Source organism: Candidatus Skiveiella danica (genome assembly GCF_022705245.1).
Lineage (GTDB): Bacteria > Pseudomonadota > Gammaproteobacteria > Burkholderiales > Burkholderiaceae_C > Skiveiella > Skiveiella danica.
On sequence record NZ_JAKJEW010000008.1, the window covers coordinates 56,272 to 110,149 of the forward strand.

The following is a 53,878-nucleotide window of genomic DNA, read 5'->3' on the forward strand; positions in this document are numbered from 1 at the left end:
GCGGGCGGCGCGGCTACCTGGTCGGCATCGACCCGCAGGTCTGCGTCCAGGTGCTGGGCGCGCGGCCCGTGCAGTGTGCGCTCGTAGAGTGATCACCCCCTTGCGACGCTGGCAAAATGGCGCGCTTGCCTAGGAGCACCCTTTGGAAACCCTGTATCCCCTGCTCGCGGCCGTGGCCGCCTACCTGGTCGGTTCGCTGAGTTTTGCCGTCATCGTGAGCCGCGCCATGGGCCTCAACGACCCGCGCACCTTCGGCAGCAAGAACCCCGGCGCCACCAACGTGCTGCGCTCGGGCAGCAAGCCGGCGGCGGTGATCACGCTGCTGCTCGATGCGGCCAAGGGCTGGCTGCCGGTGATGCTGGTGCGCTGGTTTGGCCCGTCCGTCGGTCTGGGCGATGGCACGGTGGCGCTGGTCGGGCTGGCGGCTTTCCTGGGACACCTGTACCCGGTGTTTTTCAAGTTCGAAGGCGGCAAGGGCGTGGCCACGGCGCTGGGCGTGCTGTTCGGCATCAGCGGCTGGCTCGGCCTGGCCACCGCGCTGACCTGGCTGATCATTGCGTACTTTTTCCGCTACTCCTCGCTGGCCTCGCTGGTGGCCGCGGCCTTTGCGCCGGTCTATTACCTCTTCGGCGACCGGGTGGCCTGGTATGCGGACAAGTCGATCACGCTGGCCCTCTTCGTGATGGCCATGTTCCTGGCCTGGCGCCACCGCGAGAACATCAACCGCCTGCTGGCGGGCAAGGAATCGAAGCTGGGGTCCAAGAAGTGAGCGAGCTGCGCCGCCTGCATGTCGCGGCCCGCTACAGCGAGGCCGCCGTCTTCAACGGGGTGGTGTACCTGGCCGGCATGGTGCCCGAGTGCGACGCCACCGACATTGCTGCGCAGACGGCCGATGTGCTGGCCCAGGTGGACCGTCGCCTGGCCGAGTGCGGCAGCGACCGCACGCGCATCCTGCGCACGCAGATTTTCCTGGCAGACATTGCCGACATCGGCGCGATGAACGCCGTCTGGGACGCCTGGGTGCTGCCCGGTTCGGCGCCGCCGCGGGCCACGGTGCAGGCCGCGCTGGCCGACCCAGGCTGGCGCATCGAGGTCGTGGTCACCGCGGCGGTGGCGCCAGATCAGTCCTGATTTGATAGCTGAATGTGACCATCCGACGCTGGGAAGTGGCCAAAAAGACTCGAAATTAGCTTAATAGCGCCGCTCCAGCACCATCTGGTCGTTGTCGCGGCGCATCTGGAAGCGGTTCAGGTAGCTGTTGCCCAGCAGCACGAAGGGCATGCCCTGGGGCGTGACGACCGCGTCCACGTCGTACACCTCCACGTCGCCGATCCGCACCGACGCCAGTTTCACGCGCCAGCCCTGGGCCAGGCCGTTCGCGGTGCCAACCCGCACGGGCTGGCCGTCGCGGTAGGCGAGTCCGATGCGCTCGGCGTCGCTCACGCCCATCGCCACCGTTGAGGCCCCGGTGTCCACCATGAACTGCACCGGCCGCCCGTTGATGCTGCCGGAACCCATGAAATGGCCGCCCCCATCAGCCGGCAGCGAGATCCGCCCGCTGCTGGCCTGGCCGCGCTCACCCAGGCTGGCCGGGGATTCCCCGAGGCGCAGCGTAAGGCGCTTGCCGCCCACCTCCACGACGGCCGCGTCGCTGCTGGTGGACACGACCCTGACGCCTTGCACCGTTTCGCCGACCGCCACGCTGCGCGGCGCGCCGCCATCGATCATCAGCAGGGCCCGCGAGCCCAGCATGCCTTGCAGCGCGACAGATTGGGCCCATGCGCCGCTGGCGAGGGCGGTGACCAGCCCAACAGCCCACACGCACCGGGCGGCAAGGGGGAGGATGGCGCGAGCCCGACCCGAAAGGGGCGCCTGCCTTGCAGGGCCGGCGCTGCACGCCGGGTGGCAGGCGTGGGGCATGCCGCTTCAGTCCCGGAAATTGTCGAAACTCAGCGGAATGTCGGTCATGTCCTTGCGCAGCAAGGCCATGGCAGCCTGCAGGTCGTCGCGCTTGGCGCCGGTGATGCGCACCGATTCGCCCTGGATCGAGGCCTGCACCTTCATCTTGCTGTCCTTGATCAGGCGGGTGATCTTCTTGGCGTCGTCGGAGGCGATGCCGTTCTTGACCTTGATGACCTGCTTGACCTTGTCGCCGCCGATTTTCTGCACGTCGCCCATGTCGAGGAAGCGCACGTCCACGTTGCGCTTGGTGAGCTTGTTGCGCAGGATGTCCTCGATCTGGGTCAGCTGGAAATCAGCGTTGCCGATCAGGGTGATCTCCTTGTCCTTGAGCTCGATGGCGGCCGGAGTGCCCTTGAAGTCGAAGCGGGTGGCGATCTCCTTGGCCGTGTTGTCGACCGCGTTTTTCACTTCGGGCAGGTTGGGTTCGCAGACAGCGTCAAAAGAAGGCATGGGGGACTCGTTACGGAAAGTGGGCAGTGCGACAATTCTCCCATGATCGCCGAGCGAAATGTACCCCTGCAGTCCTGCAACAGCTTCGGCATCGTTGCGCGGGCCCAGACCCTGGTTCGGGTGCGTCAGCCGGCCGACGTGCAGGCCGTGCTGGACGACCCGGAACTGGGCCCTGCGCCCAAGTTTGTGCTGGGCGGCGGCAGTAACATCGTGCTGACCGGCGATGTGCGGCCGGTGGTGCTCAAGGTCGAATTGACCGGCCGCCGGCTGGTGGCCGACACGCCGAAGGCCTGGATCGTGGAGGCCGGCGCTGGGGAGAACTGGCACGACTTCGTGGCCTGGACGCTGGAGCAGGGCTGGCCTGGGCTGGAGAACCTGGCGATGATCCCCGGCATGGTCGGGGCCTCGCCGGTGCAGAACATTGGCGCCTACGGCGTGGAGGTGCAGGACCGCTTCGAGTCGCTCGATGCGGTGGACCTGACGACCGGCCAAGCTTTCACCCTGGATGCGGCGCAGTGCGCCTTTGGGTACCGCGATTCGATCTTCAAGCACGCCAGCAGCGGCCCCAACGGCCTGGGGCTGGCGGGCAAGGCGCTGATCCTGCGGGTGCGTTTCGCTTTGCCCAAACCCTGGAAGGCGGTGCTGGGCTATCTGGACCTGGAGCGCAAGCGCACAGAGACCGGCATCGAGGCGCCGTCGGCCCGGCAGATCTTTGACTGGGTCTGCGCGATCCGGCGCGCCAAGCTACCCGACCCGGCGGTCATCGGCAACGCCGGCAGCTTCTTCAAGAACCCGACCGTCACGCCCGAACAGTGCGCCGACATCATCGCCCGCGACCCCAAGGTGGTGCACTACCCGATGCCCGACGGCAGCATCAAGCTCGCCGCGGGCTGGCTGATCGATGCCTGCGGCTGGAAGGGCAAGAGCGTCGGCCAAGCGGGGGTTTATGAAAAGCAGGCTCTGGTGCTGGTGAATCGCGGTGGGGCCACGGGCGGGCAGGTGATGACCCTGGCCCGGGCGATCCAGACCAGCGTGTACGAGCGTTTCGGCATCCGGCTGGAGCCGGAGCCGGTGGTGGTGTAGCGTGCCCGGGTATCGGGCCGCATGGACTTCTTTTGTTCAACGTCTTTCAGGAAGAAACATGAGCATTCGACTGAGTTCATGGTTGCGTGGCGCAACGCTGGCGGGCGCGTTGCTGGCCGCCGGCTGCGCGGGTTTCAACGCGAGCACACTGCAACCCGGTGTGTCGACCTTGCCGCAGATCGAGGCGGCGTTGGGCAAACCGGCGATGGTCTGGAAGAACCCGGACGGCACTTCTCAGCTGGCCTATCCGTTCGGCCCTTCCGGCACCCAGACCTTCATGGTGTTCGTGGGTGCCGACGGCAAGCTCCAGCGCATCACCGGGGTGCTGAATGAAGCGCAGTTCGGACTGGTGCAGGCGGGCATGACGAAGGAGCAGGTGTTGCGCATCCTCGGGCCCTCCGGCGCGTTGTGGACGCAGACCTTTCCCCGGACGAACACCTTGGCCTGGACCTGGCTGTACTGCGCGCCGGGCAACTTCCAGAACTACTTCAACGTCATGTTCGATGTGGGCAGCGGCCTGGTGCGTTCGACCGGACAAAGCCCGGTCATGCTGGGACGCGAAGGCCTGACCCCTTCCTGCACCCAGACCGTCCTCGGCGCTTGAGGTTCGGGTTCACGGCGCGGAAGGCTCGCGCGAAAGCGCCTTTGACTTGCCATGAAAAAAGCCGCCTGACCGGCGGCTCCTGGCGGGCACGAAGATGAATCAGCCGCCTTTGCCGTCCTTGCGGCCGCCGTCCAGGCGAAGCATGTCGGCGCCGGAGCCCAGCGACAGCAGGCCCGTCTTGGCGTAGATACCCAGCTTCTGGCGCGTGTCCACGATGTCGAGGTTGCGCATGGTGAGCTGGCCGATGCGGTCCAGCGGCGTGAACGGCGCGTCTTCGACCTTTTCCATGCTCAAGCGCTCGGGCTGGTAGGTCAGGTTGGGCGACTCGGTGTTCAGGATCGAGTAGTCGTTGCCGCGGCGCAGCTCAAAGGTCACTTCGCCGGTGATCGCGCGCGCCACCCAGCGCTGGGCGGTCTCGCGGAGCATGATGGCCTGCGAGTCGAACCAGCGGCCCTGGTAGAGCAGACGGCCGAGCTTGCGGCCGTTGTCGCGGTATTGCTCGATGGTGTCTTCGTTGTGGATGCCGGTGACCAGACGCTCGTAGGCGGCGAACAGCAAGGCGAGGCCGGGGGCTTCGTAGATGCCGCGGCTCTTGGCCTCAATGATGCGGTTCTCGATCTGGTCGCTCATGCCCAGACCGTGGCGCCCGCCGATGCGGTTGGCCTCCAGGATCAGGTCGGCGGCACTGTCGAAGGTCTTGCCGTTCAGCGCCACCGGCTGGCCTTCTTCGAAGCGCACCGAGACTTCCTCGGCCTTGACCACGCAGTCCTCGCGCCAGAAGGGCACGCCCATGATGGGGTTGACGATGCGGATGCCGCTGTTCAGGTGCTCCAGGTCCTTGGCCTCGTGCGTGGCGCCCAGCATGTTGGAGTCGGTGGAGTAGGCTTTCTCGGCCGACATCTTGTAGCCGAAGCCGTTGGCCGTCATGAAGGCGGACATTTCGGCGCGCCCGCCCAGCTCATCGATGAACGCCTGGTCCAGCCAGGGCTTGTAGATCTTGAGCGACGGGTTTGCGAGCAGGCCGTAGCGGTAGAAGCGCTCGATGTCGTTGCCTTTAAAGGTGCTGCCATCGCCCCAGATGTTGACGTCGTCTTCCTTCATCGCGGCCACCAGCATGGTGCCGGTGACGGCGCGGCCGATCGGGGTGGTGTTGAAGTAGGTGACGCCCGCGGTCGAGATGTGGAAGGCGCCGCACTGCAGCGCGGCAATGCCTTCGGCCGCCAACTGGCTGCGGCAGTCGATCAGGCGCGCCTTCTCGGCGCCGTATTCCATCGCCTTGCGCGGGATTTCGTCGTAATCGGCCTCGTCGGGCTGGCCCAGGTTCGCCGTGTAGGCGTAAGGGATGGCGCCTTTCTGGCGCATCCACAGCAGCGCGGCGCTGGTGTCCAGGCCGCCGGAGAACGCGATGCCGACCTTTTGCTGGGCGGGAAGGTTTTGGAGAATCGTGGCCATGGTCGGGTCTCGGAAAGTAGGGCTCAGCCGAAGTGGCAGATGTAGTGGTAGGCGTCGTCCACGCGGATCTCAAAGCTGGAGTTGCCCGGTACGCTGAAGGACTCGCCGGCGCCGGATTTCACCCATGTGTCGCTCCCGGCCAACTTGTATTCGCACGAACCGGCCACGCCCTCCATGATCTCAGGCGCGCCGGTGTTGAAAGTCAAGGTGGCGGGCAGGATCACGCCCACGGATTTTTTCGTGCCGTCGGCAAAGGTGATGCCGTGGCTGACGCATTTGCCATCGAAATAGACATTGGCTTTCGTGGTGACGGACACGCCGTCGATGTGGGTGGTGGTCATGAAGTGCGAAAGAAGGATAAGGAATCGGCGAAACCCATGATTTTAGGTCCGCTGGCAGGTGTCAGCGCCGTTTCAGCCAGGCGTCGGCGTCAAAGCCGACCGTCACACCGTCGGGCCAGGCGACCACCGGGCGTTTGATCACGCTCGGGTGCGCCAGCATCAGGGCGCGGGCGCTGGCGGCATCGGACACCGCGTCACGGGTGGCCCCGTCGAGCTGGCGCCAGGTCGTGCCTTTTCGGTTCACCAGCCGTTCCCAGCCCACGTGCGCCAGCCACTGGTCCAGTTCAGGTTCTGGCACGCCTTGCTTCCTGAAGTCGTGAAAGACGTAGTCGATGCCGTACTGGCTCAGCCAGGCGCGGGCCTTCTTGACGGTGTCGCAGTTGGGGATGCCATAGAGGGTGGTCATCCGCCCATTCTGGCACGGTGCGGTCCGCGAATACCGTGCGGGCGCCGCGGGCCTTGGTGGGGGTGCGCGACAATCCGGGGTCCATGAAAACCTTATCCGACTGGCTCGTCCATTGCGAGCGCCTGCATCCCGTGACCATCGACATGGGGCTGGAACGCGTCAAAGCGGTGGCGGCACGCATGAACTTCGGCTTTGCATGTCCTGTCATCACCGTGGCCGGAACCAATGGCAAGGGTTCGACCTGTGCCATGCTGGAGGCGATCCTGTTGCAGGCGGGCTACCGCACGGGGGTGTACACCTCGCCCCATCTGGTGCACTTCGAGGAGCGCTGCCGCATCCATGGCGAGATCGCGCGGGCGCCCGACCTGATCCCGCACTTCGAGCGGGTGGAACAGGCCCGGGGCGACACGTCCCTGACCTATTTCGAATTCACCACGCTGGCCATCCTGAGCCTCATGGCGGCGTCCGGTCTGGATGTGGCCGTTCTGGAGGTGGGACTGGGCGGGCGGCTGGACGCGGTCAACGTCATCGACACCGACTGCGCGATCATCACCAGCATCGACATCGACCATACCGAACTGCTGGGCGACAACCGCGAAAGCATCGGCTATGAGAAGGCGGGCATCCTGCGCACCGGCAAGCCGGCCATCGTCAGCGACCCGATGCCGCCGCAAAGCGTGATCGACCGTGCCACCGAGATCGACGCGCCCCTGTGGCGCTTCGGGCACGATTTCAACTTTTCCGGCGACCGGCAGCAGTGGGCCTGGGCCGGGCGGGGCCGCCGGTTTGCCGGACTGGCCTATCCGGCCCTTCGCGGCGCCAATCAGTTGGTGAACGCCTCGGGTGTGCTCGCGGCGCTGGAGGCCCTTCGCGAAAAGTTGCCTGTGGCGGCGCAGGCCGTTCGCAATGGACTGGCGATGGTGGAGCTGCCGGGGCGCTTCCAGATCGTGCCCGGCCAGCCGACCCTGGTGCTGGACGTTTCGCACAACCCGCATTCGGTCGCGGCCTTGACCGCCAACCTGGATGCGATGGGCTATTACCCGACGACCCATGCCGTATTCGGTGCGATGGCCGACAAAGACCTGGCGCCCATGCTGGCGCGCGTCGGCCCGCTGGTGGATCGCTGGTATTTCACCGATCTGCCCACGCCGCGCGCGGCGCCGGCCCAGGCTTTGCTGGCCGGCTGGCAGGCGCTGCCGGGGCGCCGCGAGGCGCTGGCCAGTGTGCATGCGTCGCCAGTAGAAGCCCTGCGCGCCGCCATCGCCGCGGCAGACCCCGCTGATAGAATCGTCGTCTTTGGATCCTTCTATACCGTGGGCGGCGTTTTGCAGGACGGCATCCCGCGTCTCGATGCCAAACACCTGAACGCCTGAGTCCTTGCTTCATGGCATTTTTCAAGTTCCGATTCCCTGGCTCCCGATCCGACGCCGAAGCGGGGCATGTAGCGCCCGCGGAGAGCATCGAGGGCCTGCGCCGTCGTGCGCGCCACCGTCTGATCGGTGCGGCCGTGCTGGTGCTGGTGGCGGTGATCGGTTTTCCGTTGGTGTTCGACACCCAGCCCCGCCCGGTGGCCGTGGATGTGGCAATCCAGATTCCCGACCGCAACAAGGTCAAACCTCTGGCCGTGCCGTCCGCGGCAACGGATGCGGCGCCGAGTGTGGCGGGCCCGGTTGTCGCGGCTTCCGCGCCGGCGCGCGCAGCGTCGAGCCCTGCGGTGGCCGCTTCGGTGCCTTCGACGCAGGTGTCGGCGCGTGCCAGCCTGGATGCCCGGGAAGAGATCGTGGCGCCGGGTTCCGAGAAAAAGGCGGAGAAACCCAGCGTCAAATCGCCTGAGTCTGCTATTCATTCAGAAGCAAAAACCAGCCCTGCGGCGGCGCCGAAGCCCGAACCCAAGCCGGAGCCAAAAGCCGAAACCAAACCGCCCGCCGCCCATCCTGCCGATGACGGCCGCCGGGCGCAGGCCCTGCTGGAGGGCAAGGAGACCGCACCCGCACCGAAAGCCGCGGCGTCAGACACCGGTCGTTTCATTGTGCAAGTCGGCGCGTTCGCCGATGCCACCAAGGCGCGTGAGACGCGCCTGAAGGTGGAGAAGGCGGGTCTGACCACGTACACCCATATAGCGGAGACGGCCGAAGGCAAGCGAATCCGTGTCCGGGTTGGGCCGTTCACGAACCGGGCCGAGGCGGAAAAGGCAGCGGCGCGGATCCGTGGGCTGGATCTGCCCGCGGCCATTCTGACCCTTTGATCCGGCCGGATGCGTGACAGCCACGGATTGGTTCTTGCTGGCGGTGCTGGGGGCGTCGTTGCTTTTGGGCGCATGGCGCGGACTGGTCTACGAACTGATGTCGATGCTGGGTTGGATCGCCGCCTTCGTGTTGGCGCAATGGTGGGCGCCCGAAGTGGCACTGCGCCTGCCCATGAGCGGGGCCACCGAGCCGGTGCGATATGCAGCGGCGTTCGTGCTGGTCTTTGTGGCCGGCGCCTTTGCCGGCGGGTTGCTGGCCTGGATCACGCGCAAGCTGATCGAGGCCATCGGTCTGCGCCCGGTGGACCGTACGCTGGGCGCGGCGTTCGGGCTGGTGCGCGGCCTGGTCCTGTTGCTGGCGCTGGCTGTGGTGATGGACATGACGCCGATGAAGTCAAGTCCGTGGTGGCAGACTTCGACGGGCGCGGGGCTGCTGAGCACCGCGTTGAAAGGACTGCGGCCGGTGCTGCCTGAAGCCTTCGGGAAGTATCTGCCGGCCTGATTTTTTATGCGGCGCAGGCCCTTGCACCGCCGGTGCGAGTTCTGCGGCGAACGGGATGGAACTATGTGTGGAATCGTCGGCGTTGTCAGCAACGCGCCTGTCAATCAGCTGATCTACGACGCCCTGCTGCTGCTGCAGCACCGGGGCCAGGACGCTGCGGGCATCGTCACGCAGCTGGATCGCAAGTTCTTCATGCACAAGGCCAAGGGCATGGTGCGCGACGTCTTCCGCACGCGCAACATGCGCTCGCTGCCCGGGAGTTGCGGCCTGGGGCAGGTGCGCTACCCGACGGCCGGCAATGCCTACAGCGAGGAAGAAGCCCAGCCCTTCTACGTCAATGCCCCCTTCGGCATCGTGTTGGTGCACAACGGCAACCTGACCAACGCGCACGCCCTCAAGTCCGAGCTGTTCACCACCGACCACCGGCACATCAACACCGAGAGCGATTCCGAGGTGCTCCTCAACGTGCTGGCGCACGAGCTGGAGCGCTCGACCAAGGGCCTGCCGCTGACGCCGGCCGACGTGTTTGGCGCGGTCAGTGCGGTGCACCGGCGGGTGCGTGGCTCGTATGCCGTGATCGTGCTGATTGCCGGCCACGGCCTGCTGGCCTTCCGTGATCCCTATGGCATCCGGCCCCTGTGCATGGGCCATGGCGCCGATGGCACCACGATGTTCGCGAGCGAATCGGTGGCCCTGGAAGGGACGGGGCACCGGTTCGAGCGCGACCTGGCGCCGGGCGAAGCGGTGTTCGTGGAACTTTCCGGCGCCATCCATGCACGGCAATGTGCTGCCGCGCCGCTGTTGTCGCCGTGCATCTTCGAATTTGTCTACCTCGCGCGTCCGGATTCGGTGCTGGACGGCATCTCGGTCTACCAGGCGCGCCTGAATCTCGGCGAGACCCTGGCCAAGCGCGTGATCTCCACCGTGCCGCCGAACGAGATCGACGTGGTGATCCCCATCCCCGAATCCAGTCGCCCCAGTGCCACGCAGCTGGCGCACCTGCTCGGCATTCCGTACCGCGAAGGCTTCGTCAAAAACCGTTACGTCGGGCGCACCTTCATCATGCCCGGGCAGGAAGTGCGCAAGAAATCCGTGCGCCAGAAGCTCAACGTCATCGCCAGCGAGTTCAAGGGGCGTAACGTGCTGCTGGTCGATGATTCGATCGTGAGGGGCACCACGTCCAAGGAAATCGTCCAGATGGCGCGAGACGCCGGCGCCCGCAAGGTGTACCTTGCCAGCGCCGCGCCGCCGGTTCGCTTCCCCAACGTCTACGGCATCGACATGCCGACTTCCGATGAACTCGTGGCGCATGGCCGCAGCATCGAGGAGATCCGGCAGATCATCGGTTGCGATGCCCTGATCTACCAGGAGGTGGACGGCATGAAGAAGGCCATCGGCACGCTGAACCCGAAGCTGGCCAGCTTCGACGCGTCCTGCTTTGACGGCATCTACGTGACCGGCGACATCACAGCCGACGACATCGCGCGTCTCAACTCCGGCCGCCCTGGTGCTGAAGCGAGCGAGGAAGACAGCTCGCGCCTGGCGCTGCCCAACCCCAACAACGACGTATGAGCCAAGTTCCCCTGCCTCCCAACCTGCACATCAACACCCTGGCGGTGCATGCCGCCGTCGAGCGCAGCGCCTTCGGCGAAAACTCCGAAGCGCTGTACCTTACCAGCGGCTATGTTCAGCCCGATGCCGCCAGCGCGGCCGCGCGCTTCGGGGGTGAGGAGGAGGGCTACACCTACACCCGTTCCGGAAATCCCACCGTCACCAGCCTGGAACTGCGCCTGGCGGCGATGGAGGGCAGTGAGGCCGCCATGGCCACGGCATCGGGCATGGCGGCGATCATGCTCATGCTTTTCAGCCTGCTCAAGTCAGGCGACCACGTGGTGTTCTCGCAGTCGATGTTCGGGTCGACCATCAAGCTCATCGGCTCGGAATTCGCTCGCTTTGGGGTGGAATCGACCGTCGTGCCGCAGACAGACCTGGATGCGTGGCGCCAGGCGATCCGGCCGAACACCCGGCTGCTGTTTGCCGAAACGCCGACCAATCCGCTGACCGATGTGTGCGACATTGCTGCGCTGGCCACCATGGCGCGTGACCAAGGCGCCTGGCTGGCCGTGGACAACTGCTTTGCCACTCCTGTGCTGCAACGTCCCCTTGCGATGGGTGCCGACATCGTGATGCATTCGGGCACCAAGTACCTGGACGGGCAAGGCCGGGTGATGGCGGGCGCCCTCTGCGCCACCGAAGTGATGGTGCGCGAACGCTTCCTGCCGGTCATCAAGAACGCCGGCATGGTGCTCTCGCCCTTCAATGCCTGGGTCGTGCTCAAGGGCCTGGAGACCCTGGATATCCGCATGCGCGCCCAGTCAGCGCAGGCGCTGGAACTGGCGCAGTGGCTGGAACAGCACCCCGCGGTGCAGCGGGTGTACTACCCTGGGCTGCAAAGCCACCCGCAGCACGACCTGGCCATGCGCCAGATGAGCGGCCTGGGTGGCGCCGTGCTGTCCTTCGCTGTCCGTACGCCGGCGGCCGATGAGGCGCGCGAACGCGCGTTCCACGTGCTCGACAGCCTGCAGGTGCTTTCGCTGGCCACCAACCTGGGCGACACCAAGACCTTGGCCTGCCACCCGGCCAGCACCTCGCACGGCAAACTGACCGAAGCACAGCGCCAGGCGGCGGGCATCGGTCAGGGCCTGATTCGTGTGGCGGTCGGGCTCGAGCACCTCGACGACATCAAGGCCGATCTGCTGCGCGGCCTGGACACCCTGTAGACCCATCATGACCCAAGCCCGCATCCGTACGCGTTTTGCCCCGTCGCCGACAGGCTTCATCCATCTGGGAAACATCCGCTCGGCGCTGTACCCCTGGGCTTTCGCCCGGGCCAACGGCGGCGACTTCATCCTGCGTATCGAAGACACCGATCTGGAGCGGTCCAGCCAAGCCGCGGTGGACGTCATTCTTGAGGGCATGGCCTGGCTGGGCCTGGACCCCGACGAAGGCCCCTTCTACCAGATGCAACGCATGGACCGCTACAAGGCGGTGCTGGCCGAAATGGTCGCCGCAGGGCAGGTCTATCCCTGCTACATGGGCATGGCGGAGCTCGACGCGTTGCGCGAACGCCAGATGGCTTCGAAAGAAAAACCTCGGTATGACGGCACCTGGCGCCCCGAACCGGGCAAGGTGCTACCGCCCGTGCCCGAAGGGGTCAAGCCCGTGCTGCGATTCCGCAATCCACAGGGTGGCGTGGTGGCCTGGGACGACAAGGTCAAGGGCCGCATCGAGATCAGCAACGACGAACTCGACGACCTGGTGATCGCCCGTCCGGACGGCACGCCCACCTACAACTTCTGTGTGGTGGTGGACGACATCGACATGGCGATCACGCATGTGATCCGCGGCGATGACCACGTCAACAACACGCCGCGCCAGATCAACATCTTCCGCGCGCTGGGAAAGGAACCGCCCGTCTATGCCCACCTGCCGACGGTGCTGAACGAGCAGGGCGAAAAGATGAGCAAGCGCAATGGCGCCAAGCCCGTGACCCAGTACCGTGACGAGGGCTATCTGCCCGACGCGATGGTGAACTACCTGGCGCGGCTGGGCTGGAGCCACGGCGATGACGAGATCTTCAGCCGGGCCCAGTTCCTGCAATGGTTCAGTCTGGATCACCTGGGCCGCAGCGCGGCGCAGTTCGATGAGGCCAAGCTGCGCTGGGTCAATGCCCAGCACCTGAAGGCCACAGATGACGATACGCTGGCCGCGCTGGTCGCGGTGCAGCTGCGCGGGCGCGGCATCGAGGCTGACGAGCGCCTGCCGCGCATCTGTGCGCTGTTCAAGGACCGTTGTGACACCACCGTCGTGCTGGCCCACTGGGCTGCGGCGTTCTATGTGGACGTCACGCCCCATGCGGACGAGATGGCTCAGCACGTGACAGACGCAATCAAGCCTTCGCTGGCTTTGCTAGCGCAGAAGCTGGCGTCCTGCGCCTGGGAGAAGGCGGCGATTTCGGGTGCGATCAAAGAGGTTCTCGCGGCCGGGGGCCTCAAGATGCCGCAACTGGCGATGCCGGTACGTGTGCTGGTCATGGGGACTGCCCAGACGCCTTCGCTCGATGCGGTGCTGGAACTTGCCAGTCGCGAAAAAGTTGTGGCCTGTTTGCAGAAAGCGTGAAAAGCAGTCTATAATTCAAGGCTTCGATACAAGCGAAGTTGCTGATTTGATTGCAGGTCGGCAGTGACGCAAGTGCGGGGGTATAGCTCAGCTGGGAGAGCGCTTGCATGGCATGCAAGAGGTCAGCGGTTCGATCCCGCTTACCTCCACCACCACGTATCGACGGACAGATCCAAGGTTTTGACCCTATCGTCTAGAGGCCTAGGACATCACCCTTTCACGGTGAGTACCGGGGTTCGAATCCCCGTAGGGTCGCCAAGTTTGTAGCACTTGGCCATCGAAAGATGGCGAAGCTATCTACCAGGAGTGGTAGTTCAGTTGGTTAGAATACCGGCCTGTCACGCCGGGGGTCGCGGGTTCGAGTCCCGTCCACTCCGCCAAATCAAAACCCTAAGTAGTTGATCTACTTAGGGTTTTTTCATTGTCCGGCCGGGGAAAATTCTCCATCCCAACATCCCGCCCTACATCTCGGAAACGCTTGGGCGTGTCGCGGAAATGTGACGGCGCGTGACAGGCCGTGACGTCGTCGGCTCAGAACAGGCTCGTCGCTGCTCGGCGTAAACCGCTGTGCCACGTCCAAATTAGGCGTTGAGCACGACGGTAGGCGTAGGTTTCCAAAGTGTTGCGCCCCTGTTGGCCGTGCTTCGCGTTGCGCCAGTCTGACTCGTGGGCAACGATGGACGTGAGCGCCGCTTCCTTGAAGGTAATCGCTCTTGCCTGCGCAAGGCCTTCTTCAGTGCGCTTTCCCTTTCGCGGCGCTCCTGTACTGGGTCACAAGAAGCCCCAAACAGTTGATCTGTTTGGGGCTTTTTCATTTTCAGGACCGTCCTGACTCAGCCTCCAGAACCAATTTGTCCTTGCGCACCGGCAGGCTTGGGCGTGCTTCCCGGTGCCGCGACCGACCAGCTTCGCTTGCCAGCCGGGAAGGGCCTTCACGGCACCAGCACAGCCGCGCCATCGATGGCGCCGGTGCGCAGGGCCGCCATGGCGTCATTGGCGCGGTCCAGGGCGAACGGCGCCACATGGGTCGTGACCGGGTGTTGTGCGATCAGTGAGAAGAAGAGTTCGCCGTCTTCGCGGGTCAGGTTGGCCACCGAGCGGATGCTGCGCTCGCCCCAGAGCAGGCCGTAAGGGAATGAAGGGATGTCGCTCATGTGGATGCCAGCGCAGACGACGACACCGCCCTTGCGGGTGGTGCGCAGTGCGGCCGGCACCAGCGAGCCAACGGGCGCGAAGATCAGCGCGGCATCGAGTTCGGCCGGCGCGGGCGCATCGGACGGCCCGGCCCAGCAGGCGCCCAGCTTCCTTGCGAACTCGGCGCTTTGGCGATCGCCGCGGCGCACGAACGCGTACACCTGCTGCCCTTGCGACACCGCGACCTGGCAGATGATGTGCGCGGCCGCGCCAAAGCCATAAAGGCCCAGTTTCATCTGTCCCAAGACGCCGGACAAACGGTAGGCCCGGTATCCGATCAGTCCCGCGCAGAGCAGCGGCGCCGCATGAACGTCATCGTAGGCATCCGGCAGCGCGAAGCAAAAGCGTGCATCGGCCAGCGCGTACTCGGCGAAACCCCCGTTGCGGTCGTAGCCGGTGAACACCGGGGTGTCGCAAAGGTTTTCATGCTGAGCGGCGCAATAGGCGCAATGCCCGCAGGTGCCGCCCAGCCAGGGGATGCCGACACGGTCGCCGACGCGGAACCGGGTCACGGCCGACCCGAGCGCCACCACGCGGCCCACAACTTCGTGTCCGGGAACCATGCCGGGCTTGTGAGCGGGCAACTCACCGTCCAGGATGTGCAGGTCGGTGCGGCAGACGCCGCAGGCCAGCACTTTCAACAGCACATCGTGGGCGGCCGGCTCTGGCACAGCCAGATGGCCCAGTTTCAGGGGCTGCCCCGGCGCGTCCAGCATCATGGCTCGCATGCGGCGGTCCTTTCTTCATGTCGGCGCAGAGTGCCTGCCGAGCCTGCGCTCGTTCGATGTACGACGCTGACGAATGTGCCTGAATCCGGGCGGGCCGACTTTGCGCGTCCGCAAGGCTTCGCGATTCTGGCGCGCGGACCTTGGGTGGCAGCAGAACCCGCAGCCATCCGTGTTTGGGACCGGACCTTAGCGCCACAGGCGCAGAAGCCCGGTGGACAAGGAGGTGCCCAGCAGGATGATGACGCCGCAGCCGATCATCCAGGGCGTGATGGCCTCACTGAGGAAGACGCTGCCGTAGAAAAGGGCGAACACCGGCACGACGAAGGTCACGGTGAGCGAGCGAGCCGGACCGGCGGCTTCGATCAGGCGGAAATACAGAACGTAGGCCACGCCCGTGCAGAGCACGCCGACCACGAGCAGGGCCAGCCAGGCGGTCAGACTTGGCGTACGAGCGGGCCAAAAGAAAAGAGTCGGCAGCGCCAGACCCAGCGTGGCACCGATCTGGCTGCCTGTGGCGGTGACCAGAGATGGCAGCCCACCGAGGTAGCGCTTGGTGTAGCTGGCCGAGATGCCGTAGCACAGCGTGGCCAGCAGGCAGGCCGCGATGCCCAGGGCGGGCCCCCAGGTGTCCAGCAGGCCGGCTGCGGCTCCGGCCGGGCCGGCTTTGACACCGGCCTTGTCGGAGGCCAGCAGAGCGACGCCGGCGAAGCCGATGACCAGACCCAGGATCCGGGAGGCATCCGGTCGATCCTTGAGCCAGGCCCAGGCCACCAGGGCCCCGAACAAGGGCACGGTGGCGTTGAGGATGGCCGACAGTCCGGTGGTCAGATACAGCAGGGCAAAGGCAAAGCAGGCAAAAGGAAGGCCCGAGTTCAGCAACCCGACCAGAAATACCGCCTTCCAATGCTGGCGCAACTCGCGGCCGTGGCCCCGCATCAGCAACAGCGGCAGCAGGAACAGCGAGGCGATGGCGACGCGCACGCCCGCGGTCGGCAGCGCACCAAATTCCACCACAGCCAGCCGGGTGAACAGGAAGGATGAGCCCCAGATGGCCGCCAGCAGCACGAATTCGGCGAACCACGGGCGGGTGGCAGGGGGCGACCCGCTCACAGGACGCCTTCGATGCGCAGCAGCGCGGTCTTGCGATCGAGCCCGGCCGCATAGCCGGTCAGCGAGCCGTCGGCCCCGATCACCCGGTGGCACGGAACGATGATGCCGATCGGGTTGCGCCCGACAGCGGCGCCCAAGGCCCGCACGGCCTTCGGTCGGCCGATGCGCGTGGCGAGGGTGCCATAGCTGGTGGTCTGGCCGAAGGGGATGGCGAGCAGCGCCTGCCATACGGCCTGCTGGAACGCCGTTCCGTGGCTCAGGTCCAGCGCAAGCCCGAAGGCATTGCGCCGCCCGGAAAAATAGTCGGCGAGCTGTGCGGCGGCCTGCCGCAACACGGGATGGTCGGGTGCCAGCGCCCAGGCGGCGGTGTCGGGCGTGTCGCGTTGCCCCCTCACGAACCAGGCGCCGGCCAGGCCGACGGCCGAGGTGGCCAGCAGCATCGGCCCCAGGGGGCTGTCGATACGGCTGCAAACGAGTGAATCAGGGTGTTTCATCATCAAAATGCCTTCATCCCAGCGTCGGCTGGTCATAGTTTGCTATGGAAATAGTATTTTCATTGGCATCGGGTGTGGGCCCCCGGTGCCAGGCGCGCACCACGGCATAGCTGCGCCAGGGCCGCCAGGCCTGCGACGCCTGCTCCGCTTCGCGCGCCGAATCGACACCGAGCGCCTTTTGCAGGGCGATGTCGCCCGCAGGGAAGGCGTCCGGCCAGCGAAGCGCGCGCATGGCCATGTATTGCGCGGTCCAGTCGCCAATCCCGGGCAGGGCCTTCAATGCGGCCAGGGTTGCGGGCACGTCGGCGTTGGCGTCCAGGGTCAGCCCTTGTTCGGCCACCGCCTTGGCCAGCGCCACGATGGCCCCCTGGCGCTGGCGCACGATGCCGAGCTGCCCCAGCGCGTCGCCACTGGCTTGGGCCAGCACCTCGGCTGAAGGAAACAGGCGGCTGAGTGCTGGCCATGGCGTCGGCAACGGTTCGCCGAAGCGCTCCACCAGACGTTGGCACAAGGTGCGCGCCGCGGCCACGGTGACCTGTTGACCCAGGATGGCCCGAACGCCCAGCTCGAACCCGTCCAGGCAGCCGGGCACCCGCAGGCCGGCCAGATCGCCGCCGGGCGCACCCGCTGCGTTCCGTGTCTCGGGCGACAGGCAAGCGTCGATCACGGCGGGGTCGGCGTCCAGGTCCAGCCAGGCCCGCACCCTCGCGATCACGGCGGGCAGCGCGTCCCCCAGCGAGTCGCTGACCTGCAGGCAGACGGTCGGGCGCGCCGGGTCGAAGCGCACGGTCAGCCAGCCAGTGTGGATGCGTGGGCCCGCCTGCAGCCGCAGCGTGTGGCCCACCAGGACGTTCGGGGCTGTGCCGCTGACGAATGCCTGGCCGTCGAGGCAGCGCTGCGCCAGAAAGCCCAGCAGGGCGGGCACGTCATAGGGCGGTCGGTAGCCCAGCCGGACCGCCACGCCTTGGCCCTCGCGCGGCTGTCCGGCGTGGCGCAGGCGGGTCGGGTTCAGCCCGTAATGGGCGGCAAAGGCGGCGTTGAAGCGGCGCAGCGAGGCAAAGCCGCTGGCCAGCGCCACCCGGGTGACGGGCAGGTCGGTGTCGGTCAGCAATTGCTTGGCGGTCAGCAGCCGGCGCGTCTGCAGGTATTGCAGCGGCGAGACGCCCAGCTGCGCTTCGAAGATGCGCCGCAGATGACGGTCGCTCACGCCCAGGCGCGCGGCCAGCGCGGTCATGGCCGGCGCGCCACCGGACCAGGCGGTGGGGTCGTCCAGTAGCCGGGCGGCCTGCCGCGTCAGCATGCCGCTGGCGTCCTGGATGGACCAGGTGGCGGGACCGGGCGCCAGTTCGGGCCGGCAGCGCAGGCAGGGCCGGAAGCCCGCCTGTTCGGCCTGTGCGGCCAGGGTGAAGAACCGGCAGTTCTCGCGGCGCGGCACGCGCACCCGGCAGACCGGCCGGCAGTAGATGCCGGTGGAGGTCACACCGGTGAAAAAGCTGCCGTCGAAGCGCGCGTCGTGCGCCTTCAGCACCAGGTAGCGGGCGTCATCGGCGGGGTCGGCGGCGGGGCGGTTCATGCGGGGGATGGTACACGCGCGGCTGTCGGATACTGGCCGTTTCCGGACATCTGGCACCGGGGCGGGCGGCCTACAATGCAACGAGACCATCCACCGCATTTCAGGGAACCGCACCATGCAGCTGGCAGCTTCCATTTTCAAGGCCTACGACATCCGCGGCATCGTGCCGTCCACCGTGGACGAGGCCGTGGCCGAGGCGCTCGGCCGTGCCTTTGGCACCGTCGCCCTGCGTGAGGGCGAGACCACCGTGGCCGTCGGCCGTGACGGGCGCCTCAGCGGCCCTGGCCTGTGCGGGGCGCTGGCGCGCGGCCTCGTGGCGGTGGGCATCCAGGTCATCGATGTGGGCAGGGTGACCACGCCGATGCTGTATTTCGCCGCCAGCACGCTGTGCACCAGCGGCATCCAGGTCACGGGCAGCCACAACCCGAAGGACTACAACGGCTTCAAGATGGTGATGCGCGGACGCGCCATCTATGGCGACGAAATCCAGGCGCTGCGCACCCTGATGACGGACGAGACCTGGGTGCTGCGTGAGGGCGGCTCGGTGCGGTCCGTGGACGTGTTTGCCGCGTACCGCGACCGAATCGTGAGCGATATCAAGCTCGCGCGACCCATGAAGATCGTGGTCGATTCGGGCAATGGCATCGCCGGTGCGTCGGCCCCTTCCATCCTGCGTGCGATCGGCTGTGAGGTGATCGAGCTCTTCAGCGAGGTGGACGGCAACTTTCCCAACCACCACCCCGATCCGAGCAAGCCCGAGAACCTGCGTGACCTGATCCAGGCGCTGCAGGACACCGGGGCCGAACTGGGCCTGGCCTTCGATGGCGACGGCGACCGCCTGGGCATCGTCACCCGCGAGGGCAACAACATCTACCCGGACCGCCAGATGATGCTGTTCGCCCGCGACGTGCTCACCCGCGTGCCGGGCGGCACCATCCTGTTCGACGTGAAGTGCTCGCAGCGTCTGGCGCCGGCCATCGAGGCTGCGGGCGGCGTGGCGCTGATGTACAAGACCGGCCATTCGCTCATCAAGGCGAAGATGAAGGCCATCGAGGCCGAAGGCAAGGCCGCGCCGCTGGGTGGCGAGATGAGCGGGCACATCTTCTTCAAGGAGCGCTGGTACGGCTTCGACGACGGCACCTACGCCGGCTGCCGCCTTCTGGAGATTGTCAGCCGCAGCCCGGATGCCAATGCAGTGCTCAACAGCCTGCCGACGAGCTTTTCCACGCCGGAACTCAACGTGAAATGCGCCGAGGGCGAGCCGCACCGGGTCACCGACGCCCTGCAGAAAGTCGCCGGCCAGGCGTTGGCGGCTGCCGCCACCGCGCAAGGGCGCGACCCGGCACTGGCGCACATCAACACCATCGACGGCCTGCGGGTGGACTGGCCCGACGGCTTTGGCCTGGTGCGCGGCTCCAACACCACGCCGGTGCTGGTGCTGCGCTTTGAAGGCCACACGCCCGAGGCGATGCACCGCATCGAGGCCGACATGCTGGCCCTGCTGCGCAGCGTCAAGCCCGACGCCACCATCGAAGCGGCTGCCCATTGAGGCGCCGGGTGGGCGGGACGGGTCCTTGGCCGGGTCACGGCCCTTTCACGCCCACCGAATGATCCGCGCCCTGTACTCCCTGCTGACCTGGCTGGCGCAGCCGCTCCTGCGGCGCAAGCTGGCACGCCGGGCCCGCGCTGAGCCCAGCTACGCGGTGGCGGTGGAGGAGCGCTTTGGCCACTACAGCATGCCGCCGGACGCAGGCCGGCTGTGGATCCATGCGGTGTCGCTGGGCGAGGCGCGCGCCGCCGGCATTTTGCTGGAGCACCTGCGCACCGCGTGGCCGGGCCTTCGGCTGCTGCTGACCCATGGCACCGCCACCGGGCGGGCGGAAGGCGCACGGCTGCTGCAGCCCGGCGACCTGCAGGTCTGGCAGCCCTGGGACACGCCCCAGGCGGTGCATCGTTTTCTGGACCACTTCAAGCCGTCCCTGGGCATCCTGATGGAAACCGAGATGTGGCCCAACCTCATTGCGGGCTGCGCCGACCGCGGGGTCCCGGTGGCGCTGGCCAATGCGCGGCTCAACGAGCGCTCATTCCGCCAGGCCCAGCGCCTGGGCTGGCTGTCGCGCCCGGCCTACTCGGCGCTGGCCGCGGTGTGGGCGCAGACCCCGTCCGATGCCGGGCGCTTGCAGGCATTGGGGGCGCCCGTGGACGGCGTGTTCGGCAACCTGAAGTTCGACGCCACCCCGGACCCGTCGCAGCTTGAAACCGGCCGGCGCTGGCGCCAGGCCGCCGGAAAGCCTGTGATCCTGCTGGCGAGCAGCCGCGAAGGCGAAGAAGAGGCCTTTTTGGAACAAATACTGTCCATTCCCATCGTCAATGGGTCATCAGACGCTATAAAAAACGGAGTGATTGCCGCTCCGGAAGCCGAGGGATTGGCCGTCCAGTGGCTCATCGTCCCGCGCCATCCCCAGCGCTTCGACGAGGTGGCGCGGTGCATCGAAGCCCGTGGACTGACGGTGTCGCGCCGCAGCACCTGGGGCGACAAGCCGCCGCCTGCGCCGGACTCGGGCGCCGTCCAGATCTGGCTCGGCGATTCGCTCGGCGAGATGGCGGTCTACTACGCGCTGGCCGATGTGGCGCTGCTCGGCGGCAGCTTCGAGCCCTTGGGCGGCCAGAACCTGATCGAGGCCGCCGCCTGCGGTTGCCCGGTCGTGATGGGGCCGCACACCTTCAACTTCGCGCAGGCGGCGGAACTGGCACAGGCCGGTGGCGCGGCCGTGGCGGTCAGCGACATGGCCGAGGCGGTGCGGCGGGCGCGGCAATGGGTGAACGACCCGGCGCAGCAGACGCAGCGGGCGGCGGCCGCGGTGGCCTTTGCCGCGGCGCACCGGGGAGCGGCCAATCGCACGGCCCAGGCGGTCATCGCCCTGAGGAATTCCAAAGACTAGGACCGCACGGCGTCCGGGCACTGCGGGCAAGAAAAAGCCGGGCTGGGCCCGGCGGGTATTGCACGGGCGCGCAAGCGTGGCCGCCTATTTGGCCAGCAGGGTGTTGACCGCGTTGAGGTCTTCCAGCTTCAGCGTTCCGGCGGCCTGGCGCAGGCGCAGGCCACCCACCAGCACGTTGTAACGGGTCTGGTCCAGGTCGCGCTTGGTCGCGAACACCTTGGTCTGGGAATTGAGCACGTCCAGGTTGATCCGCACACCGACCTGGTAGCCCAGAACGTTGGCGTCCAGCGCACTTTGGGTCGAGGCCTCAGCCGTTTCCAGCGCCTTGACCCGGCCCAGGCCGGACTTCAGGCTGTACACCGCGGCCCGCGTGAACTGCGCCACGCTGCGTTCAGCCGCATCCACGTCGGACTTGGCCTTTTCTTCCAGGGAGAGCGCCTCCTTGACCTGGTTTTGCACCAGGAAGCCCGAGAACACGGGCAGGTTGAAGGAAAGCCCGACGGTGCCGGCGGTGGTCCGGGTGTAGAACCCGGTCGAGGAGTTGCCGCCCGGATAGCGGGTGTTGCCATAGCTGGCCGTCAAGTCCAGGGTGGGCTTGTGGCCGGCGTAGGCCTTGGCGACCCCGAGCTTGGCGATGTCCAGCGCCAGGCGGCTCTGCTGGACGGTGGGGTTGTTCTCGTAGGCGATCTGCACCCAGGGCTCGGGCTCGCTGGGCGTGACGGGCGGCAGCACCACCGGGCGCGCCAGCGGCTTGAGCTCGTTGGCCGGTCGGCCCACGATCAGCTCCAGCGCCAGGCGCTTCACGCGCACGTCGTTCTCGACATTGATCTCCTCGGCCAGGATCAGGTCGTACTGGGCCTCGGCTTCGCGGCTGTCGGTGATGGTGGCGGTGCCGACCTCAAAATTGCGCTTGGCCGATGCGAACTGCTCGGCCACCGCCTTCTTCTGCTCCCGCACCAGCACGAGGTTGTCCTGCGCGGCCAGCACGTCGAAATACGCCTGCGAGACCCGCAGGATGAGGTCCTGCTCGACACTGGCCAACTGGGCCTTGGCCACCTCGACCTGCTTGCGGCCTTGCTCATAGGTCGCCAGGTTGGCTGGCCGGTACAGGGGCTGCGAGGCGGAAATGTTGGCGTTTTCGGTGCGGAAACTGTTGTCGAAGGTCGCGTTGCCGGTCTTGTTTTCAAACTGGGTGCCGGAATAACCCGCTCCGATGCCCACGCTGGGCAGGATGCCGGAGGTGGCCTGGTCTGCCTTGGCCACACTGGCGGTGTACTGCGCCAGGGCGGACTGGTAGCTGGCGTCGTAGCCGCGCGCCGCCTCATACATCTGCACCAGGTTCTGGGCCTGCGCCGATCCGCCGAACAGGGTTGCCAGGGCAAAGGCAAGGGGCAGGGGGCGTGGCAGCTTCATGGGGGGTTCTCCGGATAGTCGTCAGGCAGGATAGAGGCTCAGTAGCGCGGCACGCTGGGGTCCACCTCGCGCGACCAGGCATCGATGCCGCCCGCGATGTTGGCCACATGGGAAAAGCCGTGGTGCTTGAGGAAGGATGCGACCTGCATGCTGCGCCCACCGTGGTGGCAGAGGCAGGCGACGGGGCGCTCCGGGTCAAGCTCGCGCAGGCGAACCGGCACGGCACCCATCGGGATCAATTGCAGCTCGAAACCGTCGGCCTGGATGCTGGCAACTTGCCACTCCTGCGGTTCGCGCACGTCCAGCACCAGCGGGCGCCCGTGGGTTTCGGCCGCCTTCAGCCAGCGGGCCAGATCATGCGGGGGGACCTGTTCGATCATAGGGTTCTGTCTCCGGTCTCGTCAGAACCGGAAGCGCGAGGGCGCGACAAAGTTCAGCAGGCGCGGCGTGACGGTTTCCCAGAGCGTGGTGGTGGTCCAGGTGGATTCGCCGGTGCGGGTCATGACCGTGGCCGACATGGCCGGATCCTCGCCCACAATGCCGACCAGGCGGCCGCCGACTTTGACTTGATCCAGCAACACCTGGGGCACCTCGGCCACCGACCCGCTGAGCACGACCACGTCAAAGGGCCCGTCATTCTTCACGCCTTTGGCGGCATCGAGTTCCAGCACCTCGGCGTTGTGGATGCCGGCCTTCTGCAGGTTGGCGCGCGCCAGGCGGGCCAGTTCAGGTTCGATTTCGACCGTGACCACACGCTGGGCACGATGCGCCAGCAGGGCCGCCATGAAGCCGGAGCCGGCACCGATTTCCAGCACCTTTTCATGTTTCTGCACGTTCGCGTCCTGCAGCAGGCGGGCTTCGACGCGGGGTGCCAGCATGGTCTGGCCGCGGGCGCCGCCTTCGCGCAGGGGGATCTCCATGTCCATGAACGCCAGCGCCTTGTGCGCCAGCGGCACGAAATCTTCGCGCCGGACGACCTCCAGCAGCTGCAGCACGTGGGCGTCCAGCACGTTCCACGGCCGGATCTGCTGTTCGATCATGTTGAAGCGGGCCTGTTCCATGTCCATTTGGTACTCCTAGGGGTATATTAACCGATTACCACCAATTTTACCGGCCCAGGCTTTCAGCCGCCTGATCAGCCTTGGCGCCGCGACGCCGGCGCATCCATTGGGCCAGGTCATCCATGTAGCAGTACACCACGGGCACCACCACCAGCGTCAGCAGCGACGAGGTGATGACCCCGCCGATCACCGCCTGCCCCATGGGTGCGCGCTGTTCCGACCCCTCGGTCAGGGCAAAGGCCAGGGGCACCATGCCAAAGACCATGGCCAGCGTCGTCATCAGGATCGGGCGCAGCCGCACGCGCGCGGCCATGAGCAGGGCGGCGGAGCGTTCCATGCCGTCCTCGCGGGCGCGGTTGGCGAAGTCCACCAGCAGGATGGCATTCTTCGTGACCAGGCCCATGAGCATCACGATGCCGATGATCGAGAACATCGAGAGCGCGGAGCCGAACATCATGAGCGCCAGCACCACCCCGATCAGCGTCAGCGGCAACGAGGTCATCAGGGCCAGCGGCTGCAGGAAGCTCTTGAACTGGCTGGCGAGGATCATGTAGATGAACACGATCGCCATGACCAGCGCGGAGACGGCGTAGGCAAAGGACTCGGTCATGTTCTTGGTCGATCCGCCGAACTGGTAGCGGTAGCCGGGCGGGAAGGCGATGGACTCCAGCGCGGCCTTGATGTCGGCGGAGACCTCCCCGGTCGAGCGGTTGAAGACGTTGCTGTTGATGGCCACTTCGCGGGTCAGGTCGCGGCGGTTGATCTGGTTCGGCCCGGTGCCCTCGCGCACGGTGGCGAGCTGGTTGAGGCGCACGATGCGCGGACTGCCGTCCGCGTTGACGCCCGTGGTGAACGGCAGGCGCTCCAGATCGCTCAGGGCATCACGGGATTCGGGCGACAGGCGCACGTTGACGTCGTAGGTCTGGTCGTCGCTGGCGCGCCAGTTTCCCACCGTCTGCCCGGCCACCAGCGTGCGCAGGGGGCCCGCGATCTGCGCCATGCCCAGGCCGAGTTCGGAGGCGGCCTCGCGGCGGACGTCAACTTCGATGGTGGGCTTGTCCGCCCGGTTGCTGGAGTCCAGGTCCACCAGCCCGGGCGTGGCGCGGATCTTGTCCATCACCAGCCGGGTCAGGCGATCGAGTTCCTTCAGGTCCGGACCCTGCAGCGAGAACTCGATCTGCTTCTGCCCACCCACCGGATCGAGCAAGCCCACGTGTGTGACCGTCACGCCCGGCACCTGCGCCAGTCGCGCGCGCAGAACGGCGGACATCTCGTCCACGCTGCGCTTGCGCAGCTTGCGGTCGAACAGGCGCACATAGATGCTGGCGGAGTTCTTGCCCTGGGCATTGGCCGTGTTCAGCGTGGCCAGCGTGTAGTTCACCTCGGGGAATTCGCGGAGGATGGTCTCGACCTGGCGCGCCTTGGCCTCCGTCACTTCGAGCGAAGAGCCCACCGGGGTGTAGAAATTCACCGTGGTTTCCGAAAAGTCGGACTTGGGCACGAATTCGGTGCCCAGCAGCGGCACCAGGGCCACGCTGACGATGAACACCACGACGGCCATCGCCACGGTGGCCAGACGGTGGCGCAAGGACCAGTCCAGGATGTCGTGGTACAGGTCGGCCAGCCGGTCGGTCGAGTGGTCGAAGAAGCCGGTGACACGGCCGATGGTCTTGTCGTAGAACGTCACCGGGGCATGGCGCTTGCCGTGTGCCTCGATGCTGGGGTCGTGCCAGATGCTGGAGAGCATCGGGTCCAGCGTGAAGCTCACGAACATCGAGATCAGCACCGCGGCGACGATGGTGATGCCGAACTCGTGAAAGAACTTGCCGATGATGCCGCCCATGAAGCCGATCGGCATGAACACGGCCACGATGGAGAAGGTCGTGGCCAGCACCGCCAGCCCGATCTCCTGGGTGCCATCCATCGCCGCGTCAAACGGCCCTTTGCCCATCTGGACGTGGCGCACGATGTTTTCGCGCACCACGATGGCATCGTCGATCAGCAGGCCGACGCACAGCGAGAGCGCCATCAGCGTGATCATGTTGATGGTGAAGCCGAAGATGTACATGAACAGGAAGGTGCCGATGATCGAGATCGGCAGCGTCAGCCCTGTGATGACGGTGGATCGCCAGGAGTTCAGGAACAGGAACACGATCAGCACAGTCAGCAACGCGCCTTCGATCAGCGTGCGCCGCACGTTGTCCACCGCGACACGGATTGCACGCGAGCCGTCGAAGATCGGCACCAGGCGCACCCCGGCCGGCAGCTGGGGCTGCAGCTCGGCCATGGCCTTCACCAGCCCGTCCACCACCGCGATCGTGTTCTCGTCCTGGGCCTTTTGCACCGACAGCAGCAGGGTGCGCTGGCCGTTGTAAAGGGCCAGGGTGTCGATCTCCTGGGCACCGTCCGACACCGTGGCCACCTGGTCCAGCCGGATTGGCGCGCCATTCTTGCGCCCGACGATGATGGCGCCGAAGTCCTCCGGCCGCTGCATGCGCGCATCGATCTTCACCACGCGCTCTTGCGCGAGCGAGCGCACGGCGCCCATCGGCAGGTCCTGGTTTTCGTTGCGCACGGCATTGGCCACCTGGTCGGGCGTGATGCCCTGCGCTTCCAGGGCCAGGGGCTTGAGGTACAGGTTGATCTCGCGCTTGGTGCCGCCCACCAGTGTCACCGCACCCACGCCACGCACGTTTTCCAGGCGCTTGCGCAGGGTCTGGTCGGCCCAGTTGGTCAGCTCGACCGCCGACAGCGCGCGGCCCTTGGTGCTGTCCGGCAGCACCGCCAGTGACCAGATGGCGCGGCTGGCCGGGTCGAAACGCAGCACCCGCGGTTCCTTGACCTCGGTGCGCAGATTGGGCCGCACGGTGGCCACTTTCTCGCGCACGTCCTCGGCAGCCTTGCGCCCATCGATGTGCAGCTGGAATTCGATGATGACCACCGACTGTCCCTCATAGCTGCGGGAGGTCAGCGCGTTGATGCCGGCGATGGAGTTGACCGCTTCCTCGATCTTCTTGGTCACCTCGCTCTCGACGATCTCCGGCGAGGCGCCCGGGTATTCGGCCGTGACCACGACCACCGGGAAGTCGATGTTGGGGAACTGGTCCACCTGCAGGCGCTGCAGCGAAAACAGGCCCAGCACCACGATCGCCAGCATCACCATGGTGGCGAACACCGGGTTCTTCAGGCTGACGCGGGTGAACCACATGGGGTCAGCGGGCCGTGGAGGAAGCGGACGCGGATGCGGCGACGGACGGTGCCGATGCCGGGCCGGCGGCAGGCCTGGGCGCGGTGAAGCGCACAGCGGTGCCTTCGACGAGGGCGCCGACCGCGCCGGTCACGACCTGGGCGTTGTCAGCCAGCCCGCTCACCGCGACCACGGCTTGACCGTCGGCATTGCCCCGCGCGCCGGGCACCACGGTGCGGTGCACGATCTTGCCGTTGTCGATGACCTGGACATAGGGCTGGGGTTTGTCGGTGCGCAGGGCGCTGACCGGAATCGCCAGCGTGTTCAGCCGCCCGGTGCCCAGCGTGCCCTCGGCAAACAAGCCCTGGCGCAGCACACTGGACGGCTCCACGGCCAGATACACCAGGATGCTGCGGCTGCCGGCCTGGGTGCTCGGGTTGATGCGCACCACGCGGGCCTTCACGGGCTCGGGGCTGCCCTCGATCTTCAGCACGGCCTGCTGGCCGATCCGCACGCCCGGGGCGTCACCGGCACTGATGGCGGCTTCCAGCTCCAGGCGGCTCAGGTCCACGATCTCGACGATGCGGGCATCCACCTGCACGCGCTCGCCGGACTGCGCCAGGCGCTGTGAGATCAGGCCCGAGATCGGCGCCGTCAGCACCGTGTCGGCCAGGGTCTTGCGCGCCACATCCGCTGCCGCCATCGCCGCCTGGTAGCTGGCCTTGGCACCACTCAGGGTGGAGTCAGAGGTGTCCAGCGCCGTCTTGGAGATGAAGCCCTTTTCCATCAGCGCCTTGTTGTTGTCGAACTGGCGCTGCGCAATGTCGATCTGGACCTTGGCGGCATTGGCCTGGTCCTGTGCCTGGCGCAGCCTCGCCTGGTACTCGGTGGCTTCGATGCGCGCAAGCACCTGTCCGGCCTTGACGGCGTCGCCCTCGCGCACCGTCAGCCCCTGCAGTTCGCCGGCCACGCGCGCCTTGACGACGGCCGATGTCACCGCCTTGAGGGCGCCCGTGACCGGCAGGCCCTGTTCGAGCTCGCGGACCTGGGCCCGGGTGACGTCGGTGGTCGCCAGCTCGATGACCGCCGCGGTCTTGGCCGACGCCTGCGCCAGCGCCTGCTGCTGCGCCTTGCGCACCGACAGGGCGCGCCCGGCCAGCACGGCCACGAGCAGCAGCACCACGGCCACCGCGATCCATTTCCACCAGCGCTTCATGCGGTTGGCTCCTTGAGCAGCCCGCGCACCATGAGATCGGCGTGCTGGGCGATGAATTGTTCGGGGTCGATGGCACCGCCCACGCCGCAGCAGGGCGCCAGGGAGTGCTTCCACATGACCAGAAAGATCAGCGGCGCCATGATGGCGTGCACAGTCAGGTGCAGGTTCACGGCGCGGAACTCGCCGCGGTCGATGCCGCGTTGCAGCACGCGGCTCACCAGCAGGGTACCGGGCGTGACCACTTCATCCTGGTAGAAGCGCGCCAGCTCCGGGAAATTGCTGGCTTCGCTCATGATCAGCTTGGAAATGCCCGAGGCCTTGGTGGCACCATAGCGGGCCCACCATTGCTGCATCAGGTGCGCCAGCAGCTCGCCCGTGGAGCCGGCGAAGCCCTCGATCTCGGAAGCGCCCTCGGTGACGGTGCGGGCCAGGTTCTCACGCACGACGGCCTTGAACAGCTCTTCCTTGCTGGGGAAATACAGGAACAGCGTGCCTTTGGACACGCCAGCGCGCACGGCCACCTCTTCGGCGCGGGTGGCCGCATAGCCCTTTTCCACGAACAGGTCGAGCGCCGCCTCCAGCAGTTCGCCCGGGCGGGCCTCCTTGCGGCGTTCGCGTTTGTGCGCGTCCAGGGCGGGCGCTGCGGAAATGGGTTTGCTCACCGGGGTGTTATTAATGACTGACTGGTTAGTAATGTAGCCACTCCGGGCGCAGGCGTCAAGCCGCGAGGGTCCGCTGCAAGCCCTGCCCGGCGATGGCGGGCGGGCAAATTTTTGTAAAGCTGCCCGGCGCAGAAAAACCAACAGGACCTGAATCGGTCCTGTTTTTGTAGCTGTCAGTGACCCATCGGCGCCGGGATCGGGCCGAAAAGATCAGAAAAACTCAGTTGAACGCCGCAATCCCGGTGATCGCCCGTCCCAGGATCAGTGCGTGCACGTCGTGGGTGCCTTCATAGGTGTTGACCACCTCCAGGTTCACCAGGTGGCGGGCCACGCCGAATTCGTCGCTGATGCCATTGCCGCCCATCATGTCGCGGGCCAGGCGGGCGATGTCCAGCGCCTTGCCGCAGCTGTTGCGCTTGAGGATGGAGGTGATCTCGACGGCGGCCGTGCCTTCGTCCTTCATGCGCCCCAGGCGCAGGCAGCCCTGCAGGCCCAGCGTGATCTCGGTCAGCATGTCGGCCAGTTTTTTCTGGATTAGCTGGTTGGCGGCCAGCGGGCGGCCGAACTGCTGGCGGTCCAGCACGTACTGGCGGGCGCGGAAGTAGCAATCCTCCGCCGCGCCCAGGGCGCCCCAGGCGATGCCGTAGCGCGCGCTGTTCAGGCAGGTGAACGGGCCCTTCAGGCCACGCACCTCGGGGAAGGCGTTTTCTTCGGGCACGAACACCTCGTCCATCACGATCTCGCCGGTGATGCTGGCCCGCAGGCCCACCTTGCCGTGCACGGCGGGGGCCGACAGACCCTTCCAGCCTTTTTCGAGCACAAAGCCACGGATCTGGCCACCGTCATCCTTGGCCCAGACGACAAACACGTCGGCAATCGGCGAGTTGGTGATCCACATCTTGGCACCCGAGAGGCTGTAGCCGCCGTCCACCTTGCGGGCGCGGGTGATCATGCTGCCGGGGTCGGAACCGTGGTTGGGCTCGGTCAGGCCGAAGCAGCCGATCCACTCGCCGGTGGCCAGTTTGGGCAGGTATTTCTGTCTGGTGGCTTCGTTGCCGAATTCATGGATCGGCACCATCACCAGCGAGCTTTGCACGCTCATCATGCTGCGGTAGCCGGAGTCCACGCGCTCCACCTCGCGTGCCACGAGGCCGTAGCACACGTAGTTCAGGCCGGCGCCGCCGTACTGCTCGGGGATGGTGGGGCCCAGCAGGCCCAGCTCGCCCATCTCGCGGAAGATGGAGGCGTCGTTGGTTTCGTTGCGAAAGGCCATCTGCACGCGCGGCAGCAGTTTTTCCTGGCAGTAGGCGCGGGCCGCCTCCTGCACCTGGCGCTCGTCGTCGGTGAGCTGGGCGCTGAGGTGGAAGGGGTCTTCCCAGCTGAACGTGTTCTTGGCAGTGGCCATGGCGTGTCTCCTCGATGCGACGGGGTGGGTTTGGAAAAAGGGGGGGCCGTCGATCCGGCAATTGTCGCGGCACCATGAATACCTGTCTAATATCAATTAGGTATTCATCAATACAAAATTCATATTTATGGAATTTCGCCACCTGCGCTATTTCCTGGTGCTGGCCGAAGAGCTGCACTTTGGCCGCGCGGCGCAGCGGCTGGCCATCTCCCAGCCGCCCTTGTCGCTGAACATCCAGCAGCTGGAGGCGTCGGTCGGTGCCCGGCTGTTCACGCGCAACAGCCGCGGCGTGCAGCTCACCGAGGCCGGACTGGCCTTCGTGCCGGCCGCGCGCGGGCTGCTGGAGCACGCACAGGCCGCGGCCCGGCAGGCACGCGATGTGGACCAGGGCCTGGCCGGCACCCTGCGCATCGGCTTTGCGGGCACCATGCTGTACCGGGGCCTGCCGCAGATCCTGGCGGCGTTTCACGCGGACGAGCGCCGCCTGCGGGTGGTGCTGCGTGAGCTGAGCTCGCGCGAGCAACTGGTCGAGCTTTCCCAGGGCCGCCTCGACCTGGCCTTTGTTCACACCACGCAAGTGCCGCCCGAGGTGTCGCAGATCCGGGTTTCGCGACAACCGTTCGTGGCCTGCCTGAGCGCCACGCACCCCCTGGCGTCGCGCAGCCGGCTGGGTCTGGACGAACTGGTCGGTGAGCCGCTTGCGCTGGTCTCGCGCCAGGTGTCGCCGGACTATCACGAACAGATCCTGGCCGCCTGCGCCGCCGCCGGTTTTGTGCCGGATATCCTGCACGAACTGCAGCACTGGCTGAGCGTGGTGAGCCTCGTTGCGCAAGGCCTCGGGGTCGCTCTTGTGCCGCAAGCGCTGCATCAGTCGGCCATCGCTGGCGCGGTGTTTGTGCCTGTGGAGGGTGATGCGCCGACCTATGACACCTATTGCCTGTGGAAAGCCGACGCCGGCCGCCCGGCCCTGGAGGCCTTCGCCCAAGCGGTGCGCCAGGTGGCCGACCGGCAGTCCTGAACACCGGGCAGGAGCCGGTTGGCGTCGATGCCCGTCGCAGGGCGTCTTCGACACCGCGCTGCGAGTCGTGAACCCCGGCAAAACCCTGAAGGCTGGGTGCCCGCGTAAATGTCCTATTGACAGGACATTAGAACCGTCGGACGATGGTGCGCATGACGCCGGTCCTGCCCCTGCCCAAGTACCACCAGATCTATCTGGTGCTGCGCGAGCAGCTTGAAGAGGGGCGTTTCGCCGACGGGATGCCCGGTGAACTTGCGCTGATGCAGCAGTTTTCGGTGGCCCGGGTCACGGTCCGGCGGGCGCTGGAGCGCCTGGCCTCCGAAGGCCTCATCGCCCGCGAAGCAGGGCGCGGCACCCGCCCGATTGCGCCGAAGGACCGGGCTGCCGTGGCCGGTGCCGGGGTTGATGCGAGCCAGCCCGGCGGGCCGGACCGCTTGACCGGGCTGCTGGAAAACCTGGTGTCGGTCAGCCGCCATACCAGCGTGCGGGTGCTGGAAGTGGACGTGGTGTCGGCCAGCGAACCGGTGGCGCGGGCACTTCAGATCGTCACCGGTGACGGCGTGCAGAAGGCGGTGCGCGTGCGTTTCACGGCCGAAGGCCCCCTTTCGCACATCACGACGTGGGTCCCGCAGGCGCTGGCCGCCGGTTTTGGCGAGCGTGAACTGGCGGACAAACCCATCCTCGTGCTGCTGGAAGAGTCCGGCGTGCATGTCGGGCGGGCCCACCAGACCATTTCGGCCCGGCTGGCCGATGCGCAGGTGGCCGAACAGCTGGGCGTGTCGGTCGGTTCGGCCCTGCTGGCCGTGCGCCGCCTCGTTTTTGACACCCGGGACAGGCCGGTTCAGTATCTGCACGGCCTGTACCGGCCCGACCGCTACGAATACCAGATGCAGTTGTCACGGGTCGGTGACATCGACGCCAAGGTATGGGTCAGCCGCGAGGCTTCCGCGCAATTTCATTGATCAACCCCAGGAGAAGAGCCCATGAGCACTACCGTTCGCAATCGCCGCCATTTCATGGCCCAGGCCACCGCCGCCGCGTCCGCGCTGGCATTCCCGATGGTGGGGGGCGCCCAGCCCAAGCCGGTCAAGATCGGCGTGCTGCATCCGGTCACCGGAGCGCTGGCGTTTTCCGGCCAGCAGTGCCGCGAGGGCGCACTGATGGCCATCGAGGACATCAACAAGGCGGGGGGGATCAAGGCGCTGGGCGGCGCGAAGATCGAGCCACTGCTGGGTGACGCGCAGTCGCAACCCCAGGTTGGCGCGGCGGAAGTCGAAAAAATGAACGAAGCGGGGGTCTCGGCCGTGCTCGGCGCCTACGCCTCGGCGATCTGCCTGGCCACCACCCAGGCGGCCGCCAAGTACAACCTGCCGCATGTGGTCGATGTCGGCGTGGCCGACCAGATCGTCGAGCGCGGGCTGAAGAACACCTTCCGCTTCGGTCCCGGCTACGGCGTGTGCGCGCGCGTCGCCATCACGAACCTTCACGTGCTGAACACCGCCGCGGGCAAGCCGGCCAAGACGGTGATGATCATCCATGAGGAATCCTTGTTCGGCACCGGCACCGGCAACCTGCTGGCGCGCGAACTGCCGGGCTATGGTTTCGAGGTCAAGGAAGTCATCAAGCACGCCAACCCGACGCGCGACTTCAACAACATCGTGCTGCGCATGAAGTCGCTGAACCCGGACATCGTGATCCCGGCCAACTATTACAACGAGTACGCGCTGCTCGTGCGCACCATGCAGCAGCAGAAGGTCACGCCGAAAGCGATCTACTCGGTGCTCGGCGGCGCCGCGTCGAGCTTCAAGTTCGTCAAGGAAGCCCCTGAATCGGCCAACGGCATCATCGACTGCAACCACTGGTACAACCCGAAAGATGCACGCGCGCTGGCCCTGCGCAAGCGGGTCGAGGCCAAGGGCCTGTTCTTCACCTACGAGATCTTCAACACTTACACGGCCATGATGTACCTTGCCGACGCCATCAACCGCGCCAAGTCCACCGACCGCGCGGCCATCACCGCGGCATTGGCCGACAGCACGTTCTCTGACCACTTCATGCCCTACGGGCCGACGAAGATGGTCAACGGGCAGAACACCGGTGCGCAGCCGCTGATGACGCAGGTGCTGGGCGGCGACATCAAGGTCATCGTGCCGCGCGAATACCGGCAGGCCGACCCGGTGTTTCCGATGAAGTCCTGAAGCCCGGCTACTCCCGCAACCGCACGGGGCCCGCAGCTCCCTCGGCGGCGGGCCGCGCGCACGACCATGACCGACCTGTCCATCCTGTTTCCGTCCATCCTCAACGGCCTGACCACCGGGGCGGTCTATGCGCTGATCGCGCTGGGGCTCACGCTGATCTATGGCGTGCTGCACATCATCAACTTCGCGCACGGCGCGGCGCTGATGCTGGCGCTGTACGCGGTCTACTGGCTCAAGGAGGCGGCGGGCATTGATCCGTACCTCGCGCTGCCGCTGGTGGTGCCGGGCATGTTCGTGCTCGGCTACGCCATGCAGCGCCTCGTGATCAATCGCGCCAGCCATGGCAAGGACGAGAACATCCTGCTGGTCACACTGGGCCTGTCGATCGTCATGGAGAACCTGGCGCTGCTGTTCTTCAAGTCGGACACCCGCACCATCGAGACCGCCTACACACTGACCACGGTGCCGATCAACATCGGCTTCGCGCAGGCCATGATCGCTTTGCCCAAGCTGGTGGCCTTCGGTGGCGCTTTGGTGGCCTCCGCCGTGCTGATGCTGATCGTCGGGCGCACCGACCTGGGCCGCGCGATTCGCGCCGTGGCGAAGGAAAAGCACGGGGCCAAGCTCATGGGCATCGACGTGGAGCATGTCTACGCCATGAGCTTCGGCATCGGGCTGGCCTGCCTGGGTGCGGCGGCGTGCTTCCTGCTGCCGGCCTATTACGTCAATCCGCAGGTCGGCAACGGCTTCGTGCTGGTGGCCTTCACCATCGTCGTGCTCGGTGGCATGGGCAGTTTTTCCGGGGCCCTGCTGGGCGGACTGCTGATCGGCGTGGTCGAGTCGCTCGGCGGCCTGCTGCTGGGCGAATCGCTGGGGCAGATCGGCATCTTTCTGCTCTTCATCGCGGTGCTGCTGTTCCGGCCCCAGGGGCTGTTCGGAGCCAAGGCATGACGGGCGGTACCCGGACCCCGATGCCCGCCCTGCACAAGGAGTTGCTGCGCATTGCCATCTTTGCGGTGGGTGTTGCGCTGCTGCTGAACCTTCTGGACTCGGGCGTGGCGCTGAATTTTGTGATGATGGCGCTGTATGCCGCCTTGCTGGCGCAGGCCTGGAACATCCTGGGCGGCTATGGCGGGCAGTTCTCGTTCGGCCACGCGCTGTTCTTTGGCACCGGCGCCTATGTGCAGGCGATCGCGCAGCTCGACGGCGGGCTGAATCCCTGGCTTGCGATGCCGCTGGGCGTGCTGGCCAGCGCCGGCGTGGGCGTGTTCGTCGGCGCTTTAAGTTTTCGCTATGGCCTGAAGGGTTCGTACTTTGCGCTGGTCACGCTGGCCTTTGCCGAGGTGTTCCGCATCGTCGCGCTGTCGGTGCCGTTCACCGGCGCCGGCGTCGGCCTGATGGTGCCGCTGCGCGAAGGCTTCGGCAACATGCAGTTCGGCTCGCGCCGCGGCTTTGCCCTGATGGTGCTCGGGCTGGTGGTGCTGGCGCTGCTCGTGACCTGCTGGCTGCGGCACTCCCGCTTCGGCGCCTACCTGCAGGCCGTGCGCGACAACGAGGATGCCGCACGCGCGGCTGGCGTGAACCCGTTCCGCATCAAGCTCGGTGCCATTGCGCTGTCCGGTGGTTTCATGGGCGCAGGCGGGGCCTTCTACGTGCAGGCGTTCCAGTACATCGACCCCGGCATTGCCTACGGCGCGCACACCTCGGTGGAGGCGCTGGTCGGCGCCATCGTGGGTGGCATGGGCACGCTGTGGGGGCCGCTGATCGGCGCGCTGGCGCTGCATGTGCTGGCCGACCTCACGCGCAACCTGTTCGGCCAACTGCCGGGCATCAACATGGTGATCTACGGTGTTGTGCTGGTGCTGATGATCCTGTTCGCGCCGCGCGGCCTTGGCGGCCTGGGGCGCAGCGTGCGCGAACTGTGGAAGGGGCGCACAAAATGAGCGCCGCGCTGATGACGCTGACTGGCGTGTCGCGCAGCTTTGGCGGGCTGAAGGCGGTGCAGGACGTCAGCCTGGCCGTGCCGCAAGGCAGCCTGACGGCCTTGATCGGCCCCAATGGCGCGGGCAAGACCACGCTGTTTGCGCTGATGTCGGGTTTCCTGATTCCCGACAGCGGCCGCATTGAGTTCGACGGGCAGGACATCACCGGCCGCGCCCCCGACCTCAATGCCCGCCAGGGCCTGGCGCGCACCTTCCAGATCGTGCAGCCCTTCGCCGCCCAGACCGTGCGCGAGAACATCGCCGTCGGCGCGCACCTGCATGAGCCGCGGCGTGTGGCCGCGCTGGCCGCGGCCGAGGCCGTGGCACAGCGCGTTGGCTTGGCGGCACAGCTCGACAAGCCCGCCGCCGACCTCACCGTGGCCGGGCGCAAGCGGCTGGAACTGGCTCGCGCGCTGGCGACGCAACCCAAGCTGCTGCTGCTCGACGAGGTGCTGGCCGGGCTGAACCCGCAGGAGATTGGCGACATGATTCCGGTCGTGCGCGGCATCGCGCAATCGGGTGTAACCGTGCTCATGATCGAGCACGTGATGCAGGCCGTCATGAACCTGGCCGAGCACGTGTGGGTGCTGGCGCAGGGGCAGCTGATCGCGCAAGGCTCGCCGGCCGAGGTCACGTCCGACGCCGCGGTGATCGAGGCTTACCTGGGTCATGGCACCGCAGCCAAGTTGCGCCGGCAGGCTGCGGCTGCGGCTGCCGCAGGGGACGTGGCATGACGGCCCTGCTCGACATCCAGGGCCTGCGCGGCGGCTACGGCGCGGTCGAGGTGCTGCGCGGTGTCGACCTGCATGTGGATGCGGGTGAAATCGTCGCGCTGCTGGGCAGCAACGGCGCCGGCAAGTCCACCCTCAACAACCTGCTGTGCGGCATTTACCCGGCCTGGGCCGGCCGTGTGCTGTTCGATGGCAAGGATCTCAGCGGCGCCCACTACCGCGACGTGGTCAAGGCCGGGCTGATCCAGGTGCCTGAAGGCCGCAAGATCTTTCCCAACCTCTCGGTGCTGGAAAACCTGGAACTCGGCTCGTTCACCCGCGCCCGCGAACGCCGCGCCTCCAACCTGGAGCGCGTGTTTGCGATCTTCCCGCGCCTGAAGGAGCGTTCCACGCAGATGGCCGGCACGATGAGCGGTGGCGAGCAGCAGATGCTGGCCATCGGCCGCGGCCTGATGGCAGAGCCCCGGTTGCTGATCCTGGACGAGCCCTCGCTGGGCCTGTCGCCCCTGCTGGTCGAGGAGATGTTCGCCCTGATCGGCCAGCTCAACCGCGAAGGCCTTGCGGTGCTGCTGGTTGAGCAGAACGTGGGCCAGTCGCTGGAAATCGCCCAGCGCGCCTATGTGCTGGAGAACGGGGCCATCCTTTTTTCCGGCACGGGCGCGGACTTGCTCGCCAGCGACGCACTGCGCCTGGCCTACCTCGGTGTCTGAGGCCGCACGACCATGAACCACCTGTTTTTGAAAAGATTTCGCCGCCTTCCCAGCGTACTTTGGTCATTGGTAGCTATGGTGTTGATAGCGGGCAGCGTGCATGGCCAGACCCTGCCGCCGGTGCGCATCCTCGTGGGCGCGCCAGCCGGCGGCTCCACCGACACCCTGGCGCGCGCGCTGGCCAGCGAAATGGGCCGGCAGCTGTCGCGTACCGTGATCGTCGAGAACCGCCCGGGCGCCGGCGGCAACATCGCCGCCGACGCGGTGGCCAAGGCAGCACCCGACGGCAACACGCTGCTGATGAGCTTCACCAGCCACGCCATCAACGCCTCACTCTACCCTGGCCTGCCGTTCGATCCGGTCAAGGACTTCACGCCGCTGACCTGCGTGGCCACTTCGCCATCCATGCTGGTGGCCCATCCCTCGGTGCCGGCCAGGGACGTGCGCGAGCTGATCGCGCTCGCGAAGGCCCGGCCCGGCCAGCTCAATTTCGCGATCGGCTCGGTCGGTTCGTCGCTGCATCTGGCGGGCGACGCCTTCAAGATGCAGTCGGGCGTTTTCATCGTCAACATTCCCTACCGGGGCACCGCGCCGGCGATCCAGGACGTGCTGGCCGGACAGGTGGAGCTGATGTTCGCGGCGGTGGGCAATGCGCAGGCACAGGTCCGGGCCGGCAAGCTCAAAGCGCTCGGCGTGACCAGCGCCACCCGGCTGGCGGCTTTCCCCGATGTGCCGGCTATCAGTGAGGTGCTGCCGGGCTATGAGTCGAGTGCCTGGTTCGGACTGTTCGCGCCGGGCCGCATGGACACGGCGCTGGCGAAGAAGATGAGCGACGCGGCGCGCAAGGCCGTCGCTTCGCCCGAGGTGCGGCGGCGCCTGGAGACTGAGGGCTACATCCCGGTGGGCAACAGCCCCGAGGAGTTCAGCCGCTTCGTGCAGAGCGAAATCACGCGCTGGGCCAAGGTCGTCAAGTTCTCGGGCGCGAAGCCCGAATAGGGAGCGGCCATGACGGCGCAGTCCCTGGCCCAGAAGTTGATAGCCCGCGCCGCGGGCCAGGCTTCGGTGCGCTTCGGCGAGATCGTCACCTGCCGCGTCGATCTGGCGATGTTCCACGACTCGTCGGGGCCGCGGCGTCTCAAGCCCATGCTCGAAGAGCTCGGCGCCACGATCTGGGACAAGTCCAGAGTCGTGCTGGTGATGGACCATTACGTGCCCGAGCGCGACGAGGCCGCGCGGCGCATCGTGCGCATCGCCCGCGACTGGGCGCGCGAGCAGCAGCTGCCGCATGTCTACGACAGCCAGGGCATCTGCCACGTGGTGGTGCCGCAGCACGGCCACATCCGGCCCGGCCTGTTCTGCGTGGGCGGCGACTCGCATTCGCCCACGGGCGGCGCGTTCGGCGCCTACATGTTCGGCATCGGCAGCACCGAGATGCTCGGCGTCGTGGTCACCGGCGAGATCTGGCTGCGCGTGCCGCAGACGATCGCGATGCACTGGTCCGGGCGGCTGGCCGCGGGCGTTTGTGCCAAGGACATGATGCTGTCCATGATCGCGCGCTTCGGCATGAACGGCGCCGACTACCAGGCGGTGGAGTTCACGGGCGACGCGGTGCGCGCGCTGTCGATGCAGGAGCGCATGACCCTGTGCAACATGAGCGCCGAGCTCGGCGCGCAGACTGGCCTGGTGGCGCCCGACGACGTGACTTGGCAATGGCTTCGCGAGACCGGCGTGGCGCCCTTGCCCGGCGACGGCGATGCCATGGACTGGGCGTCCGACCCCAGCAGTTTCGACGTGCAACACGACTTCGACGCGGCCGCCCTCAGCCCCCAGCTCGCCGCGCCGCACAGCCCGGCGCACGGCGTGCCGTTGGCCGCGCACGCCGACACGCGCATCGACGTGGCCTACATCGGCGCGTGCACCGGCGCCAAGCTCGACGACCTGCGCTTTGCCGCGCAGGTGCTCAAGGGGCGCCGGGTCGCCAGCGGCGTGCAGTTCCTGGTCGCACCGGCCAGCCTGAAGGACCGCGCGCAGGCCGAGGCCGAAGGCACAATGCAGATCCTCACCGACGCGGGTGCCGTCGTCCTGCCCAGCGCCTGCGGCGCCTGCGCGGGCTACGGCGACAGCTTCGCAGAGGGCCAGACTGTCATCTCCAGCACGGCGCGCAACTTCAAGGGCCGCATGGGGCCGCCGAGTACGCAGGTGTATCTGGGTTCGGCCTACACCGTGGCCGCCTCCGCGCTGCGCGGGCGCATCACCGATCCGCGCGAGGTGCTGGCATGAACCCGGCGCTGCTGTGGCACACCGTCTGGCAGCTCGGCGAAGACGTCGACACCGACGCGCTGGCGCCCGGCGCGTACATGCAGCTGGGCGTCGAAGGCATCGCGCCGCACTGCCTGGAAAACCTCGCGCCCGCTTTTGCCCGCGAGGTGCGCCCGGGTGATGTGATCGTGGCCGGGCGCAATTTCGGCATCGGCTCATCGCGCGAGCAAGCCGCAGCGGTGCTCGTGCACCTGGGTGTGGCGGCCGTGATCGCGCCCAGCTATGGCGGGCTGTTCTTCCGCAACGCCTTCAACCTCGGCCTGCTGCTGCTGACCTGCGCGGACGCCGCGTCGCTGCAGGGCCAGTCGCAGCTCGCCATCGAACGCTCGCCCCTGCGAATCGTGCTGCCGGACGGCCGCGCCCTGGCCTGCGAGCCCGTGCCCGATTTCCTGCTGGCGATGGCGCAGGCCGGGGGCCTGTTGCCCCAGCTGCGCCAGCGTCTGGCCGCCCAAGCCTCATCCCGCCTCTGAACCTTCCAAGGAGAAACCATGACGACACCGGAATTCGACCTGCTCATCAAGAACGTGCGCGTCGTGCGGCCGCACGGCAACGTGGTGCACGACAGCGACATCGCGATCAAGGATGGCCAGTTCGCGCTGGTCGCGCCGGGCATCGACGTGGCCCGCGCGAAGAAGGTGCACGACGGCCAGCACCGCCTGGCCTTCCCCGGCGTGGTGGACGCCCACATGCACAGCGGCATCTACTCGCCGCTGATCGAGGACGCCGTCTCCGAGAGCAAGGCCGCCGCGATGGGCGGGGTCACGTCGAGCCTGAACTACTTCCGCACCGGCCAGTACTACCTGAACAAGGGCGGGCCGTACAAGAAGTTCTACCCCGAGGTGCTGAAGACGTCCAAGGGCCGCTTTCATGTGGACTACGGCTTTCACCTCGCGCCCATGGACGGCACGCACATCAAGGAGATCCCAGAGCTGATCGAAAAGTACGGCGTCTCCAGCTTCAAGATCTTCATGTTCTACGGCTCGCACGGCCTGCACGGCGCGTCCAACAGCCAGCGCGAGTTCCTGATGATCGGCGAGGACGAGCGCTACGACTACGCGCATTTCGAGTTCATCATGCGCGGCGTGCAGGCGGCCCGCGAACAGTTTCCCGAGCGGGCGCGGCAGATTTCGCTCTCCTTGCACTGCGAGACCGCCGAGGTCATGACGGCCTACACCAAGCTGGTCGAGAAGGACGAATCGTTTCAGAAACCGGGCATGGGCCTGGCCGCCTACAGCGCCTCGCGCCCGCAGCATTCCGAAGGCCTGGCAGTGTTCATCGCGAGCTACCTGGCCCACGAGACCGCGTTGCCCAACATCAACCTGCTGCACCTGTCGTCGCGCAAGGCGGTGCAGGCCGCGATGATGATGGCCGACGTGTTCCCGCACATCGACTTCAAGCGCGAGGTGACCATCGGCCACCTGATGCTCGACATCAATTCGAAGGCCGCCGAGCTGGCCAAGGTGAACCCGCCGATCCGCCCGCGCGAGGACGTCGAGTTCCTGTGGGACGCGCTGCTGGCCGGCGAGCTCGACTGGGTGGTCAGCGACCACGCCTGCTGCCGCCACGAGATGAAGATCCCGAAGCACTATTTCGGCAACATCTGGATGGCCAAGAGCGGCTTCGGCGGCACCGAGTACCTGCTGCCCGCGCTGGTCAGCGAGGGCACGCGCCGTGGCATGGGCTACAACCACATGGCGCGCGTGACCAGCTGGAACCCGGCGCAGCGCTATGGCCTGAACCGCAAGGGGGACATTGCCGTGGGCTTCGACGCCGACCTCGCGCTGGTGGACCCAGCCAAGACCTGGACCATCGCGGCCAAGGATTCACCGTCGACCCAGGGCTACACGCCCTTCGAGGGGCTGGAGCTGTCGGCGCGCGTGGAGGAAACCTTCCTGCGCGGCCACCTCATCTACCTGGGCGGCGAGGTCATCGGCAAGCCGCGCGGCCAGTACCTGCACCGCCCGACGGCATGACGCGCCGGCCGTTCGCGCCGGGCCTGTCGAGGCAGGCCCGATGAATCCGGCCGTGCGCACCGGCACGCCGGCGCCCGACGCGCCGCACATCCCCGTGGCCATCGTCGGCGCCGGAGCCTGCGGGCTGGTCGCGGCCCTCACGCTGCGCGACGCGGGGGTGGAGTGCGTGCTGCTGGAGCGCGATGCCCAGCCCTCGGGCTCCACCGCGCTGTCGTCCGGCTTCATCCCGGCGGCCGGCACGGCCATGCAGCAGGCCGCCGGCATCCAGGACAGCCCGGCCCAGTTCGCCGCCGACATCCAGGCCAAGGCCCATGGCACGGCGGCGGCGCATCTGGTCGCGGCGTTTTCCGCGCGCATCGGCGCGGCGCTCGACACGCTGCAGGCCCGGCACGGCATCACCTTCGAAGTGCTCGACGGCTTTCTCTATCCTGGCCACAGCGTGCGCCGCATGCACGCCGTGCCGCAGAAGACCGGCGCGGCGCTGGTGGCGCAGCTCGAGCGCGTCGCCACGGCGGCGGGCGCCGACATCGTGACGCAGGCCACGGTGCGCGAACTCTGGGTCGACCGGGCCGGGCGCATCACCGGCGTCGGCTACGAGCGGCCCGACGGGCGCGTCGAGCAGCTGCGCTGCGACGCCTTGATCCTGGCCTGCAACGGCTTTGGCGGCAACCCGGCGATGGTGCGCGAGTTGCTGCCCGAGATGGTTGATGCGCTGTTCGCCGGCCACACCGGCAACGACGGTAGCGCGATCGCCTGGGGCCGCTCGCTCGGCGCGCGGCTGGCCGATCTGGGCGGCTACCAGGGCCATGGCTCGTGGGCGATCCCGCAGGGCGCGCTGATCACCTGGGCGGTGATGATGGAAGGCGGCGTGCAGCTCAACGCCCGCGGCGAACGTTTCCACGACGAGACCGAAGGCTATTCGGAGGCAGCCGTCCATGTGCTGGCGCAGCCCGGCGGCGTGGCCTGGGACGTGTTCGACGGGCCGATCCTGGCACTGGCGCGCGGCTTTCCCGATTTCTGCGCCGCCGAGGCGGCCGGCGCGCTGAAGACCTGCGCCGATGCGCCGGCGCTGGCCGCGCTGATCGGTTGCGCCACTGAAAAAATCATAGCAATGAATGACCTATCCACGCTGGGGAATGACCAAAAAGATTCAATCAATGGCGTCAATGCCCCTCGGGCGGGCGTCCGGCGGCCTTTGTTGCCGCCGTACTACGCCATCAAGGTGACCGGGGCGCTGTTCCACACCCAGGGCGGGCTGGACATCGACGCCCGCTGCCGCGTGCTGCGCGCCGACGGCACGCCGTTTGCCAACCTGCTGGCGGCGGGCGGCGCGGCGCGCGGCGTCTCGGGCAACGCGGTCTGGGGCTATCTCTCGGGCAACGGCCTGCTCAGCGCGGTGGCCGGTGGCGCCATCGCGGCGGAAACGGCGAAAGGAATGGTGAACGCATGAACACGCTCAAGACCCGGCTGGCCCAGGCTCAGCCGCTGCTCGCCCCCGGCGTCTACGACGCGCTGACCGCCCTGGTCGCCGAGCAGGCCGGCTTCGAGGCGCTGTACCTGTCGGGCGCGTCGATCGCCTACACCCGGCTGGGCCGCTCCGACGTGGGCCTCACGACCTTCACCGAAGTGCAGGACACGCTGGCGCGCATCACCGAGCGCGTGGCCGTGCCGGTCATCGTCGATGCCGACACCGGCTTCGGCAACGCGCTCAACGTGCAGCGCACGGTGCGCGGCCTGGAGCGCGCCGGCGCCGCGATGATCCAGCTCGAGGACCAGGGCTTCCCGAAGCGCTGCGGGCATCTGGACGGCAAGACCGTGATTCCGGTCGGCGAAATGTGCGGCAAGCTGCGCGCCGCCCTCGATGCGCGCCACAGCGCCGGCACGCTGATCCTGGCGCGCACCGATGCGCTGGCCGTCGAGGGGCTGGACGCCGCGCTGGAGCGTGCCGACGCGTATCTGGCCTGCGGCGTGGACGCGCTGTTCATCGAGGCGCTGCGCACGCCCAATCAGATGGACGCGGCCTGCAGCCGGTTTGCCGCGCGGGTGCCGTTGCTGGCCAACATGGTCGAGGGCGGCAAGACGCCGGTGCAGGACTCGGGTGAGCTGGGCCGGCGCGGCTTTCGCATCGTGATTTTTCCCGGTGGCACGGCGCGCGCGGTGGCGCACACGCTGCAGGACTACTACGCCAGCCTGCACCGTGACCAGACCACGGCGCCCTGGCAGGGCCGGATGCTCGACTTCGATGGCCTGAACCGCCTGATCGGCACGCCCGAGCTGCTGGAAACCGGTCGCCGGTACGAAAACCCGCACTGAAGGCACAAACAGCCACACAGGGGACCCGAAAGCTGTCACCATGGGCCTTCAACGGGACGGAGGTCCTTATCAATCCCTATATCTGGTGTGTGGTGGGCGGTGTGATCGGCTGGGCAGCGGGGCTGATGATGGCCCATGGCGACCGCGTCCTGATTCTTGAAAACGTGGCGGTCGGTGTCTTCGGCGCCTTCATCGGCGGCGACTTTGTGGCCGCCATGCTGAGTACGGGGATCGTCAACGACAAGGTCTTTTCTGTCCGTTCGCTCGGGCTTGCGATCGCCGGGGCGGTGACCCTGTTGCTGATCCTCAAGGCCATGCGCAAGGCCGTGGGCCCCCTGCGCCACGGCAAGAGCCCGTCGCGCCGACGCGAATGACGGTGACGGGGGCCGGCCTTTGCCTGCCAACGCCCTTCGCGCTCTTGCGGGAACTGCGCGCGTCGTAAGATCGCCCTCGGCTGGCCGACTCATGGCTTTTGCCGAAGGAGAATGCTTGTGACCTCATCCCCCCAAACCCTGGTGCTCGGCGGCGGCTGCTTCTGGTGCACCGAAGCGGTGTTCAAGGACGTGCGTGGCATCACCGATGTCGAGTCCGGCTACAGCAACGGCCAGTTCGAGCGGCCCAGCTACGAAGGCGTCTGCACCGGTCGCACCGGCTGCAACGAGGTCGTCAAGCTGAGCTATGATCCGACACAGATCAGCACGCGGGAGATCCTGGAGATCTTCTTCGTGATTCACGACCCCACCACGCTGAACCGCCAGGGCAACGATGCCGGCACGCAGTACCGTAGCGGCATCTACTTCACCACGCCCGAACAGAAAGCCCTGGCCGACGACCTGATCCGCGAGATGAGCCAGGACAAACTGTTTGGCGCCCCCGTCGTCACCGAGGTGCTGCCTCTGGCGAACTACTGGCCGGCCGAGGACTACCACCAGGATTTCTTCGAGAAGAACCCCTACCAAGGCTACTGCATGGCCGTGGCCGCGCCCAAGGTGGCCAAGTTCCGCAAGACCTTCTCAAGGCTTGCGAAAAGCTGAGCCTTTCGCCGCTCGGCGCGTTGCACCGTCATCCGCATGATCGAAACCCTTGGCTTGCGTTATGGCTATCCCGGCGGAGCCGGGCTGCGCTTTGACGATGTGCGGATCGAGCAGGGCGGCATGCTGCTGCTGCGCGGGCCCTCGGGCAGCGGCAAATCGACCTGGCTGGCGCTGGCGGCCGGCTTGCTGACGGCCACCGAGGGCGAAATGATCGTGGCGGGCCAGCCGCTGCGCCCGCTCAGCGGGCGCGCCCGCGACGCCTGGCGCGCGGGGGCCATCGGCCTGCTGCCGCAAAAGCTGTACCTAAGCGACGCGCTGAGCGTGGCCGGCAACCTGGCGCTGGTCTATTACGCGGCGGGGCTTCCGGTGGACCATAGGGCGATCGCCCGCACGCTGGACGCGCTGGGCGTGGGCGAACTGGCGCGGCGATTGCCCGCGCAGCTCTCGGGCGGGCAGGCGCAACGCGTGGCGCTGGCGCGCGCCGTGCTGCGTGCGCCGCGCGTGATCCTGGCCGACGAGCCCACGGCCAGTCTGGACGACGCGGCGTGTGAGTCGGCGCTGGGCCTGCTGTGCCAGAGCGCGCAAGCCTGCGGCGCGACGCTGGTGATTGCCACGCACGACCGCCGGGTGGCCGAGGCGCTGCCGCAGGCCGCTGAACTGATTTTTTCAAGCCAGAATGGCATCAACCCAGCGTCGATGGGTCCTGGTCCGCTATGAATACCGTAGTGCTGTCCTGGCGCTACCTGTGGGCCCGTCCGCTGGCTGCGGGGCTCAACCTGCTGCTGATGACGCTGGGGCTGGGCTCCATCACCTTCGTGCTGCTGGCCAGCCACCAGATGGACCGTGCCTTCGAGCGCGATCTGGCGGGCATCGACGTCGTGGTGGGCGCCAAGGGCAGCCCAATGCAGCTGATTCTGGCCGGCGTGTTCCACATCGACGTGCCGCCGGGCAACATCCCGCTGGCCGACGTGCAGGCGCTGGCGAAGCACCCGCAGGTGGCGCAGCTCATTCCGCTGAGCCTGGGCGACAGCTTCCGGGGCTTTCGCATCGTCGGCACCACGCCGGCTTACATCACCCACTACCAGGCGACGCTGGCGCAGGGCGCGATCTGGGCCGCGCCGATGCAGGCCGTGGTCGGCGCGCAGGTGGCGGCCGCCACGGGCCTGAAGGCCGGCGACCGCTTTGAAGGCTCGCATGGCCTGGGCGGCGGGGGCGATGCGCATGGCCACACGCCGTACACCGTCGCGGGCGTGCTGGCGCCCTGCGGCTGTGTGCTCGACCGGCTGATCCTCACGGCCACGGAGTCCGTCTGGAAGGTGCACGAGGACATGCACAGCGGCGACACGCCGCTGGACAAGGAAGAGCGGGAAGCCCTGGAGGCCGAACGCGAGGTGACGATGGCGCTGATCCGCTACACCACGCCGCTGGCGGCGGTGACCTTTCCCCGCTACGTGAACAGCAGCACCGACATGCAGTCGGCCGCGCCGGCGGTCGAGATCACGCGGCTGCTGGGCATGGTCGGCGTCGGCACGCGGGTGCTGCAGGGCTTTGGCGCGGTGTTGCTGATGACGGCGGCGCTGGGCGTCTTCATCGCGCTGTGGAGCGCCGTGCGCGAGCGCCGCTCGGACCTGGCCATGCTGCGCATGCTGGGGGCGCCACCCTGGAAGTTGGGCGCGCTGCTGCTGTGCGAGGCACTGTGGCTGGCGCTGCTGGCCTCGGCATTGGGGCTGCTGGCGGGCCACGGCTTGACCGCTGTGGCAGGATGGTTCCTGCAGGCCGACAAATCGGTCGTGGTGGACGGCTGGCAATGGGTGCCGCTGGAGGTCTGGGTGCCGGTGGCAGCCGTGGGCGTGGCCCTGCTTGCGGCGCTGCTGCCCGCCATCAGCGCCTACCGGGTCGATGTGGCCCGACTGTTGAACGCAAGGTGACAATATGTTGAATTTCACGAAAAAATGGCTTCTTCCCAGCATCCTTGGGTCATTGTTTGCTCTCAATGCAATAGCGCAACACAGCGAAAAGGAGGTCAAGGAAGACGTGGCCCGGCACCGCGCCATGGCGGCCGCGCACGAGGCGGCCGCCAAGTGCCTGGAGTCCGGCAAGAAGGCCGATGCGTGCTACAAGGAACTTCAGGCCAGTTGCAAGGGTCTGGCCATTGGCAAATACTGCGGGATGAAACACGAGCACTGACCATGAGACCTCTACCCCTTGTCCATCTCCTGGCGGCCGCGGCGCTGCTGGCGGGCGGTTCGGCCCGCGCGCAGCTGAGTTCGCCCATGCCGGGGGTCAAGCCGGCGCAGAAGAGTGCCGCCCCCGCACCCGCGCCGGCGGGCGCTGCCGCCTTGGGCGTTCCGGCCGGTACCGGCGCCGGCGTGCACAGCCCCGACAGCCCCTACGCCCCGCTGGCGTCGCGCGCGGATGTCGTGCCCTGGTCGGTGCTGACGAGCGTGAAGACCAAGGCCGAAAAGAACCGCATCCTGCCGGCCTTCGAGGCTGCGCAGCTGCAGCTGAACCAGAAGTCCCAGCGCATCCAGGGCTTCATGCTGCCGCTGGATCCCGGCGAGAAGCAGACCCATTTCCTGCTGAGTTCGGTGCCGCTGACCTGCGGTTTCTGCACGCCGGGCGGCCCGGAGAGCATGGTCGAGGTCCGCAGCAAGACGCCGGTCAAGGCCACGATGGAGCCCGTGGTGGTCGAAGGGCGCTTTCATGTGCTGGCCGACGATCCCTATGGCCTGTACTACCGGATGACCGACGCCCAGCCGGTCAAGTAACCGACTGGATTGATCTGGATCATGGCCGTGCCGCGGGGTTGCGGCAAAATACGCGGGTCTGCCGGTTGTGCGTTTCGGCTGGCTAGGCGACTGTTTTCAACCCATTGCAGGAATCTCCCATGACCAATCGTCGCGAATTCATCGTTCAACTCAGCCTGGGCACCGGCGTTCTGGCTGCCGGCCAGGCGATGGCCCAGGGCGCTGCCCTGTCCGAAACCGATCCCGCCGCTGCGGCGCAAGGCTACAAGGCCGACGCGACCAAGGTCGACGTCAAGAAGTACCCCAAGTACGCCGCCGGCCAGACCTGCGCCAACTGCGCGCTGTACCAAGGCAAGGCCGGTGCCGCCAGCGGCCCCTGCGCCCTGTTCCCCGGCAAGGACGTGACGGCCAAGGGCTGGTGCCAGGCCTACGCCAAGAAGGCCTGATCCAGGCTTGAATCCTTTCGCCGGGGCCGCGCCGTCGCAGGCCTCCCCGGTGATCGCGAGGACGGACAGACCCGAGTGTCGCTTTCAGGCGACCTCGGGTCTTTTTCTTGGCCGCCTCCCTGGGCGTGAGTGCCCTTGCGCACAAAAGGCGTTGCCCCATTGCGGTACAACACCGAGATGAAAGAATTTCTTGCGTTCTCCTGTTGCCCCGTTCGCGGCATGCGCGCTTGGCTGGCCCTGATGCTCACCCTTTTGCTGGGCCTGACCGGCTGCTCCACCGCACCGCCGGACGGCATCACGGTCGTCAGCCCCTTCGATGTGAACCGCTATGCCGGCAAGTGGTATGAGATCGCCCGCATGGACCACTCCTTCGAGCGGGGCCTGAGCGAGGTCAGCGCCACCTACCGATTGCAGCCTGACGGCAGCGTGCAGGTCGTCAACCGCGGCTTCGACACGGCCCGGCAGGACTGGAAGGAAGCCGTTGGCAAGGCCCTGTTCACCGGCGACGCCAATCGCGGCGCTTTGAAGGTGTCGTTCTTCGGCCCGTTCTATGGCGGCTACAACGTGGCGGCGCTCGATCCGTCGTACCGCTGGTCCCTCGTGGTGGGCCCGGATCGCGGCTACGTCTGGATCCTGGCGCGGGACAAACAGCTCACGCCGGAGGTTCGCGAGCAGGTGCTGGCGCAGGCGCGCAAGCTCGGCATCGACGTGGACCAGCTGATCTGGGTCGCGCAAACCCGACCGGACGCCTGAACCTGCCGCCGATAATCGGCGGCTCATGACCCTCGACCACCCCGTCCTGTCCTCGCTGCTGCCGGTCGTGCTGCTGATCGCCATCGGCTTCGTCGCCGGCAAGGCGCGGCTGATCCGCGGCGAGGGTGTGCGCGACCTGTCGAACCTGGTGTTCCTGGTGCTCACGCAGGCCCTGCTGTTTCGCACCATGAGTTCGGTGCACATCGAGCGGCTCGACTTCAAGTCGGTGGCGCTGTATTACCTCGTGGCCGGCGCGCTGTTCATCGCCCTGCTGCTGATCCAGGGGCTCACCAGCCGATCCGCCGTGCTGGCGCTGGCAGCGATCTTCAGCAACACGCTGATGATCGGCGTGCCGCTGGTCTCGCTGGCCTATGGCGAGGCCGGGCTGGTGCAGCTGTTCACGCTGATCTCGATGCACGCGCTGGTGCTGCTGACCTTTGCCACCGTGGTGCTGGAGCTGCTGGTGGCGCATGAAGACGCGCGCGCCGGCCGTGCCGAGCCGCGCCATCTGCTGCTGACCGTGGGGCAGGCGGTGAAGAACGCGGTCATTCACCCGGTGCCGCTGCCCATCATCGCCGGGCTGCTCTATGCCCAGACCGGTTGGGGCCTGCACCCGGTGATCGACCGGCCGCTGAAGCTGCTGGGCGACGCCTTCGGCCCGGTGGCGCTGGTGCTGGTGGGCGTGACGCTGGCGCAGGCGGCCATCGGCGCGCAGCTGAGAGGTGCGTTCGTGATCTCGCTGATCAAGACCCTGCTGCACCCGGCGCTGATGGGCGCGGCCGGCTGGCTGGCCGGCCTGCGCGGCATGCCGCTGGCGGTGATGGTGGTGGCCGCCTCGCTGCCGGTGGGGGCGAACGTGTTCCTGTTCTCGCAGCGTTACCGCAAGGGCGAGGACCTGGTGACGGCCAGCGTGGCTGTCTCGACCGTGCTGGCGCTGCTCAGCGTGTCGCTGGTGATGGCGCTGTTGCCGAAACTGGCGGGCTGATCACGGCGCCAGCCGCTCGCGCACCCAGGCATCGTTTTCACGGCGGTAGCGCAGCCGGTCGTGCAGGCGGCTCTTGCGACCTTGCCAGAACTGCCAGGTGTCGGGCTTCAGGCGGTAGCCGCCCCAGTGTGGCGGGCGCGGCGGGTGCAGCAGGAATTTGGCGCCGTATTTCGCGGCGGCAGTGACCAGCACCGTGCGGTCCGGGATGACCTGGCTCTGTGGGCTGGCCCAGGCTCCGATGCGCGAATCCAGCGGGCGGGTGGCGAAGTAGGCGTCGCTGTCCTCGGCGCTGACCTTTTCTACCAGGCCTTCGATTCGCACCACGCGCTCCAGCTCGACCCAGTGGAACTGCAGCGCCGCGTAGGGGTTGCCGGCCAGCTCCTGGCCCTTCTGGCTCTCGTAGTTGGTATACCAGACGATGCCGCGCTCGTCATAGCCCTTGATCAGCACCACGCGGGTGCTGGGGCGCAGGTCGGGCCCCACGGTGGCCACGGTCATGGCGTTGGGCTCGGGCACTTCGGAGGCAATGGCTTCTTTCAGCCACTGGTCGAACTGCATCAGCGGGTCGGCCTGCGAGTGCGCTTCGCTCAGTTCAGCCTTCTCGTAACTCTTGCGGATGTCGGCAATGTTCATGCCGTCAGTATAGGCAGGGCCCTGGCGGGGGCGTGCCCGGGGCGGCTTCAGTTGCCGGCGAGGTCCAGCAGGCGGGCAAGCCTGCGGTCATGGATGCCATGCTGGCGCAGCGCGTCGAAGGTCTGGCGCGCATAGTCCAGTGTCGTGCCGTAGCGCCCCCGGGCGTCGCGGAAGATCTCGCGCACTTGCTGCGGGTGCAGGTCGCCGGTGTAGTTCGGGCTGCGGCGGGACAGGGTGAACGCCAGCGCCGGCACCGCCCCGTGCGGCGTCTGGCAGGGGAGCCAGCGCGGGTCGTACACGCCGGTGGGCATCTCGCGCGCCCACAGCGCGGCCAGCGCCGCGTCGGCCTCGCGGTGGGGCACCCGGTACACCATGCCCTGGCAGCTGCCACCGGGCAGCAGCGCGAACACCAGGCCCGGGCGCTCGGGCGTGCCGCGGTTGATGCGGCTCCACATCTTCAGCGCGCGGTGCCAGCCGTGCACGCGCGTGGCATGGCGCTCGGTGGATTCGAAATCGGGCCGCCAGATCAGCGAGGCGTAGCCGAAGATCCACAGGTCCGCATGGCGGCCGCCGCCAGCCTGGTGGCCCGCCCACTGCCCGCGAATCCTGGCGAGCATGGGCGCGGGGTCGCGCAGGAAGGGCGGGACGGGCGCGCTCGCGCTGTCAGGCTGTGTCATGGTGGCACTTTACAATCGGCGCATCTATTTTTGGAGCTTGAGCGATGTTTTCTTCCGATGATGACAACCAGGGACTGGTTCTGGGCGTGGTTTTTGGCGTGATTGCCCTGGTGATTGCTCTGGTGATCGGTATCAGCATTTACACGCGAAACCTGGTGCCCGCGGCCAAGGCGCCGGCGGTTGCGGTCGTGGTGGTCGAGGAAGTGGCCACCGTCAAGGTTGAGAACGGCGTCGTCAAGTTCTATTTCGTCATCGGCAAGGCCGACGTGGCGCCCGAGGCCGCGCAGGCGCTGGCCGAGGTCGTGAAGGCCGTGGCCGCCGGCAAGATGGCCGTGATCAGCGGCTTCCATGATGCCTCTGGCGACCCCCAGAAGAATGCCGAACTGGCCAAGCAGCGCGCGCTGGCCGTGCGCGCCGTGCTGGTGACCCAAGGCGTGGCCGAAGACAAGGTCGAGCTGAAGAAACCCGAACAGGCGCTGGCCTCCGGCCCCGCCGCCGAAGCCCGCCGCGTGGAAGTGACGCTGAAGTAAGCGCCCGCCGGCTCAGCAAGAAAAGCCCGGCTTGCCGGGCTTTTTTGTGGCCAACTTGGCCTTAACCCACCGTCAATGGGTCAGTGTGTGCTGCAAAAAAAGGAGTATTCGGGAGCGGCGAGGAGGGACTTCAGGCAGCGACCGCAGGGCGCCGCGCCAGCCGCATCGCAGCCAGGAAGCTTAGGGCAATGACGGCCACCAGCGCAGCACCAAACTGCAGTTCCCGGCCCTCGCTCCATGCATCCACGCCCGGCAGCAGCAGCTTGGCCGCGCCAAAGGCCGCCACCAGCAGGCTGACGCCAGCCACCACCAGCCCCATGACGCGCGAGGCGATGCGCGCGGTCTGGTCGGCGCGGCGAATCAGGCGGGCGATCCACAGGCCGTTGATGCCGTCGGTGAGCAACATCCCCAACATGAACAGCAGCGCCAGGACCAGCGCATGCTGCCAGCCACCGAACTGCGTGGCGGCCAGTGCGAAGAAGGCGGCCTGCGAGAGTGTGTCGAAGGACAGCGCAAACAGCGCGCCCACCAGCGCCACGGCAAGAGGATTCGAGACATGCCGCAGGCTGCCCAGCAGGCGGCCCTTGACGCCGACCGGTTGCACCACCTGATCCGGACCGGCGCGCAGCACCGCAGCCAGGTTCAGCATGCCCAGCGCGGCCAGAAAGCCGATCGAGATCAGCGCGCCCAGCGTGCCAAACCACTGCGGCACCGCCCACTGGCCCGCCGCTGCCGAGACCCCCAGCGCGATGGCCATGACCACCGCGCCGTGCCCCAGCGAGAACAGCGTGCCGCAATAGCGGGCCAGGGCGGGGCGCACGCGGACGTTGTGGCGGGTCAGGCCGTCGATGGTGGCCAGGTGGTCGGCGTCAAAGCCATGCTTCATGCCCAGCACGAAAGTCAGGAGCAACAGCGACAGCCAGTCGGCGGGCGGGGCTTGCATGGTGTTGTGTGAAGTTTGAAAAAATTATCACACAACGGGCGGGGCCTGGGCAGATTCAGCCGCAGTCGCCGTCGGGCTGCAGCGCCCGTTGCAGGCAGGGCCGTCCTGCGCCGAATTACCTACACGGGCTCAGCGCGCCGGGCGGTAGTGCACGTGTGGCGCGCCGTGCGCATCGTGCGCGTGGTGGTGTTCGGCTTCCAGGGCGATCACGTTCAGTTGGCCGTGGCGCACGCCGCTTTGCGCCATCAGGGCATCGGCAAACTGGCGCACTGCGGCTGTCGGGCCCTTGAGGATGACCGATTCCAGGCAGTTCTCGTGGTCCAGGTGGCTGTGCATGGCCGCCACCGTGAGGTCGTGGTGTTCGTGCTGCAGGCCGGTCAGCCGCTCGGCCAGTTCACGCTGGTGGTGGTTGAACACGTAGGAAAGGTTGCCCACGCAGTGCCCGGACGGTGGGTCGCGCTGCCGGTCGCCCTCGATGGCGCCGCGGATCAGGTCGCGCACCGCCTCCGAACGGCTGCTGTAGCCCCGCGCCGCGATCAGCGCATCGAACTGTTGCGCGAGCGCCTCGTCCAGCGAAATCGTGAAGCGTTCCATGGCGCGTGCTCAGCGCAGGCCGCCGCCCGCTGCACCCTCCGCGCGCTGGATCAGTTCGATCTTGTAGCCGTCGGGGTCGGTGACGAAGGCGATCACGGTCGTACCGCCCTTGACCGGACCGGCCTCGCGCGTCACGTTGCCGCCCGCGGCCTTGATCTTTTCCACGGCGGCGTAGGCATCGGGCACGGCCAGCGCGATGTGGCCGTAAGCCGTGCCCATCTCATAGCTTTCCACGCCCCAGTTGTAAGTCAGCTCGATCTCGGCCTGGCCGGGGTTGCCGCCCTCGAAGCCGAGGAAGGCCAGCGAATACTTGTACTCGGGGTTTTCGGACTGGCGCAGCAGCGTCATGCCCACCACATTCGTGTAGAAATCGATGGAACGCTGCAGGTTGCCCACCCGCAGCATGGTGTGGAGGAAACGCATGGACTGGCCTTTCAGTGGATGGGCCTGAAGTCTATTCGGTCGCGCCGCCGGGCGGCTTGTGGTGCACGTCAAACACCAGGCAGGTGGTGGTGGCATGGGCGTAGAGCGTGCCGTCGGGCCCGACCAGGCGCGCGTCGGCGGTGGCCAGCTGGCGGCCGCAGTGGATCACCCGGCCCTCGGCGCGCACGCGCGGCACCTTGAGCGTGAGCGCGCGCACGATGTTCACGCTGAGCTCGGCCGTGGTGTAGCCGCGCCCGGGCGGCATCATGGTGTGCACCGCGCAGCCCAGCGCCGAGTCGAGCAGCGTGGCGAACCAGCCGCCGTGCACCGTGCCCAGCGGGTTGAAGTGCGCCAGCGCCGGCGTGCCTTGAAACACGGCATGGCCCTTCTCCACATGGACCATCGTGAAGTCCAGCGTCCGGGCGATGTGCGCGTAAGGCAACTCGCCGCGCAGCAGACCCTGCATGACTTCCAGCCCGGTCTTGCCGGCAATCTGCTCCGTCGTGGCCAGCCCGGGGCCCGGGCCGGCGTCCATGCGCTGTTTCACGGCGGCTTCGTCGGCCAGCCATTGTTCGAGGTGGTTATGGGGATGGTGGGTCATGATCGCTCCGGAACATTAGATTGCAGATACAATGATTGTAGCTGCAATTAAAGCCAGGC

The 53,878-nt window shown here is 67.2% G+C and carries 58 protein-coding genes and 3 tRNA genes (1 of these 61 cut by a window edge); 39 read left to right on the plus strand and 22 right to left on the minus strand.

Annotated elements, in window-relative coordinates:
* The 3 genes in view from ACMUOY_RS06415 to ACMUOY_RS06425 are tightly spaced (at most 50 nt apart) and all read left to right on the plus strand, a layout consistent with a single transcriptional unit that may run on beyond the window.
* Positions 1-92: the end of an aminoacyl-tRNA deacylase gene (locus ACMUOY_RS06415; RefSeq protein ID WP_413891869.1), read on the plus strand. The gene continues 400 nt to the left of window position 1, outside the view; only the last 92 of its 492 coding nucleotides appear in the window; its start codon lies off the left edge, out of view; it ends in the stop codon at positions 90-92.
* Positions 93-142: 50 nt separating this feature from the next.
* Positions 143-769, plus strand: coding sequence for a glycerol-3-phosphate 1-O-acyltransferase PlsY (gene plsY, locus ACMUOY_RS06420; RefSeq protein WP_413891870.1), 627 nt, complete (start codon positions 143-145; stop codon positions 767-769).
* The gene (locus ACMUOY_RS06425; RefSeq protein ID WP_413891871.1) at positions 766-1,131 is read left to right on the plus strand and encodes a RidA family protein; all 366 of its coding nucleotides are present in this window, start codon (positions 766-768) and stop codon (positions 1,129-1,131) included. The genes plsY and ACMUOY_RS06425 overlap by 4 nt, the downstream gene beginning before the upstream one ends.
* Before the next feature lie 60 nt (positions 1,132-1,191).
* Here the strand turns inward: ACMUOY_RS06425 and ACMUOY_RS06430 are convergent, their stop codons facing one another.
* Together ACMUOY_RS06430 and ACMUOY_RS06435 are read right to left on the minus strand one after the other, a co-directional pair.
* A complete protein-coding gene (locus ACMUOY_RS06430; RefSeq protein ID WP_413891872.1) occupies positions 1,192-1,821 on the minus strand; it encodes a TIGR02281 family clan AA aspartic protease in 630 nt (209 codons plus the stop codon).
* 105 nt (positions 1,822-1,926) lie between these two features.
* Positions 1,927-2,412 carry a nucleotide-binding protein gene (locus tag ACMUOY_RS06435; RefSeq protein ID WP_413891873.1) on the minus strand — a complete coding sequence of 162 codons (486 nt, stop codon included), beginning with the start codon at positions 2,410-2,412 and terminating at the stop codon, positions 1,927-1,929.
* 42 nt (positions 2,413-2,454) lie between these two features.
* Here ACMUOY_RS06435 and murB point away from each other — a divergent pair, with 42 nt between their 5' ends.
* Entirely contained in the window at positions 2,455-3,495 is a 1,041-nt protein-coding gene (gene murB / locus ACMUOY_RS06440) for a UDP-N-acetylmuramate dehydrogenase (RefSeq protein WP_413891874.1), read from the plus strand.
* A 58-nt stretch (positions 3,496-3,553) separates the two neighbouring features.
* Positions 3,554-4,099, plus strand: a complete 546-nt coding sequence (locus tag ACMUOY_RS06445; RefSeq protein WP_413891875.1) for a hypothetical protein — start codon at positions 3,554-3,556, stop codon at positions 4,097-4,099.
* Between the two features lie 99 nt (positions 4,100-4,198).
* Here the strand turns inward: ACMUOY_RS06445 and argG are convergent, their stop codons facing one another.
* The 3 genes from argG to ACMUOY_RS06460 all read right to left on the minus strand — a co-directional run bounded on the left by argG (position 4,199) and on the right by ACMUOY_RS06460 (position 6,298).
* Positions 4,199-5,551, minus strand: a complete 1,353-nt coding sequence (gene argG / locus ACMUOY_RS06450) for an argininosuccinate synthase (RefSeq protein WP_413891876.1) — start codon at positions 5,549-5,551, stop codon at positions 4,199-4,201.
* A 23-nt stretch (positions 5,552-5,574) separates the two neighbouring features.
* Positions 5,575-5,892: a pyrimidine/purine nucleoside phosphorylase gene (locus ACMUOY_RS06455; RefSeq protein WP_413891877.1), complete on the minus strand. Its 318-nt coding sequence runs from the start codon at positions 5,890-5,892 to the stop codon at positions 5,575-5,577.
* Positions 5,893-5,953: 61 nt separating this feature from the next.
* Positions 5,954-6,298: an arsenate reductase gene (locus ACMUOY_RS06460; protein ID WP_413891878.1), complete on the minus strand. Its 345-nt coding sequence runs from the start codon at positions 6,296-6,298 to the stop codon at positions 5,954-5,956.
* A gap of 83 nt (positions 6,299-6,381) precedes the next feature.
* On the opposite strand from ACMUOY_RS06460, the gene folC reads away from it, so the two are divergent.
* The 9 genes from folC to ACMUOY_RS06505 all read left to right on the plus strand — a co-directional run bounded on the left by folC (position 6,382) and on the right by ACMUOY_RS06505 (position 13,604).
* Positions 6,382-7,671, plus strand: coding sequence for a bifunctional tetrahydrofolate synthase/dihydrofolate synthase (gene folC / locus ACMUOY_RS06465; RefSeq protein WP_413891879.1), 1,290 nt, complete (start codon positions 6,382-6,384; stop codon positions 7,669-7,671).
* Positions 7,672-7,805: 134 nt separating this feature from the next.
* Positions 7,806-8,543 carry an SPOR domain-containing protein gene (locus tag ACMUOY_RS06470; RefSeq protein ID WP_413891880.1) on the plus strand — a complete coding sequence of 246 codons (738 nt, stop codon included), beginning with the start codon at positions 7,806-7,808 and terminating at the stop codon, positions 8,541-8,543.
* Between the two features lie 13 nt (positions 8,544-8,556).
* Complete coding sequence (locus tag ACMUOY_RS06475; protein ID WP_413891881.1) at positions 8,557-9,045, plus strand: CvpA family protein; 489 nt, start codon at positions 8,557-8,559, stop codon at positions 9,043-9,045.
* Positions 9,046-9,108: 63 nt separating this feature from the next.
* Positions 9,109-10,617 carry an amidophosphoribosyltransferase gene (gene purF / locus ACMUOY_RS06480; protein WP_413891882.1) on the plus strand — a complete coding sequence of 503 codons (1,509 nt, stop codon included), beginning with the start codon at positions 9,109-9,111 and terminating at the stop codon, positions 10,615-10,617.
* Complete coding sequence (locus ACMUOY_RS06485) at positions 10,614-11,825, plus strand: O-succinylhomoserine sulfhydrylase (protein WP_413891883.1); 1,212 nt, start codon at positions 10,614-10,616, stop codon at positions 11,823-11,825. Before purF ends, ACMUOY_RS06485 begins: the two co-directional genes overlap by 4 nt.
* 7 nt (positions 11,826-11,832) lie before the next feature.
* Positions 11,833-13,224, plus strand: a complete 1,392-nt coding sequence (gene gltX, locus ACMUOY_RS06490) for a glutamate--tRNA ligase (RefSeq protein WP_413891884.1) — start codon at positions 11,833-11,835, stop codon at positions 13,222-13,224.
* 76 nt (positions 13,225-13,300) lie between these two features.
* A tRNA-Ala gene (locus ACMUOY_RS06495) sits at positions 13,301-13,376 on the plus strand.
* A gap of 30 nt (positions 13,377-13,406) precedes the next feature.
* Positions 13,407-13,482 (plus strand) — tRNA-Glu (locus tag ACMUOY_RS06500).
* 45 nt (positions 13,483-13,527) lie between these two features.
* Positions 13,528-13,604: transfer RNA gene (locus ACMUOY_RS06505), tRNA-Asp, on the plus strand.
* Positions 13,605-14,156: 552 nt separating this feature from the next.
* Here the strand turns inward: ACMUOY_RS06505 and ACMUOY_RS06510 are convergent.
* From ACMUOY_RS06510 to ACMUOY_RS06525, 4 genes are all read right to left on the minus strand, one after another.
* Complete coding sequence (locus ACMUOY_RS06510) at positions 14,157-15,146, minus strand: zinc-dependent alcohol dehydrogenase family protein (protein ID WP_413891885.1); 990 nt, start codon at positions 15,144-15,146, stop codon at positions 14,157-14,159.
* A gap of 186 nt (positions 15,147-15,332) precedes the next feature.
* Complete coding sequence (locus ACMUOY_RS06515; protein ID WP_413891886.1) at positions 15,333-16,256, minus strand: DMT family transporter; 924 nt, start codon at positions 16,254-16,256, stop codon at positions 15,333-15,335.
* Positions 16,253-16,750 carry a methylated-DNA--[protein]-cysteine S-methyltransferase gene (locus tag ACMUOY_RS06520; protein WP_413891887.1) on the minus strand — a complete coding sequence of 166 codons (498 nt, stop codon included), beginning with the start codon at positions 16,748-16,750 and terminating at the stop codon, positions 16,253-16,255. The genes ACMUOY_RS06515 and ACMUOY_RS06520 overlap by 4 nt, the downstream gene beginning before the upstream one ends.
* Before the next feature lie 13 nt (positions 16,751-16,763).
* Positions 16,764-18,323, minus strand: coding sequence for an Ada metal-binding domain-containing protein (locus ACMUOY_RS06525; protein WP_413891888.1), 1,560 nt, complete (start codon positions 18,321-18,323; stop codon positions 16,764-16,766).
* A 115-nt stretch (positions 18,324-18,438) separates the two neighbouring features.
* On the opposite strand from ACMUOY_RS06525, the gene ACMUOY_RS06530 reads away from it, so the two are divergent.
* Positions 18,439-19,872 carry a phosphomannomutase/phosphoglucomutase gene (locus ACMUOY_RS06530; RefSeq protein WP_413891889.1) on the plus strand — a complete coding sequence of 478 codons (1,434 nt, stop codon included), beginning with the start codon at positions 18,439-18,441 and terminating at the stop codon, positions 19,870-19,872.
* A 58-nt stretch (positions 19,873-19,930) separates the two neighbouring features.
* Positions 19,931-21,265 (plus strand): 3-deoxy-D-manno-octulosonic acid transferase, encoded by a 1,335-nt coding sequence (locus tag ACMUOY_RS06535; protein WP_413891890.1) that lies wholly within the window; start codon positions 19,931-19,933, stop codon positions 21,263-21,265.
* Between the two features lie 84 nt (positions 21,266-21,349).
* Here ACMUOY_RS06535 and ACMUOY_RS06540 read toward each other — a convergent pair whose 3' ends face one another.
* From ACMUOY_RS06540 to ACMUOY_RS06570, 7 genes are all read right to left on the minus strand, one after another.
* Positions 21,350-22,678 (minus strand): TolC family outer membrane protein, encoded by a 1,329-nt coding sequence (locus ACMUOY_RS06540; RefSeq protein WP_413891891.1) that lies wholly within the window; start codon positions 22,676-22,678, stop codon positions 21,350-21,352.
* Between the two features lie 38 nt (positions 22,679-22,716).
* Complete coding sequence (locus tag ACMUOY_RS06545; RefSeq protein ID WP_413891892.1) at positions 22,717-23,058, minus strand: rhodanese-like domain-containing protein; 342 nt, start codon at positions 23,056-23,058, stop codon at positions 22,717-22,719.
* A gap of 21 nt (positions 23,059-23,079) precedes the next feature.
* A complete protein-coding gene (locus tag ACMUOY_RS06550) occupies positions 23,080-23,745 on the minus strand; it encodes a protein-L-isoaspartate O-methyltransferase family protein (RefSeq protein ID WP_413891893.1) in 666 nt (221 codons plus the stop codon).
* Positions 23,746-23,785: 40 nt separating this feature from the next.
* Positions 23,786-26,947, minus strand: coding sequence for an efflux RND transporter permease subunit (locus ACMUOY_RS06555; protein ID WP_413891894.1), 3,162 nt, complete (start codon positions 26,945-26,947; stop codon positions 23,786-23,788).
* A 4-nt stretch (positions 26,948-26,951) separates the two neighbouring features.
* Complete coding sequence (locus tag ACMUOY_RS06560; protein ID WP_413891895.1) at positions 26,952-28,142, minus strand: efflux RND transporter periplasmic adaptor subunit; 1,191 nt, start codon at positions 28,140-28,142, stop codon at positions 26,952-26,954.
* On the minus strand, positions 28,139-28,804 hold the full coding sequence (locus tag ACMUOY_RS06565; protein WP_413891896.1) for a TetR/AcrR family transcriptional regulator: 666 nt from the start codon (positions 28,802-28,804) through the stop codon (positions 28,139-28,141). The genes ACMUOY_RS06560 and ACMUOY_RS06565 overlap by 4 nt, the downstream gene beginning before the upstream one ends.
* Before the next feature lie 220 nt (positions 28,805-29,024).
* A complete protein-coding gene (locus ACMUOY_RS06570; RefSeq protein WP_413891897.1) occupies positions 29,025-30,209 on the minus strand; it encodes an acyl-CoA dehydrogenase in 1,185 nt (394 codons plus the stop codon).
* A gap of 127 nt (positions 30,210-30,336) precedes the next feature.
* Between ACMUOY_RS06570 and ACMUOY_RS06575 the strand changes: the two genes are divergently transcribed.
* From ACMUOY_RS06575 to ACMUOY_RS06680, 22 genes are all read left to right on the plus strand, one after another.
* The gene (locus tag ACMUOY_RS06575; protein ID WP_413891898.1) at positions 30,337-31,227 is read left to right on the plus strand and encodes a LysR family transcriptional regulator; all 891 of its coding nucleotides are present in this window, start codon (positions 30,337-30,339) and stop codon (positions 31,225-31,227) included.
* A gap of 152 nt (positions 31,228-31,379) precedes the next feature.
* Positions 31,380-32,189 (plus strand): GntR family transcriptional regulator, encoded by an 810-nt coding sequence (locus ACMUOY_RS06580; protein ID WP_413891899.1) that lies wholly within the window; start codon positions 31,380-31,382, stop codon positions 32,187-32,189.
* Between the two features lie 21 nt (positions 32,190-32,210).
* Positions 32,211-33,425, plus strand: coding sequence for an ABC transporter substrate-binding protein (locus tag ACMUOY_RS06585; protein WP_413891900.1), 1,215 nt, complete (start codon positions 32,211-32,213; stop codon positions 33,423-33,425).
* Positions 33,426-33,491: 66 nt separating this feature from the next.
* Positions 33,492-34,376 (plus strand): branched-chain amino acid ABC transporter permease, encoded by an 885-nt coding sequence (locus ACMUOY_RS06590; RefSeq protein ID WP_413891901.1) that lies wholly within the window; start codon positions 33,492-33,494, stop codon positions 34,374-34,376.
* Entirely contained in the window at positions 34,373-35,368 is a 996-nt protein-coding gene (locus tag ACMUOY_RS06595) for a branched-chain amino acid ABC transporter permease (RefSeq protein WP_413891902.1), read from the plus strand. Before ACMUOY_RS06590 ends, ACMUOY_RS06595 begins: the two co-directional genes overlap by 4 nt.
* The gene (locus ACMUOY_RS06600) at positions 35,365-36,141 is read left to right on the plus strand and encodes an ABC transporter ATP-binding protein (protein ID WP_413891903.1); all 777 of its coding nucleotides are present in this window, start codon (positions 35,365-35,367) and stop codon (positions 36,139-36,141) included. The genes ACMUOY_RS06595 and ACMUOY_RS06600 overlap by 4 nt, the downstream gene beginning before the upstream one ends.
* Entirely contained in the window at positions 36,138-36,848 is a 711-nt protein-coding gene (locus ACMUOY_RS06605; protein ID WP_413891904.1) for an ABC transporter ATP-binding protein, read from the plus strand. Before ACMUOY_RS06600 ends, ACMUOY_RS06605 begins: the two co-directional genes overlap by 4 nt.
* A 75-nt stretch (positions 36,849-36,923) precedes the next feature.
* Positions 36,924-37,844 carry a tripartite tricarboxylate transporter substrate binding protein gene (locus tag ACMUOY_RS06610; protein ID WP_413891954.1) on the plus strand — a complete coding sequence of 307 codons (921 nt, stop codon included), beginning with the start codon at positions 36,924-36,926 and terminating at the stop codon, positions 37,842-37,844.
* Between the two features lie 9 nt (positions 37,845-37,853).
* The gene (locus ACMUOY_RS06615; RefSeq protein ID WP_413891905.1) at positions 37,854-39,128 is read left to right on the plus strand and encodes a 3-isopropylmalate dehydratase large subunit; all 1,275 of its coding nucleotides are present in this window, start codon (positions 37,854-37,856) and stop codon (positions 39,126-39,128) included.
* Positions 39,125-39,637, plus strand: a complete 513-nt coding sequence (locus ACMUOY_RS06620; RefSeq protein ID WP_413891906.1) for a 3-isopropylmalate dehydratase — start codon at positions 39,125-39,127, stop codon at positions 39,635-39,637. The genes ACMUOY_RS06615 and ACMUOY_RS06620 overlap by 4 nt, the downstream gene beginning before the upstream one ends.
* 18 nt (positions 39,638-39,655) lie before the next feature.
* Positions 39,656-41,140, plus strand: a complete 1,485-nt coding sequence (locus ACMUOY_RS06625) for a dihydroorotase (RefSeq protein WP_413891907.1) — start codon at positions 39,656-39,658, stop codon at positions 41,138-41,140.
* 40 nt (positions 41,141-41,180) lie between these two features.
* Positions 41,181-42,590, plus strand: coding sequence for an FAD-dependent oxidoreductase (locus tag ACMUOY_RS06630; protein WP_413891908.1), 1,410 nt, complete (start codon positions 41,181-41,183; stop codon positions 42,588-42,590).
* A complete protein-coding gene (locus ACMUOY_RS06635; RefSeq protein WP_413891909.1) occupies positions 42,587-43,453 on the plus strand; it encodes an isocitrate lyase/PEP mutase family protein in 867 nt (288 codons plus the stop codon). The genes ACMUOY_RS06630 and ACMUOY_RS06635 overlap by 4 nt, the downstream gene beginning before the upstream one ends.
* A gap of 92 nt (positions 43,454-43,545) precedes the next feature.
* Positions 43,546-43,827, plus strand: coding sequence for a GlsB/YeaQ/YmgE family stress response membrane protein (locus tag ACMUOY_RS06640; protein ID WP_413891910.1), 282 nt, complete (start codon positions 43,546-43,548; stop codon positions 43,825-43,827).
* Positions 43,828-43,938: 111 nt separating this feature from the next.
* Positions 43,939-44,487 carry a peptide-methionine (S)-S-oxide reductase MsrA gene (gene msrA / locus ACMUOY_RS06645; RefSeq protein WP_413891911.1) on the plus strand — a complete coding sequence of 183 codons (549 nt, stop codon included), beginning with the start codon at positions 43,939-43,941 and terminating at the stop codon, positions 44,485-44,487.
* 36 nt (positions 44,488-44,523) lie between these two features.
* Positions 44,524-45,204 (plus strand): ABC transporter ATP-binding protein, encoded by a 681-nt coding sequence (locus tag ACMUOY_RS06650; protein ID WP_413891912.1) that lies wholly within the window; start codon positions 44,524-44,526, stop codon positions 45,202-45,204.
* Complete coding sequence (locus ACMUOY_RS06655; protein ID WP_413891913.1) at positions 45,201-46,415, plus strand: FtsX-like permease family protein; 1,215 nt, start codon at positions 45,201-45,203, stop codon at positions 46,413-46,415. Before ACMUOY_RS06650 ends, ACMUOY_RS06655 begins: the two co-directional genes overlap by 4 nt.
* A 4-nt stretch (positions 46,416-46,419) precedes the next feature.
* Positions 46,420-46,674: a hypothetical protein gene (locus tag ACMUOY_RS06660; RefSeq protein WP_413891914.1), complete on the plus strand. Its 255-nt coding sequence runs from the start codon at positions 46,420-46,422 to the stop codon at positions 46,672-46,674.
* A 2-nt stretch (positions 46,675-46,676) separates the two neighbouring features.
* On the plus strand, positions 46,677-47,255 hold the full coding sequence (locus ACMUOY_RS06665) for a DUF3299 domain-containing protein (protein WP_413891915.1): 579 nt from the start codon (positions 46,677-46,679) through the stop codon (positions 47,253-47,255).
* Positions 47,256-47,443: 188 nt separating this feature from the next.
* The gene (locus tag ACMUOY_RS06670; protein WP_413891955.1) at positions 47,444-47,680 is read left to right on the plus strand and encodes a high-potential iron-sulfur protein; all 237 of its coding nucleotides are present in this window, start codon (positions 47,444-47,446) and stop codon (positions 47,678-47,680) included.
* A gap of 177 nt (positions 47,681-47,857) precedes the next feature.
* A complete protein-coding gene (locus tag ACMUOY_RS06675) occupies positions 47,858-48,433 on the plus strand; it encodes a lipocalin family protein (RefSeq protein WP_413891916.1) in 576 nt (191 codons plus the stop codon).
* Positions 48,434-48,458: 25 nt separating this feature from the next.
* A complete protein-coding gene (locus ACMUOY_RS06680) occupies positions 48,459-49,418 on the plus strand; it encodes an AEC family transporter (protein WP_413891917.1) in 960 nt (319 codons plus the stop codon).
* Here ACMUOY_RS06680 and pdxH read toward each other — a convergent pair whose 3' ends face one another.
* Positions 49,419-50,051, minus strand: coding sequence for a pyridoxal 5'-phosphate synthase (pdxH, locus tag ACMUOY_RS06685; protein ID WP_413891918.1), 633 nt, complete (start codon positions 50,049-50,051; stop codon positions 49,419-49,421). It abuts the gene before it with no gap.
* 47 nt (positions 50,052-50,098) lie between these two features.
* Positions 50,099-50,728 carry a gamma-glutamylcyclotransferase gene (locus tag ACMUOY_RS06690; RefSeq protein ID WP_413891919.1) on the minus strand — a complete coding sequence of 210 codons (630 nt, stop codon included), beginning with the start codon at positions 50,726-50,728 and terminating at the stop codon, positions 50,099-50,101.
* A 44-nt stretch (positions 50,729-50,772) separates the two neighbouring features.
* On the opposite strand from ACMUOY_RS06690, the gene ACMUOY_RS06695 reads away from it, so the two are divergent.
* The gene (locus ACMUOY_RS06695; protein WP_413891920.1) at positions 50,773-51,258 is read left to right on the plus strand and encodes an OmpA family protein; all 486 of its coding nucleotides are present in this window, start codon (positions 50,773-50,775) and stop codon (positions 51,256-51,258) included.
* A gap of 130 nt (positions 51,259-51,388) precedes the next feature.
* Here the strand turns inward: ACMUOY_RS06695 and ACMUOY_RS06700 are convergent, their stop codons facing one another.
* The 4 genes from ACMUOY_RS06700 to ACMUOY_RS06715 form a co-directional block, all read right to left on the minus strand.
* On the minus strand, positions 51,389-52,201 hold the full coding sequence (locus ACMUOY_RS06700; RefSeq protein ID WP_413891921.1) for a nickel transporter: 813 nt from the start codon (positions 52,199-52,201) through the stop codon (positions 51,389-51,391).
* Positions 52,202-52,330: 129 nt separating this feature from the next.
* The gene (nikR, locus tag ACMUOY_RS06705; protein ID WP_413891922.1) at positions 52,331-52,795 is read right to left on the minus strand and encodes a nickel-responsive transcriptional regulator NikR; all 465 of its coding nucleotides are present in this window, start codon (positions 52,793-52,795) and stop codon (positions 52,331-52,333) included.
* Positions 52,796-52,804: 9 nt separating this feature from the next.
* Positions 52,805-53,218, minus strand: a complete 414-nt coding sequence (gloA, locus tag ACMUOY_RS06710; RefSeq protein WP_413891923.1) for a lactoylglutathione lyase — start codon at positions 53,216-53,218, stop codon at positions 52,805-52,807.
* Between the two features lie 31 nt (positions 53,219-53,249).
* Entirely contained in the window at positions 53,250-53,819 is a 570-nt protein-coding gene (locus ACMUOY_RS06715; protein ID WP_413891924.1) for a PaaI family thioesterase, read from the minus strand.
* Positions 53,820-53,878 lie beyond the last annotated feature (59 nt).

What these genes read in the sequence shown, in the direction of transcription:
- ACMUOY_RS06510 (WP_413891885.1), bottom strand. Translation starts at nt 15,146, where the DNA reads ATGCGAGCCATGATGCTGGACGCGCCGGGGCAGCCCCTGAAACTGGGC.
- ACMUOY_RS06650 (WP_413891912.1), top strand. Translation starts at nt 44,524, where the DNA reads ATGATCGAAACCCTTGGCTTGCGTTATGGCTATCCCGGCGGAGCCGGG.
- ACMUOY_RS06600 (WP_413891903.1), top strand. Translation starts at nt 35,365, where the DNA reads ATGAGCGCCGCGCTGATGACGCTGACTGGCGTGTCGCGCAGCTTTGGC.
- ACMUOY_RS06485 (WP_413891883.1), top strand. Translation starts at nt 10,614, where the DNA reads ATGAGCCAAGTTCCCCTGCCTCCCAACCTGCACATCAACACCCTGGCG.
- ACMUOY_RS06455 (WP_413891877.1), bottom strand. Translation starts at nt 5,892, where the DNA reads ATGACCACCACCCACATCGACGGCGTGTCCGTCACCACGAAAGCCAAT.
- pdxH (WP_413891918.1), bottom strand. Translation starts at nt 50,051, where the DNA reads ATGAACATTGCCGACATCCGCAAGAGTTACGAGAAGGCTGAACTGAGC.
- ACMUOY_RS06555 (WP_413891894.1), bottom strand. Translation starts at nt 26,947, where the DNA reads ATGTGGTTCACCCGCGTCAGCCTGAAGAACCCGGTGTTCGCCACCATG.
- gltX (WP_413891884.1), top strand. Translation starts at nt 11,833, where the DNA reads ATGACCCAAGCCCGCATCCGTACGCGTTTTGCCCCGTCGCCGACAGGC.
- ACMUOY_RS06695 (WP_413891920.1), top strand. Translation starts at nt 50,773, where the DNA reads ATGTTTTCTTCCGATGATGACAACCAGGGACTGGTTCTGGGCGTGGTT.
- ACMUOY_RS06580 (WP_413891899.1), top strand. Translation starts at nt 31,380, where the DNA reads ATGACGCCGGTCCTGCCCCTGCCCAAGTACCACCAGATCTATCTGGTG.
- ACMUOY_RS06665 (WP_413891915.1), top strand. Translation starts at nt 46,677, where the DNA reads ATGAGACCTCTACCCCTTGTCCATCTCCTGGCGGCCGCGGCGCTGCTG.
- ACMUOY_RS06435 (WP_413891873.1), bottom strand. Translation starts at nt 2,412, where the DNA reads ATGCCTTCTTTTGACGCTGTCTGCGAACCCAACCTGCCCGAAGTGAAA.
- nikR (WP_413891922.1), bottom strand. Translation starts at nt 52,795, where the DNA reads ATGGAACGCTTCACGATTTCGCTGGACGAGGCGCTCGCGCAACAGTTC.
- ACMUOY_RS06550 (WP_413891893.1), bottom strand. Translation starts at nt 23,745, where the DNA reads ATGGACATGGAACAGGCCCGCTTCAACATGATCGAACAGCAGATCCGG.
- ACMUOY_RS06575 (WP_413891898.1), top strand. Translation starts at nt 30,337, where the DNA reads ATGGAATTTCGCCACCTGCGCTATTTCCTGGTGCTGGCCGAAGAGCTG.
- msrA (WP_413891911.1), top strand. Translation starts at nt 43,939, where the DNA reads ATGCTTGTGACCTCATCCCCCCAAACCCTGGTGCTCGGCGGCGGCTGC.
- ACMUOY_RS06690 (WP_413891919.1), bottom strand. Translation starts at nt 50,728, where the DNA reads ATGACACAGCCTGACAGCGCGAGCGCGCCCGTCCCGCCCTTCCTGCGC.
- ACMUOY_RS06635 (WP_413891909.1), top strand. Translation starts at nt 42,587, where the DNA reads ATGAACACGCTCAAGACCCGGCTGGCCCAGGCTCAGCCGCTGCTCGCC.
- ACMUOY_RS06535 (WP_413891890.1), top strand. Translation starts at nt 19,931, where the DNA reads ATGATCCGCGCCCTGTACTCCCTGCTGACCTGGCTGGCGCAGCCGCTC.
- ACMUOY_RS06625 (WP_413891907.1), top strand. Translation starts at nt 39,656, where the DNA reads ATGACGACACCGGAATTCGACCTGCTCATCAAGAACGTGCGCGTCGTG.
- ACMUOY_RS06670 (WP_413891955.1), top strand. Translation starts at nt 47,444, where the DNA reads ATGGCCCAGGGCGCTGCCCTGTCCGAAACCGATCCCGCCGCTGCGGCG.
- ACMUOY_RS06615 (WP_413891905.1), top strand. Translation starts at nt 37,854, where the DNA reads ATGACGGCGCAGTCCCTGGCCCAGAAGTTGATAGCCCGCGCCGCGGGC.
- ACMUOY_RS06655 (WP_413891913.1), top strand. Translation starts at nt 45,201, where the DNA reads ATGAATACCGTAGTGCTGTCCTGGCGCTACCTGTGGGCCCGTCCGCTG.
- ACMUOY_RS06530 (WP_413891889.1), top strand. Translation starts at nt 18,439, where the DNA reads ATGCAGCTGGCAGCTTCCATTTTCAAGGCCTACGACATCCGCGGCATC.
- ACMUOY_RS06660 (WP_413891914.1), top strand. Translation starts at nt 46,420, where the DNA reads ATGTTGAATTTCACGAAAAAATGGCTTCTTCCCAGCATCCTTGGGTCA.
- purF (WP_413891882.1), top strand. Translation starts at nt 9,109, where the DNA reads ATGTGTGGAATCGTCGGCGTTGTCAGCAACGCGCCTGTCAATCAGCTG.
- ACMUOY_RS06605 (WP_413891904.1), top strand. Translation starts at nt 36,138, where the DNA reads ATGACGGCCCTGCTCGACATCCAGGGCCTGCGCGGCGGCTACGGCGCG.
- murB (WP_413891874.1), top strand. Translation starts at nt 2,455, where the DNA reads ATGATCGCCGAGCGAAATGTACCCCTGCAGTCCTGCAACAGCTTCGGC.
- ACMUOY_RS06545 (WP_413891892.1), bottom strand. Translation starts at nt 23,058, where the DNA reads ATGATCGAACAGGTCCCCCCGCATGATCTGGCCCGCTGGCTGAAGGCG.
- ACMUOY_RS06445 (WP_413891875.1), top strand. Translation starts at nt 3,554, where the DNA reads ATGAGCATTCGACTGAGTTCATGGTTGCGTGGCGCAACGCTGGCGGGC.
- ACMUOY_RS06540 (WP_413891891.1), bottom strand. Translation starts at nt 22,678, where the DNA reads ATGAAGCTGCCACGCCCCCTGCCCCTTGCCTTTGCCCTGGCAACCCTG.
- ACMUOY_RS06610 (WP_413891954.1), top strand. Translation starts at nt 36,924, where the DNA reads ATGGTGTTGATAGCGGGCAGCGTGCATGGCCAGACCCTGCCGCCGGTG.
- ACMUOY_RS06585 (WP_413891900.1), top strand. Translation starts at nt 32,211, where the DNA reads ATGAGCACTACCGTTCGCAATCGCCGCCATTTCATGGCCCAGGCCACC.
- gloA (WP_413891923.1), bottom strand. Translation starts at nt 53,218, where the DNA reads ATGCGTTTCCTCCACACCATGCTGCGGGTGGGCAACCTGCAGCGTTCC.
- ACMUOY_RS06460 (WP_413891878.1), bottom strand. Translation starts at nt 6,298, where the DNA reads ATGACCACCCTCTATGGCATCCCCAACTGCGACACCGTCAAGAAGGCC.
- ACMUOY_RS06525 (WP_413891888.1), bottom strand. Translation starts at nt 18,323, where the DNA reads ATGAACCGCCCCGCCGCCGACCCCGCCGATGACGCCCGCTACCTGGTG.
- ACMUOY_RS06700 (WP_413891921.1), bottom strand. Translation starts at nt 52,201, where the DNA reads ATGCAAGCCCCGCCCGCCGACTGGCTGTCGCTGTTGCTCCTGACTTTC.
- ACMUOY_RS06520 (WP_413891887.1), bottom strand. Translation starts at nt 16,750, where the DNA reads ATGAAACACCCTGATTCACTCGTTTGCAGCCGTATCGACAGCCCCCTG.
- argG (WP_413891876.1), bottom strand. Translation starts at nt 5,551, where the DNA reads ATGGCCACGATTCTCCAAAACCTTCCCGCCCAGCAAAAGGTCGGCATC.
- ACMUOY_RS06560 (WP_413891895.1), bottom strand. Translation starts at nt 28,142, where the DNA reads ATGAAGCGCTGGTGGAAATGGATCGCGGTGGCCGTGGTGCTGCTGCTC.
- ACMUOY_RS06715 (WP_413891924.1), bottom strand. Translation starts at nt 53,819, where the DNA reads ATGACCCACCATCCCCATAACCACCTCGAACAATGGCTGGCCGACGAA.
- ACMUOY_RS06595 (WP_413891902.1), top strand. Translation starts at nt 34,373, where the DNA reads ATGACGGGCGGTACCCGGACCCCGATGCCCGCCCTGCACAAGGAGTTG.
- folC (WP_413891879.1), top strand. Translation starts at nt 6,382, where the DNA reads ATGAAAACCTTATCCGACTGGCTCGTCCATTGCGAGCGCCTGCATCCC.
- ACMUOY_RS06620 (WP_413891906.1), top strand. Translation starts at nt 39,125, where the DNA reads ATGAACCCGGCGCTGCTGTGGCACACCGTCTGGCAGCTCGGCGAAGAC.
- ACMUOY_RS06630 (WP_413891908.1), top strand. Translation starts at nt 41,181, where the DNA reads ATGAATCCGGCCGTGCGCACCGGCACGCCGGCGCCCGACGCGCCGCAC.
- ACMUOY_RS06680 (WP_413891917.1), top strand. Translation starts at nt 48,459, where the DNA reads ATGACCCTCGACCACCCCGTCCTGTCCTCGCTGCTGCCGGTCGTGCTG.
- ACMUOY_RS06675 (WP_413891916.1), top strand. Translation starts at nt 47,858, where the DNA reads ATGAAAGAATTTCTTGCGTTCTCCTGTTGCCCCGTTCGCGGCATGCGC.
- ACMUOY_RS06570 (WP_413891897.1), bottom strand. Translation starts at nt 30,209, where the DNA reads ATGGCCACTGCCAAGAACACGTTCAGCTGGGAAGACCCCTTCCACCTC.
- ACMUOY_RS06590 (WP_413891901.1), top strand. Translation starts at nt 33,492, where the DNA reads ATGACCGACCTGTCCATCCTGTTTCCGTCCATCCTCAACGGCCTGACC.